44 protein-coding genes and 1 pseudogene (1 of these 45 running past the window's edge) are annotated in these 57,671 nt (G+C 70.5%); 20 read left to right on the plus strand and 25 right to left on the minus strand.

Annotated features, from left to right (window positions below; genetic code table 11):
- Both AB0K21_RS26210 and AB0K21_RS26215 read left to right on the plus strand, forming a co-directional pair.
- Positions 1-363, plus strand: a 363-nt coding sequence (locus AB0K21_RS26210; RefSeq protein ID WP_364153994.1) for a flavin reductase family protein, incomplete at its 5' end; no start/stop codon positions are given.
- Between the two features lie 80 nt (positions 364-443).
- Positions 444-1,787 (plus strand): cation:proton antiporter, encoded by a 1,344-nt coding sequence (locus AB0K21_RS26215; protein WP_364153997.1) that lies wholly within the window; start codon positions 444-446, stop codon positions 1,785-1,787.
- Here AB0K21_RS26215 and AB0K21_RS26220 read toward each other — a convergent pair.
- Both AB0K21_RS26220 and AB0K21_RS26225 read right to left on the minus strand, forming a co-directional pair.
- Positions 1,750-2,829 carry a hypothetical protein gene (locus AB0K21_RS26220; protein WP_364154000.1) on the minus strand — a complete coding sequence of 360 codons (1,080 nt, stop codon included), beginning with the start codon at positions 2,827-2,829 and terminating at the stop codon, positions 1,750-1,752. The genes AB0K21_RS26215 and AB0K21_RS26220 overlap by 38 nt on opposite strands.
- A 98-nt stretch (positions 2,830-2,927) precedes the next feature.
- Positions 2,928-3,314, minus strand: a complete 387-nt coding sequence (locus AB0K21_RS26225) for a GntR family transcriptional regulator (RefSeq protein ID WP_343963203.1) — start codon at positions 3,312-3,314, stop codon at positions 2,928-2,930.
- A 277-nt stretch (positions 3,315-3,591) separates the two neighbouring features.
- On the opposite strand from AB0K21_RS26225, the gene AB0K21_RS26230 reads away from it, so the two are divergent.
- From AB0K21_RS26230 to AB0K21_RS26245, 4 genes are all read left to right on the plus strand, one after another.
- Positions 3,592-3,975: a hypothetical protein gene (locus AB0K21_RS26230; protein ID WP_364154004.1), complete on the plus strand. Its 384-nt coding sequence runs from the start codon at positions 3,592-3,594 to the stop codon at positions 3,973-3,975.
- Complete coding sequence (locus AB0K21_RS26235; protein ID WP_364154007.1) at positions 3,972-4,523, plus strand: SdpA family antimicrobial peptide system protein; 552 nt, start codon at positions 3,972-3,974, stop codon at positions 4,521-4,523. Before AB0K21_RS26230 ends, AB0K21_RS26235 begins: the two co-directional genes overlap by 4 nt.
- Positions 4,517-5,530: a sporulation-delaying protein SdpB family protein gene (locus AB0K21_RS26240; protein WP_364154010.1), complete on the plus strand. Its 1,014-nt coding sequence runs from the start codon at positions 4,517-4,519 to the stop codon at positions 5,528-5,530. The genes AB0K21_RS26235 and AB0K21_RS26240 overlap by 7 nt, the downstream gene beginning before the upstream one ends.
- A gap of 155 nt (positions 5,531-5,685) precedes the next feature.
- Positions 5,686-6,396 (plus strand): LmbU family transcriptional regulator, encoded by a 711-nt coding sequence (locus AB0K21_RS26245; RefSeq protein ID WP_364154013.1) that lies wholly within the window; start codon positions 5,686-5,688, stop codon positions 6,394-6,396.
- Here AB0K21_RS26245 and AB0K21_RS26250 read toward each other — a convergent pair.
- From AB0K21_RS26250 to AB0K21_RS26265, 4 genes are all read right to left on the minus strand, one after another.
- Positions 6,393-7,280 (minus strand): DUF4429 domain-containing protein, encoded by an 888-nt coding sequence (locus tag AB0K21_RS26250; RefSeq protein WP_343963209.1) that lies wholly within the window; start codon positions 7,278-7,280, stop codon positions 6,393-6,395. The genes AB0K21_RS26245 and AB0K21_RS26250 overlap by 4 nt on opposite strands.
- A gap of 54 nt (positions 7,281-7,334) precedes the next feature.
- Complete coding sequence (locus AB0K21_RS26255; protein ID WP_364154018.1) at positions 7,335-9,866, minus strand: FtsX-like permease family protein; 2,532 nt, start codon at positions 9,864-9,866, stop codon at positions 7,335-7,337.
- The gene (locus tag AB0K21_RS26260; protein WP_364154021.1) at positions 9,866-10,672 is read right to left on the minus strand and encodes an ABC transporter ATP-binding protein; all 807 of its coding nucleotides are present in this window, start codon (positions 10,670-10,672) and stop codon (positions 9,866-9,868) included. Before AB0K21_RS26260 ends, AB0K21_RS26255 begins: the two co-directional genes overlap by 1 nt.
- Before the next feature lie 99 nt (positions 10,673-10,771).
- A complete protein-coding gene (locus tag AB0K21_RS26265; RefSeq protein WP_343963212.1) occupies positions 10,772-11,002 on the minus strand; it encodes a hypothetical protein in 231 nt (76 codons plus the stop codon).
- Positions 11,003-11,243: 241 nt separating this feature from the next.
- Between AB0K21_RS26265 and rfbC the strand changes: the two genes are divergently transcribed.
- The gene (gene rfbC / locus AB0K21_RS26270) at positions 11,244-11,840 is read left to right on the plus strand and encodes a dTDP-4-dehydrorhamnose 3,5-epimerase (RefSeq protein ID WP_364154025.1); all 597 of its coding nucleotides are present in this window, start codon (positions 11,244-11,246) and stop codon (positions 11,838-11,840) included.
- A gap of 31 nt (positions 11,841-11,871) precedes the next feature.
- Here rfbC and rfbD read toward each other — a convergent pair whose 3' ends face one another.
- The 4 genes from rfbD to AB0K21_RS26290 form a co-directional block, all read right to left on the minus strand.
- Positions 11,872-12,774, minus strand: a complete 903-nt coding sequence (gene rfbD, locus AB0K21_RS26275) for a dTDP-4-dehydrorhamnose reductase (protein ID WP_364154028.1) — start codon at positions 12,772-12,774, stop codon at positions 11,872-11,874.
- A gap of 283 nt (positions 12,775-13,057) precedes the next feature.
- Positions 13,058-17,059, minus strand: a complete 4,002-nt coding sequence (locus AB0K21_RS26280) for a S8 family serine peptidase (RefSeq protein WP_364154031.1) — start codon at positions 17,057-17,059, stop codon at positions 13,058-13,060.
- A gap of 100 nt (positions 17,060-17,159) precedes the next feature.
- Positions 17,160-17,285, minus strand: a complete 126-nt coding sequence (locus AB0K21_RS26285) for a hypothetical protein (protein ID WP_364154035.1) — start codon at positions 17,283-17,285, stop codon at positions 17,160-17,162.
- A gap of 73 nt (positions 17,286-17,358) precedes the next feature.
- On the minus strand, positions 17,359-20,250 hold the full coding sequence (locus tag AB0K21_RS26290) for an AAA family ATPase (protein WP_364154038.1): 2,892 nt from the start codon (positions 20,248-20,250) through the stop codon (positions 17,359-17,361).
- Between the two features lie 832 nt (positions 20,251-21,082).
- Between AB0K21_RS26290 and AB0K21_RS26295 the strand changes: the two genes are divergently transcribed.
- The 12 genes from AB0K21_RS26295 (at position 21,083) to AB0K21_RS26350 (ending at position 37,140) form a co-directional block, all read left to right on the plus strand.
- On the plus strand, positions 21,083-21,967 hold the full coding sequence (locus AB0K21_RS26295) for a Gfo/Idh/MocA family oxidoreductase (protein WP_364154041.1): 885 nt from the start codon (positions 21,083-21,085) through the stop codon (positions 21,965-21,967).
- Positions 21,964-22,647 (plus strand): hypothetical protein, encoded by a 684-nt coding sequence (locus tag AB0K21_RS26300; protein ID WP_364154044.1) that lies wholly within the window; start codon positions 21,964-21,966, stop codon positions 22,645-22,647. The genes AB0K21_RS26295 and AB0K21_RS26300 overlap by 4 nt, the downstream gene beginning before the upstream one ends.
- On the plus strand, positions 22,644-23,486 hold the full coding sequence (locus AB0K21_RS26305; protein ID WP_364154047.1) for a sugar phosphate isomerase/epimerase family protein: 843 nt from the start codon (positions 22,644-22,646) through the stop codon (positions 23,484-23,486). The genes AB0K21_RS26300 and AB0K21_RS26305 overlap by 4 nt, the downstream gene beginning before the upstream one ends.
- Complete coding sequence (locus tag AB0K21_RS26310; RefSeq protein WP_364154050.1) at positions 23,483-24,253, plus strand: sulfotransferase; 771 nt, start codon at positions 23,483-23,485, stop codon at positions 24,251-24,253. The genes AB0K21_RS26305 and AB0K21_RS26310 overlap by 4 nt, the downstream gene beginning before the upstream one ends.
- A gap of 13 nt (positions 24,254-24,266) precedes the next feature.
- On the plus strand, positions 24,267-24,704 hold the full coding sequence (locus AB0K21_RS26315; protein ID WP_343963235.1) for a VOC family protein: 438 nt from the start codon (positions 24,267-24,269) through the stop codon (positions 24,702-24,704).
- A gap of 65 nt (positions 24,705-24,769) precedes the next feature.
- Entirely contained in the window at positions 24,770-26,179 is a 1,410-nt protein-coding gene (locus AB0K21_RS26320; protein ID WP_343963237.1) for an Ldh family oxidoreductase, read from the plus strand.
- On the plus strand, positions 26,176-26,895 hold the full coding sequence (locus AB0K21_RS26325; protein WP_364154055.1) for a polysaccharide deacetylase family protein: 720 nt from the start codon (positions 26,176-26,178) through the stop codon (positions 26,893-26,895). Before AB0K21_RS26320 ends, AB0K21_RS26325 begins: the two co-directional genes overlap by 4 nt.
- The gene (locus AB0K21_RS26330) at positions 26,874-27,677 is read left to right on the plus strand and encodes a glycosyltransferase family 2 protein (RefSeq protein WP_343963240.1); all 804 of its coding nucleotides are present in this window, start codon (positions 26,874-26,876) and stop codon (positions 27,675-27,677) included. Before AB0K21_RS26325 ends, AB0K21_RS26330 begins: the two co-directional genes overlap by 22 nt.
- 1 nt (position 27,678) lies before the next feature.
- Positions 27,679-29,625 carry an ATP-grasp domain-containing protein gene (locus tag AB0K21_RS26335; protein WP_364154058.1) on the plus strand — a complete coding sequence of 649 codons (1,947 nt, stop codon included), beginning with the start codon at positions 27,679-27,681 and terminating at the stop codon, positions 29,623-29,625.
- Complete coding sequence (locus AB0K21_RS26340) at positions 29,622-30,914, plus strand: MFS transporter (RefSeq protein ID WP_364154061.1); 1,293 nt, start codon at positions 29,622-29,624, stop codon at positions 30,912-30,914. Before AB0K21_RS26335 ends, AB0K21_RS26340 begins: the two co-directional genes overlap by 4 nt.
- Positions 30,911-34,060: an amino acid adenylation domain-containing protein gene (locus AB0K21_RS26345; protein WP_364154064.1), complete on the plus strand. Its 3,150-nt coding sequence runs from the start codon at positions 30,911-30,913 to the stop codon at positions 34,058-34,060. Before AB0K21_RS26340 ends, AB0K21_RS26345 begins: the two co-directional genes overlap by 4 nt.
- Positions 34,057-37,140 (plus strand): AMP-binding protein, encoded by a 3,084-nt coding sequence (locus AB0K21_RS26350; protein WP_364154067.1) that lies wholly within the window; start codon positions 34,057-34,059, stop codon positions 37,138-37,140. Before AB0K21_RS26345 ends, AB0K21_RS26350 begins: the two co-directional genes overlap by 4 nt.
- Before the next feature lie 92 nt (positions 37,141-37,232).
- On the opposite strand, the gene AB0K21_RS26355 is transcribed toward AB0K21_RS26350, so the two are convergent.
- The 10 genes and pseudogenes from AB0K21_RS26355 to AB0K21_RS26400 all read right to left on the minus strand — a co-directional run bounded on the left by AB0K21_RS26355 (position 37,233) and on the right by AB0K21_RS26400 (position 47,429).
- Entirely contained in the window at positions 37,233-37,871 is a 639-nt protein-coding gene (locus tag AB0K21_RS26355; protein WP_364154070.1) for a 3-oxoacid CoA-transferase subunit B, read from the minus strand.
- A complete protein-coding gene (locus AB0K21_RS26360) occupies positions 37,871-38,566 on the minus strand; it encodes a 3-oxoacid CoA-transferase subunit A (RefSeq protein WP_364154073.1) in 696 nt (231 codons plus the stop codon). Before AB0K21_RS26360 ends, AB0K21_RS26355 begins: the two co-directional genes overlap by 1 nt.
- Positions 38,563-38,802 (minus strand): annotated as a pseudogene (locus tag AB0K21_RS26365) (3-oxoadipyl-CoA thiolase); the annotation flags it as partial. The gene AB0K21_RS26360 and the pseudogene AB0K21_RS26365, both read right to left, overlap by 4 nt.
- 39 nt (positions 38,803-38,841) lie before the next feature.
- Positions 38,842-40,578 carry a CocE/NonD family hydrolase gene (locus AB0K21_RS26370; protein WP_343963248.1) on the minus strand — a complete coding sequence of 579 codons (1,737 nt, stop codon included), beginning with the start codon at positions 40,576-40,578 and terminating at the stop codon, positions 38,842-38,844.
- 18 nt (positions 40,579-40,596) lie between these two features.
- Positions 40,597-41,526: an MBL fold metallo-hydrolase gene (locus AB0K21_RS26375; protein ID WP_364154077.1), complete on the minus strand. Its 930-nt coding sequence runs from the start codon at positions 41,524-41,526 to the stop codon at positions 40,597-40,599.
- Between the two features lie 43 nt (positions 41,527-41,569).
- Positions 41,570-42,490: an alpha/beta hydrolase gene (locus AB0K21_RS26380; protein ID WP_343963250.1), complete on the minus strand. Its 921-nt coding sequence runs from the start codon at positions 42,488-42,490 to the stop codon at positions 41,570-41,572.
- A gap of 4 nt (positions 42,491-42,494) precedes the next feature.
- Positions 42,495-43,631: an FAD-dependent monooxygenase gene (locus AB0K21_RS26385; RefSeq protein WP_364154082.1), complete on the minus strand. Its 1,137-nt coding sequence runs from the start codon at positions 43,629-43,631 to the stop codon at positions 42,495-42,497.
- A gap of 14 nt (positions 43,632-43,645) precedes the next feature.
- Complete coding sequence (locus tag AB0K21_RS26390; protein WP_364154085.1) at positions 43,646-44,599, minus strand: phosphotriesterase; 954 nt, start codon at positions 44,597-44,599, stop codon at positions 43,646-43,648.
- Positions 44,600-44,648: 49 nt separating this feature from the next.
- Entirely contained in the window at positions 44,649-45,632 is a 984-nt protein-coding gene (locus tag AB0K21_RS26395; protein WP_343963253.1) for a phosphotriesterase, read from the minus strand.
- A gap of 186 nt (positions 45,633-45,818) precedes the next feature.
- Positions 45,819-47,429 carry an MFS transporter gene (locus AB0K21_RS26400; protein WP_364154089.1) on the minus strand — a complete coding sequence of 537 codons (1,611 nt, stop codon included), beginning with the start codon at positions 47,427-47,429 and terminating at the stop codon, positions 45,819-45,821.
- 192 nt (positions 47,430-47,621) lie between these two features.
- Here AB0K21_RS26400 and AB0K21_RS26405 point away from each other — a divergent pair, with 192 nt between their 5' ends.
- Positions 47,622-48,236 (plus strand): TetR/AcrR family transcriptional regulator, encoded by a 615-nt coding sequence (locus AB0K21_RS26405; RefSeq protein WP_343963255.1) that lies wholly within the window; start codon positions 47,622-47,624, stop codon positions 48,234-48,236.
- A 140-nt stretch (positions 48,237-48,376) separates the two neighbouring features.
- Here AB0K21_RS26405 and AB0K21_RS26410 read toward each other — a convergent pair whose 3' ends face one another.
- The 5 genes from AB0K21_RS26410 to AB0K21_RS26430 form a co-directional block, all read right to left on the minus strand.
- Entirely contained in the window at positions 48,377-51,238 is a 2,862-nt protein-coding gene (locus AB0K21_RS26410) for a hypothetical protein (RefSeq protein ID WP_364154093.1), read from the minus strand.
- Complete coding sequence (locus AB0K21_RS26415; protein ID WP_364154096.1) at positions 51,235-54,453, minus strand: hypothetical protein; 3,219 nt, start codon at positions 54,451-54,453, stop codon at positions 51,235-51,237. The genes AB0K21_RS26410 and AB0K21_RS26415 overlap by 4 nt, the downstream gene beginning before the upstream one ends.
- Positions 54,450-55,778 carry an SWIM zinc finger family protein gene (locus tag AB0K21_RS26420; RefSeq protein ID WP_343963259.1) on the minus strand — a complete coding sequence of 443 codons (1,329 nt, stop codon included), beginning with the start codon at positions 55,776-55,778 and terminating at the stop codon, positions 54,450-54,452. The genes AB0K21_RS26415 and AB0K21_RS26420 overlap by 4 nt, the downstream gene beginning before the upstream one ends.
- A gap of 260 nt (positions 55,779-56,038) precedes the next feature.
- On the minus strand, positions 56,039-56,695 hold the full coding sequence (locus AB0K21_RS26425) for a TetR/AcrR family transcriptional regulator (protein WP_364154100.1): 657 nt from the start codon (positions 56,693-56,695) through the stop codon (positions 56,039-56,041).
- Between the two features lie 4 nt (positions 56,696-56,699).
- On the minus strand, positions 56,700-57,671 hold the 3' portion of the coding sequence (locus AB0K21_RS26430; RefSeq protein WP_343963263.1) for an MFS transporter. The gene runs 306 nt beyond the window's last position; only the last 972 of its 1,278 coding nucleotides appear in the window; the start codon falls outside the window, past its right edge; its stop codon occupies positions 56,700-56,702.

The raw sequence follows: 57,671 nt of genomic DNA on the forward strand, positions 1-57,671 counted from the left end.
CCGACGCTGCTGGTCTGCCTGGACATCCGAAGCGGGACGCTGGCCGCGGTCAGCGGCCGGGGAGAGTTCACGGTGAACCTGCTCGACGAGGGCGCCCAGAGCACGGCGGAACTCTTCGCCTCGCCGAAATCCGACCGCTTCGACCAGGTCGCCTGGCGGCGAACCGCGCTCACCGGGCTGCCCTGGCTGGTCGAGGACGCCTTCGCGGTGGCCGAGTGCCAGGTGACCGAGACATTGATCGTGGGCGACCACGCGGTGCTCTTCGGCCGGGTGATGAACGTACAGGCCGGTCCTGGAAACCCACTGCTGTACGGCATGGGGGCGTTCTCGGGCGGGAGGCCGCGGCCGGTGCCGGCCTCCTGACCCACCCGATGAGCACGACCCCGAAGGGAGGAAGTGGGCCTCGCCCGGCCGACGCCGTGGCCGAGAGCACCACGTCCAGCATGACGAGTGTTCCGGGGACCGAGCCAGGTCTCGGCCGTCGTACCTGGCTCGGCATCGGCGCGGGTCTGGTGATCCTCATCGGCTCCGTGCTCCTGTGGGTGCCCGGTCTCCTCCGCGCGGAGGTGGCCGTCGATCCGATCACCAGGTTCCTGCTCGCGGTGGCCGTCATCCTGATGGCCAGCCACCTCTTTGGCGAGCTGATGCGCAGGGTGGGGCAGCCGCCCGTGCTGGGGGAGATCCTCGGCGGGCTGCTGCTGGGTCCCTCGGCACTCGGTCAGGTATGGCCGGAGGCGGTGAGCTGGCTCTTCCCCGCCGACGTGCTCGACAGTCTCGACAAGGCCGCGCAGCTCGGCCTCGTCGTCTTCATGTTCCTGCTCGGCTGCGAGCTGCGGACCGACAGGATCGAGCGCCCGCGTACCGTCACCGCCGCGGTACTCGGCGGCATGGGCCTGCCCCTGGTCGCCGGCGTCGGCGTCGCGCTGGCCGCCGGGCCGATGCTGGCCGGTACCGCGGTGTCGACGTTGACGTACTGCCTTTTCTTCGGGCTCGCGCTCGCCATCACCGCGTTGCCGGTGCTCGCCAGGATCCTCGTCGACCTCAAGCTCGACGGCACCGGCGTCGGCGCGCTGTCGCTGTCGTCCGCGGCGATCGGGGACGGGGTGGCCTGGTTGCTGCTCACCCTGATCCTGGCCGGCACCGGCAGCGGGGGCGCCGGGCAGGTGTCCAAGACAGCGGGTCTGGCCGTGGCGCTGGTGCTCGTCACCTACCTGTGCGTCCGGCCGGCACTCGCCGCGCTGGTGGCGCGGATGGAGTCCGAGCGGCTCCTGACCGTGGTGCTCGTGATCGGCGCGACCGGATTCTCCGCACTGACCCAGCTGATCAACCTGCATCCGCTGATCGGCGCGTTCCTGTTCGGTGTCGCGGTGCCGCGCAACTCGTCGGCCACCGACCGGATCGGCCACCAGCTGCAGGGATTCACCCTCATGATCCTGCTCCCGCTCTTCTTCGCCGGGGTCGGGCTGAACACCGCGATCGGGCTTCTCGGCGCGGATCTCGGCCACTGGCTGGTCGCCGCGGGAATCCTGGTCCTGGCGCAGGTGACGAAGGTCGCCGGCGCGGGCGGTGCGGCATGGCTGGCCGGGTTGCCCCGAGGGCAGGCGCTCCAACTCGGCGTGCTGATGAACTGCCGAGGTGTCACCGAGCTCGTGATCGCCACCATCGGGCTCCAGTACGGCATCATCAGCCGGCTCGGCTTCACGATCCTGGTGCTGACCGCCGTCGTCACCACCGCGTTCACCGGGTGGTTCATGCGTCGCATGACAAGTCGTGAGCCGTCGCCCTGAGCCGGGCCGAGGGCCACAGCCGCTGGGGCCGCTGCTGCTCCTGGAGTTCGCCGGTCCGGCCGGACAGGTAGCGCGTCGTGATCCCCCGGACGGTGGCCGGGCGGCTGGGGGGTTGCCCGCGCAGGGCGCGCCTGATCTCCTCGGCGCCGCCGGCGGCGTCGTCGACGGTCACGATGAACTCGCCGCCCCCGCGTAGCGCCACCAGGAGCCCCTCGCCCTTGCGTATCACGATGGCGTGCCGCCTGATGCTGCGCAGCCGCCAGCCCCAGCCCCACTCCTGCGGATCGATCTCGATCCTCTCCGCGGTCTCGATCCTGCTGAGCGGGATGCGCCGGATGAGACCGAACGGGATGCGGCCTCGCACCGAGAGCGTCGTTCCGTCGAAGGAGGCGACGATTCCGCCCCACAGGTGCAGCGTGGCCAGCGACAGGAGAGCGGGTACGGCCATCCAGTGCGTACCGGCGATCGTGAGCGCGACCATGATGCAGGTGGCCGTGAGCGTCTTCCAGACGAGGTCGGGATTGCGGGACTGACCGATCCACAGCGTGCGCCCCCGCCGGGAGCGGGCCCGGCCGACGACCGGATCGGTCGGCAGGTCGGCGGCCTCACGCGGGCCCCGCCGCGACGGATGCACGGCGATCGCGCCGAACACGAAGACCAGCGCTCCACCGGCGATCGTGATGACCTCCGCGGTCGGTGACGTGGTGGCCTCTCGCCAGGTCGGGGCATCCAGGTTGGCGCCCACCGTGCCCAGCAGCACGGCGAGCCCCAGCGCGGTGGGCAGGGCCGCGGCGCTGCCCGCGGCGGCCCTGCGCCCGAGCGAGCCCGCGGGCCGCAGATAGGCGAGCAGGGCCAGGATCGCCCACACGCTCGCGCCGAGTATCAGGATGTCCCGGATCAGTGGTTGTAGCGGGGCTGACTCATCGGGATGCCCATCGGTAAAGTGGGCGGCCACCGGGTCGGGCAGGCGCTCGCTGAGGAGGAAGGGGACCGCCAGGGTCAAGACGAACATGCTGAGCGGAGTGAGCACCACGATGATCAAGAAACGTATTGCTGCTCGCCTATCTTCCTCCTGGAATCGCACATTTCCCCCGTTATTATAACATTTGTCCAAAAGGCGGACAAATGACACTATCTTGATCAATCCGAGATAGTGTCATAACTTGTGTTGCTTCGGAAAGCGTGTAACACAAGATTCATCAGAGCGCTCTCCGTGACGCCCGCTCGTCGCGCTTCGACGACGAGGCTCACGAGCGCTCTGTCCAGGCGCCGGTCTCCACTTCGCGCCCCGGAGGCGATGACCACGGTTCCCCTGCCGCGGCGTACCTCGACCATGCCCTCGTCACGGAGCAGCGCGTAGGCGCGCAGCACCGTGTGCAGGTTCACCTGCAGGCTCGCCGCCAGTGTCTTGGCGGGAGGCAGGTGGTCACCTGGTTGCAACGTTCCCGTGATCAGCTCGCGCCGCAGGCCCTCGGCGATCTGGTCAAAAAGGGGAACTGCGGAGTTAGGGTCGATGTTCAGCTGCATAAGGTCTCAAGGTGGGGCGCCTCCGCCGTAGGCAAAAGGTAGTGGGGCGTCTGGTCGGGCCATTGGCCCCTTTACTGCTTGTTATAGAAATTATAGGATAACTTCTAACTTGCCTGACGCGGGTTGTTACGGGGTGCCAATGCAGCATAGACAGTTATCTATAGGACTATTGTGTGCTATAGGCCTCCTGAGCGCCTCCAGTGCGCTGGGAGCCACGGAAGTCAGACGTTATGACGGGGAAGCCCTGTTCCAGGGACTTTTCCTGGGGCAGGGCCAGGTGGCGGAGACATATCCGGACCTGCGCGTCCCGTCCTCGACCGGGACCTGGCCCGCAGCCAGGGCCCGGCAGCTGGTCGCCGGGATGAAGCGCGCCGCACCGGATTTCTTCACCGCCTTCGAGACCGCGATCACCAGCGGCGACCGGATCCGCATCGAGCAGGCCGCGACCTCCGCCGGCGAACTGGCCACGACGGTGCCGGTCGGCGACAACGGTCCCGCCGCTCCCAACGTCGCCTACTCCTTCATCGTGGTCGACTCCACGCTGGTCAAACAGACCAACACCATCTGGAACACCAACCGGATCTGGAGCGTCCCCGAGGGCGGCACCGTGCTGGCCCAGGAACGCTGGGTCGACGACGTGGCGAAGACCCTTGTCCGGTGAACGCCGATGTCAGGCTGGGCGTCTCCACGGTCGCGCTCGGCCTCGGATGGACCGCCCTGATCCTCTACGTCGTCATCGGCCAACTGCCCAGTGCCGCCCTCCGACTGCCCGCGCAGCGAACGGTGAGCGAGGCGGCGCGGCTGGTCGCTCCCCAAGGGTGGGCGTTCTTCACCAAGTCCGCCCGCGAACCGAGGGAGACCGTGTGGCGCGCGTCCGCCACCGGAGCGTGGCAGCCCTTCACGCTTGGACCGCACGCCGAGCCGCACAACCTGTGGGGGTTTGACCGGCGCTCCCGCGCCGAGGGGGTCGAACGCGGCATCCTGCTCGCGGCCGTACCCGCCGACCGGTGGCGCGACTGCCGGAGCGAGGTGACCGAATGCCTCGGACTGCCCGGTGCGGCGGTGCCGGTGCGCAACCCCTCTCCCGACCCGATCCTCTGCGGAACGCTCGAGGTGACCCGGCAGAAGCCGCTGCCGTGGGCCTGGGCGGACGCCGCGGCGCACACCCACATGCCGGTCTCGGTGGTGCGATTGGAGGTCGCATGCTGAGTGGACTCGGTGCCAGGGTACGGGGGGTGGCCGAGACGAGCCCGTGGACGAACGTGTACGGGCTCGCCAGGACCCTTCTCGCCCTCTGCACCCTGACCACGCTGCTCGCCAGCGAGACCTCCTCGCTCTTCAGGCCCGCGCAGGGCGTTCCCGGCTACCCGTACTGTGACGGCGTCGCCGCCTACGGCCTGTTCTGCGTCCTCGACGTCGACCGGGCGCATCCGGTGGCCATCGCGATCCTCGCCGTCGCCGCCTCCGGGTGGCGGCCGCGGTTCACCGCGCTGCCGCACTGGTGGGTGGCCGTGAGCTTCCAGGCGTCCGCGACGATCCCCGACGGCGGGGACCAGGTCGCCGCGGTGCTCACCCTCCTGCTCCTGCCGATCGCGCTGACCGACGGACGCGCCTGGCACTGGGGGCGTCCTCGGCCCGTCGCCGATCCGGTCGCCTCGCTGGTCGCCTGGTCGGCCCTGCTCGTCATCCGTATCCAGGTCGCCGGTATCTACCTGCAGGCCTCGGTGGCGAAGCTGGGCCGGGAGGAATGGGCCGACGGCACCGCCCTGTACTACTGGCTCAGCGATCCGCTGTTCGGCAGTCCCGGCTGGGCGGCGGGGGTTCTCGAACCGCTACGCGTCTCGGCGGTCGGCGTCACGTTGCTCACCTGGGGACCGGTGGCCATCGAGTTCGCCCTGGTCATGGGGCTGGTGTCACGGCGGGCCGTCCGTCCGTACCTGCTGGTGGCCGGTCTCGCCCTGCACGCCCTCATCGGACTGCTCATGGGGCTGGGAAGCTTCGCCCTGGCGATGTTCGCCTGCCTCGTCATGTACCTGAGACCTCTGGATCGGCCGTTCGCGTTCGGGGACGCGATTCTTCCGATGCTTCTTCCACACCGACCGCGCGTCCTTTCCGGCTCTGCCTGGCAGGCGATGGCACGCCTCGCCCGTCAGCCTGGGGACGCGAGTGTCGCCGAGGCCGGCCTCGGCCTGACCGATACCGACGCACGCCGCTGAACATCTGGCGACCGGCCGGAAGACGGCCGGCGCCGCGGCACCTATTCGAGCTGCGCACCTTCGTGCTCTGGCTCCGCGTACGCGGAACGATCACGACTCGGCCGTTCACGTCGTGCTGATTCGAAGAGCAGCGATACGGCGAAGGAAGGAAAACGATGAGCGAGCCTCTCGTTCGGGGAAAGAAAGGCGGCGAGAGCCGCGTGACACCGGTCCTGTCTCAGGAGAACGGGATCAACCGCCGTCTCGGGCTCGACCGGACGGTGATACCGAGAAGAACCGGCCTGCAGTTTCCGACCCAGATCCCGTTCGCCAACTGGGAGAGCATCGGCCGCCAGCTCTCCCTCATCGCCGACTCCTCCGCGTGGTGGCTGGGCGACTGGCTGGTCTACGGGGAGAAGCAGTACGCCGACCGCTACCGGACGGCCATTGAGCGGACGTCGCTGGACTACCAGACGCTGCGCAACTACGCCTGGGTGGCCCGCCGCTTCGGCCTGCCCCGGCGCAGGGACAAGCTGAGCTTCGCCCACCACGCGGAGGTGGCGGCGCTGAGCGCGCCCGAACAGGACCTGTGGCTACAGCGCGCCGAGCAGCACGCCTGGTCCAGGAACCGCCTGCGCAAGGAGCTCAGGCAGGCGGCCGCCCTGAGAAACGGGGAGGGCGAGCCGGCCGAGGCGCCGAGCCCGCCGGTGAACGGTGCCGGCACCGGGCTCGCCGTGAAGCTGCAGCTGAGCCCGAGCCAGGAACAGCTCGAACGCTGGGAGTTCGCCGCGCGCAAGCACAACTGCGACCTGGCCAACTGGATGGTCCTGGTGCTGGAGAAGTTCGCGCTGGAGGTCACCCAGGAGGGCGCGGGGGTCCCCGGCTAGAGCTCCATCCGGCGCAGCAGCGACCGCTTGGCCGAGCTGAACTCCTCGTCGGTGAGCACCCCGGAGCGGTGCAGATCGCCGAGTTCGGCCAGGCGGCGCACCAGGGCATCGTGATCCTCCAGTGCGGCCAGGCGCCGCTGCCGCTCGTCCGGCTGGGCCGGCGGCGGCAGCGCGGGCGGCTCCTCGGGGCGGTGTGACAGCCGGGCCAGTACGGCGGCGGCGACCAGAGCGGTCGAGCCGCCGTACCGCTGCACGCCCCAGGACAGGCAGTGCAGGTCCTTCTCAGGCGACACGGCGGGAGCGCCGCCCCGGAGCCGGAAGCGGAGGCGGCCATAGCCGATGCCGGTCTGCGGGGCCCACTCCACCCCCTCCACATCCTCCAGCGGGAACGTCTGCGGACCCGCCTCCTCCTTGATCGACTTGGCGAACACGCTCCACTCCAGGCGAATCCGCTCACCGTCGAAGCTCACCGTGCCGTCGCCCGCCGAGGCCGACACCGGCACGGTGGGGCCGGGCAGCAGGAAGGTCTCGCAGGGACCGCTCGGCACCTGATCCAGCATCAGATGGGTGCGCACCTCGTCGGCGAGGTACTCGGCGGCCCCGGTGCGCCCCTTGGGGACGGCCAGCCGGTACGGGTCGACGGATCCCGACAGCCGCCCGCTGACCACGTCGGTCAGCGGATCGGCTCCGGGCCGCAGGCGGAGCTGCAGGTTGCCGCCCTTGCGCGAGGGCTCGAACGACGCCGCGGAGATCGCCGCGAGGGGGATCTCCAGCTCGCCGAGCGTCTTGCGCAGTTCGTGGACGTCGCTGTCCCCGCCCGGCACGATCCTGAGGATTTCACTGTCGAACGTCCATGATCCGTCCGGAACGGAGATCTCGGCCATGTCGTCACCCTAGGACATCCGGAAGCGTCACCGTAGCCCCCGCTCATCGACGGTTCACTGGTGCTGGATGGCCCGCAGGACGTTCATCCGCGAGGCCCGCCTGGCCGGCCAGATCGCCGCCACGACACCGATCAGGACGGCGCTGAGCAGGTAGAGCCCGAGTCTGCCGTACGGGATGGCGAGTACCTCGACGCCATCGGCCGCCATCACCCGCTGCAGTGCCCAGCCGAGCGCGGTGCCGAGCGCCAGACCGGCCACGGCACCGAACAGCGACACCATCACCGACTCGTAGCTGATCATGGATCGGGTCTGGCCGCGGCTCATTCCGACGGCCCGGAGCAGCCCGATCTCGCGAGTCCGCTCCATCACCGACAGGCTCAGCGTGTTCACGATGCCCAGTGCGGCGATGAGGATCGAGAGCACCAGCAGGACCACGATCAGGTTCAGCACCTGGTCGATCTCCTGGCGGGCGTCCGCCCGTACGGCCTCGCGATCCTTCGGCTCGACGTTCGGGTACGCGCGCAGCGCCGACCGTACGGCCGCGAGGGCCTGCGCCTCGCCGCCGTCGTCGAGGTCGACGAACGCCTTCTGGATCAGACCGGCCGGAGCGTGCGCCTGGTAGCCGGCCGGGCTCATGACGAAGGGCATGCCCAGGACCTCGTTGGCGGCGAAGAGACCGCTCACCCGCAGGGTCACCGCGGACCGGTCCGGGTAACGGCCCGTGACGGTACTGCCCACCTTCCATCCCCGTTCCGCGGCGAGTGCGCTCTGCACGAGCAACCCGTCGGCGGCCAGGGTGCCGGTGCCGTCCTCGATCTTCAGGTTGGCCGGACCCGCCAGCGCGACCGGGTCGGCGACCAGGACGGACACCTGCTCGTCGGCGATCCGCATCGTCCCGTGCCGGACCGCGGTGACGCCGCGCACGCCCGGGACGGCGGCCACCCGGTCCACCGTCTCCTGGCTGAAACCGGTGAGACCGCGCGGGTCCAGGGAGAGGTCGGCGCCGAACTGACGGGCGATCCTCTGGTCGGCGGACGCGCTCATCGAACCGGCCACCACCGTCGCCACCGAGACGAGTGCGAGCCCGACCATCAGCGCCGACGCCGTGGCCGCGGTACGGCGGGGGTCCCGTCGGGCGTTCTCCCTGCTCAGCCGCCCGACCGTGCCGCCGAGCCGGGAGAGCGGCCAGCCGAGCAGCGCGATGACCGGCCGGCTCAGGAACGGGCTGAGCATCGTCAGGGCGAGCAACGCCAGCAGGCCGCCGCCGATCACCAGGGCCGCGCCCCCCGCCTTCCCGGTCGCCAGGCCCGCGGCCAGCGCTCCCGCGCCCAGCAGGGCCAGGACGACGCCGGCGACGAGACGGAGGGTCATCGAACGGCGGGTGAGCGCCACGTCGTCGCGCATCGCCGCGACCGGCGGGATCTTCGCCGCGCGGCGCGTCGGCAGGTAGGCGGCCAGCAGCGTGACGAGCATGCCGACCGCGTACGCCCAGATCACGGTCGAGAGCCCGACCACCGGCGTGCGCAGCGGAACCTGGGTGCCGCCGGTGAACCGCTCGAACAGCAGCCTGAGCCCGTAGGACAGTCCCACGCCGGCGAGCAGGCCCAGGGTCGAGCCGAGGAAGCCGATCCCGAGTGCCTCGCCGAGCACCGCCCGGGTCACCTGGGCGCGGCTCGCGCCCATCGCCCGGAGCAGCGCGAGCTCCCGGAGCCGCTGCACGACCAGCATGGTGAACGTGTTGAGGATGATGAACGATCCGATGAAGACCGCCACCCCGGCGAACACCAGCAGGAACCGGCTGATCAGCTCGAAGAGGGAGCTCAGCTGGGACTTGACCTCCTCGACCTCGTCCGCGCCGGTCTTGGCCTCGTACTGCGCCGGGAGTGCCGCGCCGACCTGCTGGAGAAGCCGCTGCTGCGAGACGCCCTCGCGCGGCCGTACGAAGATCGCCGAGTACTGTCCGGGACCGGTCAGCAGGGCCTGCGCGGTCTCCGGGGCGAACATCACGTAGGTGGCGGCACGGCCGACCTGGTCGTTGACCGCCCGGAAGACGCCGGCGACGCGCATCGACTTCGTCGCCCGCGCGGTCACCACGCTGACCGAGTCGCCGACCTTGAGCTGCCCCTCGGCCGCGGTGCGCTCCTCGACGACGACGTCGTCGGCCGCCGAGGGCTCCCGGCCGGAGAGTATCCGCAGGCCCGCGCCCGGACGCTCCATGTACGCCGCGCCCAGGTGCGCCGCGCGGTCCTCACCGACGATCCGCCCGTCCTGGCGGACGAGCGCGGCGTACCCGTCGTACTGTCCCTTGAGTTCCGCGGCGCCGGGCACGCTCTGCTGCAGCGTGTCGACCAGGGAGGCCGGTATCGTGGCCGGCGTCGCGTTCTCCCCCTCGGCCGGCTTGGGCCGGACGACCACGGTCGTGGTCTCGGTCCGCCCGGCGAAGATCGGATCGAAGCTCTGGGTGGCGGTGTCCCGGAAGATCATCGTGCCCGCGACGAAGGAGACCCCGAGCGTCACCGCGAGCACGGAGAGCAGCAGCCGGACCCGGTGCGCCAGGAGATTGCGCAAGGTGAGTTTCGCGAGCATCAGATCCGCCCCTGCTCGCCGGGGGTCCTGCCGCTCGCCCTCGCGGGTTCGAACCTCTTCAGCCGCTCCAGGACCTTCTCCGCGGTGGGTTCCGGCATCCGGTCGACGACGCGGCCGTCGGACAGGAAGATCACGTGATCGGTGTACGCGGCCGCCACCGGGTCGTGGGTGACCATGACGATGGTCTGGCCGGTCTGCCGCACCGACTTCTGCAGGAAACCCAGCACCTCGGCACCGGACCGGGAGTCGAGGTTACCGGTGGGCTCGTCCGCGAAGATGACGTCCGGCTTGCCGGCGAGTGCCCGCGCGCACGCCACCCGCTGCTGCTGGCCGCCGGAGAGCTGGTTCGGGCGGTGGTCCAGCCGCTCGCGCAGGCCGGTGGTCTCGATCACGGAGTCCAGCCAATCCTGATCGGGCGTGCGGCCGGCCAGCCGGATCGGCAGGACGATGTTCTCCAGCGCCGTCAGGGTGGGCAGCAGGTTGAAGGACTGGAAGATGAAGCCGATCCGGTCCCGGCGCAGCCGGGTGAGCTGCTTCTCGTTCAGGTCCGTCACGTCCTGGTCGCCGACGAACACCCGCCCGGAGTCCACGCTGTCCAGCCCCGCCATGCAGTGCATGAGGGTGGACTTGCCGGAACCGGACGGCCCCATGATGCCGGCGAACTGGCCGCGCGGGATGTTCAGCGACACGCCGTCGAGGGCCGCCACCGCCGTGTCTCCGGTGCTGTACCGCTTGGAGATGTTCTCCGCGCGGGCGGCGACCGGCTCACCCGTCTCCTCCGCCAGCACCGCCGTCGAGTTCTTCATTTCCGGCTCCTCGGACAGGTGTGTAATGGTCGTGACAGTTCGTTCATGGCCTCTGCTGATATCCCGGCATCGAATAGGTGGGGCGGAGAGTGCGGGACGTCAGGACGCCGGAGCTCTTTCCGCGGCGATGATCACGACAATCCCGAGGACCGCAAGAATCAAGTTCGCGTAGATCTCGTAACCTTCCAGGAAGGCCACGTTGTTGACGACGACGCGGTTGAAGAAGTTGAGCACCGCGCCGAGGATGGGCTGGACGGCGATCTGATCGATGGCCCCGCTTACGCCTTCAAGGATCATGATGAACCCGATGAGCTGTAAGGATTTACGCACGATTCAACATTAAGGCCGATCGTGGCGGCGGGAATCGGTCGTCGGCATCTCCCGCGTCAACCGAAGTCGCCGATACGGATCCTGCTTTCCGACTAAAGTATGAGACGCGTCGACTTTGGTATCACGACCGTCGGCGGGACACCCGAATTGGACCGTCTACCGTCAGCATTGGATTGTGGCGGAAAAGGCCACAGCACGTTCTACACGGTCCGGTAAACGGCCGGGATCAGGAGCAGCCGAGATGCAGCCACTGAAAATCGAAGGCGCATGGATTGACGACCCGAAAATCCACATCGACGATCGGGGAGGTCTGCACGAATGGTTCCGCGAGGAGGAGTTCCACGCGGTCACCGGACGGCGGCTGCGGCTCTCCCAGGCCAACTGTTCCGTTTCGCGCCGGGGCACCCTGCGCGGGATTCACGTCGCCGACGTGCCACCGGGCCAGGCGAAGTACGTCAAGTGCGTGCGGGGGGCGATGCTGGACGTGATCGTGGACATCCGCGTCGGCTCACCGGGGTTCGGCCGGTGGGAGATGGTGCGCCTGGACGACGAGGACCACCGGGGGGTGTTCCTGTCCGAAGGACTGGGGCACGGCCTGCTCGCGCTGACGGACGACGCGACCGTGATCTACCTGTGTTCGGAGGGCTACAACCCGACCAGGGAGCGCGGCATTCATCCACTCGATCCCGAACTGGGCATCACCTGGCCGGCGGACATCGAACCGCTCCTGTCGCCCAAGGACGCCGCGGCGCCCACCCTCGCCGAGGCACGCGCGGCCGGTCTCCTGCCCTCCTATGAGGAGTGCCTGGCCTTCTACGCCTCGCACACCCGCGGGTAGGAAACCGCAGGCCTGTCGCGACGGTTCCCGGTCATCGCATATCGGGCCGTCGCGGCCCGTCACCGGCGCCTTCTCGGCGGAAGGGTTTCGCCAGCTCGGGGTGGGCCGCGCGCAGCGCGTCCCGCCAGGGGCGGAGCGGCTGCAGGCCCGGCTCCCGCCACCGCGCGTGGCCCAGGACGCTGAAAGCCGGTCGCTTCGCCGGCCGGACGAAGGCCTCGGAGGTCGTCCGGCGCACCCGCCCGGGGTCGGTGCCGGACAGCCGGAAGATCTCCTGGGCGAGCTCGAACCAGCTGGCCTTCCCGGAGTTGGTGGCGTGGAACATCCCCGCGGCGGAGCCGAGCTCGCCGAGCGTGACCAGCCGGTCCGCGAGGTCCACGGCCCAGGTCGGCTGCCCGAACTGGTCGTCGACCACCTCGACGGTCTCCCGTTCCGCCATGAGACGGAGCATGGTGCTCACGAAGTTCGATCCGTGGGCGCCGTACAGCCATGCCGTCCGGACGACGGCGGCGGAAGGCAGCGCGTCGAGGACCGCCTTCTCCCCGGCCAGCTTGGTCCGCCCGTACGCGGTCCGCGGCTCGGCCGGGTCGTCCTCGCCGTACGGGACGTCCGCGTCACCGGAGAAGACGTAGTCGGTGGAGACGTGGACCAGCCGGGCGCCGTGCCGCGCGCAGGCCTCGGCGAGCAGCCGGGGGCCGTCGGCGTTGATCCGGTAGGCCTCTCGCTCCCGTTCCTCGGCGTCGTCCACCGCCGTCCAGGCGGCGCAGTTGACCACGACCCGCGGGGTGAGCGTCTGGAAGGCCGACTCGACCTGGTCCCGATGGGAGATGTCCAGGTCCCGGCGGGTTCGCGCGGCGATGTCGTGCCCTCGTCCGCGCGCCAGCGCGACCACCTCGTGCCCGAGCATGCCTGTCGCCCCCGTGACGAGCCACGTCATGGCGTTCTCTCCCTTGTCTCCAGGCGTCGCCGGCTCTGATCACCCTAAAGCCGGAAGGCGATCGAGGTGTATGGAAGACGAGACGGCGTCCGGCGCCTACGGGTACGACGGCGCACCGCGCAGCCGGCGTACGCTCAGCACCGCCTCCCACATCGGGTCGTGACCACCGGAGTCCCCATGGCGATCGCCGTCGCCACGCGGCGCAGGTCGAAAGACCGCTGCCGCGTCGGTGACATGAGCGTCGCGACGCGGCAGCGGTCTCTCAGTGGGTGGCCCCCTCCGTTCAGCGCAGGTTGAACAGGCGGGTGCTGGTCTGCTTGAGGCGGTTGCCCTCGGTGTCCCAGGCCTCGACCTTCAGGCTGACCGCGCCCTTGGTGTCGCGCAGGGACGGGTAGCGGGTGTCGGCGGTGTAGGCGCCGTCACGGTCGCGCTTGACCGGGACGGGCGTCCACCTGGCGCCGTCGTCGGTGCTCATCCACAGCTTGAGCCCGGCGATCTTCGGCATCTTCGCCGCGGACGGCGAGTGGTAGGCCTCGACGGTGAACCTGTGGGATCGGCCGGCGCGGACGGTGTTGTCCATCGCCAGGGTGTCGCCCAGGTCGTAGCCGGCGAAGACGACGGGCGTGGGCCGGCACTGCTCGGTGACTCCCCCGACGACCCAGTACTTGCAGAACGATCCCGGCAGCACGTGTTCCTTGGTCGGCGGGGCGCGGAACGTCCACTCGGTGTCGTGCTGGGCGTTCTTCGCGGTCAGCCGGTAGGTGCCGGAGCCCTCGGGCAGGGGGAACGCGGGGAGGTTGTCCAGGTAGGGCGGCGTGGTGCGGGGGATCTCCGTTCCGTCCCGGTAAAGATGCAGGTCGTAGTCCGGGGTGAGGAGAGCGCCGTTCTTCCAGAACCCGCTGCTGAACGGATGCCTGTCGGGCGTGCCCGCCGGGGCGAACTCCGCCCAGAGAATGCCGTCCTGCACGCAGATCGTGCACGTCAGGTCAACGCCCTGGGTGGTGAGGGGCGGCGCGTTCTTGTCGGCGAGCGCATATACCTTCTCCGCCGCCGTCATGGCGCCCGGCGTCAGGCCGGCGGTGAACCACTGCTGCCGGGTACGGCCGGGCCGGTCGAACGTCTCGATGCGGAACCGGGTGTCGTAGTAGGCCGTCATGTCGAGGTTGGCGGAGCTCATGCCGTGCGAGTGGATGACCTTGGGGTCGATGGGCCCGACCCATTCGGTCCGGCTGGTCGGTCCGACGAAGGCGGTATGCGCCCAGAGCGAGGTGGTCGTCGTCGTGGTCGCGACGTCGTCCTGTTTGTAGATCGTGCGGTAGTCGTTGAAGCTGGTCGGCTGGGAGGCGTGGACGTCCATGTCGACCTGGGCGAGCTGCTTGCCGGTGTAGGTGTAGTGCAGGGACTTCGGCACGCTGCCCTCGGCGTACGGCTTGAGGGTGTAGGTGTAGGGCGTGTGCGGTGTGCCGGTCACCCGGACGCTGACCGGTCCGCTCGCGAGCCGGGCGCGCAGCTGCAGCCCCTCCTTGTTCGACAGGGAGACGTTCGGGATGCTGATGGGCTTGGGATCTCCGGTGTTGATCTCCTGGTAGACGCCGATCGGCAGGGCGCAGGAGGTGCTCTTCGATGGGAAGACCGCAAATCCGGCTGCACCGGCCTCGCGGATCGGGATGACCTTGCTGATCATGGTGTAGCACTTCGCGTGGCCGTCGGGCTCGAGCCCCGTCTCCACGAGGACCAGCTTGCCGCGCAGGTCCTTCCCGGCGATGTCCTCAGGCATGCCCTCGCCGACGTCGACGAGCTGCAGGTTCTGCGTCCCGGTGAACGGCTTCCAGTCGGGCTGGTTGTTCTGGCGGGGGCCCTCCTCGAAGTCGAAGTGATGGGGGGCGACCGGATTCAGGGTGATCGGCTTGCGCTCGCCCGTGCTCATGGCGACCTGGGCCTGCCCCAGTGTCCACTGGCCGGAGAAGCGGAACCTGCCCTTGGTGACGGGCTTGGTGGGAGTGGCCCACACCTCCGCCCACGCGCTGGGCTCCGAACCCGGGAGCACCCTGGTGGCGTACGCCTTGCCGTTGGCGACGGTCCGCTGGGTGACGACGTTCCAGATGTTGTTCAGCGGCTCGGCCGGCTTCGGGGTGCTGAAGCGGACCTGGGAGGCCTGCCGGGCATCGAGCGTGATCTCGGTGTCACCGGTGACGGCGACCTCCGGATTGATCAGGAATATCTCGTTGTACCGGTCGTCGGAGTCCACCGTGCCCACCAGTTGCATCACCGAGTGCGTGCCGACCGGAACCCGGGTGACCGTGGTCCCCTCGCCCGACAGCACGGTACCCCCGCTGTACTCCTTCTCGCCGTCGACGTCGAGGGTCTCCTGGTACCACGGCGAGACGGGCTGGCCGTCCCTGCCGACGGTGTGGACGGTGAGCTGGACGAGCGGAGCCTCGCGCACCATGCCCACCGGGGTGGTCAGCCGGACGCCGTCGGCCTCGGCAGTCACGGTGCCGGTGTAGTCGCCGAACTTCAGGCCGGCCGTGTCGAGGGTGACGGTCGCCGTGGCGGTGCCGCCCGCGGGCACGGTGAGCGTCGCACCGGTGTTCAGCCTGCCTTCCACCGGGCTCCCGCTCACCGTGCGCAGGGCGGGGGTGAGGGTGAGGGTGACCGGCTGGTCGGTGAGGTTGCTGTAGGAGAGCTCCCGCTGCGAGGTCTTGCCCTCCTCGGTCTGCGAGCCGAAGTCGATCCCGCCGGTGGTGGCGAAGACCCGCTGGGTGTACGCCCTGGCGAGGTCCACCCGCCCGGCGCCCTGCTCGTACACGGTGAAGCCGTCGTCCTTGGAAGTGGACATCAGCGCGGCCTTGAGCAGCGGCCCCTTCCAGTCGGGGTGCCGCTGCGCCATGATCGCCGCCGCGCCCGCGACGTGCGGCGTGGCCATCGAGGTGCCGGACGCGCCGGTGTAGTGGTCGTCGACGGGCGTGCCCATCGAGGTGCCGGCGGCGCGCGCGGCGGCGATGTCCACGCCGGGCGCGGCGATGTCGGGCTTGAGCCCCGAGTCGCCGAACCGCGGCCCCCGGCCGGAGAAGCCGGCTATCTGGTCCTGCTTGTCGACTGCGGCGACGGTGAGCGCGGCCTCGGCCGTGCCGGGCAGGGACACGCTCCCGGGGAGGGCGCCGGAGTTGCCCGCCGCGATGACGAACAGGGCGCCGGTGGACGCGCTCAGGTCGTTGACCGCCTGGCTGATCGGGTCGGTGCCGTCACTGGGGCCGGCGCCCAGGCTCATGCTGACGACCTTGGAGCCGCCGGCGGCGGCCCACTCCATGCCCTCGATGATCCACGAGTCCAGGCCGGAACCGGCGTCGTCCAGCACCTTGCCGACGACCAGTTGCGCGCCCGGTGCCACACCCTTGTGCGTGCCGCCGGACGCCGCTCCGGAGCCGGCGATGGTGGAGGCCACGTGGGTGCCGTGGCCGTGGCCGTCCTTGACCGGCGAGTCGGGGACGAAGGACCTGGAGTCGGCGATCTTCCCTTCGAAGTCGGGGTGGGTGGCGTCGATGCCGGTGTCCAGCACCGCGACCTTCACCCCGGTGCCGTCGTGGCCGCCGGCCCAGGCCTGCGGCGCGCCGATCATGGCCACGCTCTCGTCCAGGACGGCCTTGACCTTGCCGTCCAGCCACAGCTTGGCGATCCCGCCGCTCAGCGTGTCGGACGCTTTCAGACCGGCCGAGGGGGCGGTCCGTACGGCCTCCCAGAACGTCCCCGCCTCCGCCTTGGTGACGTTCACGGCAGAGGCGTGGATGCTGTCCAGGGTGTTGGTGGGGACGCTGGCCGGGATCGCGTCGGCCGCCCGCCTGAGGGTGGCGCCCTCGCGGCCCTTCGGGTACTGCACGATCACCGGGACCTGCTTGGTCCGGTCGTCGGCGTAGCCGTTCTCCGCCAGGTACTTGACGTCGAACAGCCGCTTGTCCAGCCGCCCCGCCTGAATGGCGGGCATCGCGTCGGCGGGCAGGACGTAGACGCCCTCGGGAGTGGTCTGGGTGACCAGCCGCGGCCGGCGTCCGTCCGAGCGGGCGGCGGGTTCGGTCTTCACGTCGAAGCGGCCGACTGCGGCCTGGGTGAGCGTGACCTTGTCACCGGTGACCAGGGTGATGACGTGCGGGCCCGGGCCGACACCCTGGAGTGTGACGGGAGCCGCCGGGGGCGGCTGTGCCGGCCCGGCGGCCAGTGCCGCCGGCGTCTGCGGCAGCGCGGTCGCGGCCAGTGCGAGGAGCGAGGTCAGCAGGACGGTGCGTTTCACGCGGTCCTGCCAGGGGGTGACGGCCGGAATCCGTTCTCGGACATGGCGGGGCACTGCCTTTCTGCGTGATCGCGATGGAGGGAGAGCGGGGAGAGCCGGATCACAGGGGCTCGAACCCCTCGGGGAGCCGGGGTGTCACAGCGACCGGTGGGGCCACCTCCTCGGACTGCGCCTCGTGGCCGGGGTCCTCATTCAGTGCGGGCTCGGGCGCCTCCTGGTCAGACATGAGGCAAGCATCGTCGCCACCCTCTTGGCGGGGTATGGGGTGACATGTGGGGAAAACACCCCAACTTCCCCGCTCAAGGTCCTGCGGGGTGGTCCAGGTGGCGGGCCAGTTCCGTCCGTGAGCGCGCGCCGAACTTGCGCATCGCCGCGCCGAGATGCTTGTCGACCGTCTTCGGCGACAGGAACATCTCCCTGGCGATCTCCTGGTTGGTCAGCCCCTGCGCGGCGAGCCGTGCCACCTGCCGTTGCCGCGTGGACAGCGAGTCGCCCGCCACGCTGCGCGCCGGGGCGGGGGAGGACGGGCGCAGACCCCAGCGCCGCGCCAACTGTGTGGCCCGATCCAGGTCCCATCGCGCGCCCAGCTCGCCGTACACGGTGGTGGCGGCTTTGAGGGTGTCCGCCGCGGCCGCGTCGCCGAGGGCGAAGAGGCAGGCCGCGGCCTGCTCGTTCGCCTGAGCCGCCTCATAGGGCGCCGACACCCCTCCGAAAGCGGCGGCGGACGCCGCGAAATGCGCCGCGCCCTCGCTCCACCGCCGCTCCGCGGCGGCCACGAGGCCACGGGCCTGCCGGAGCGCCGCCGGAGCCAGCGGCGCGTCCACCCCCGGCAGCCGGGACTCGTACCGATCCACCACCTCGGCCGCCTCCGTCGGCCTGCCCGCCGCCAGCAGCGCCTCCGCCAGCGCCGGAACCGCCCGGACCCCCACCGGCCAGAAGCCGTTGGCCTCCCACATGGCGACGGCCTCCGAGGTCTCCGCGATCGCCGCGGCGGCCTCACCACGGGCGGTGGCCACCCGCAGCAGCATGCTCACCGGAAACGGGAGCAGATCGACGTCTCCCATGGCTCCCACCCGCTGGACGACTTCACGTAGGAGATCCTGAGCGGCGTCCATACGGCCCGGGGCGGGCGACAGGCAGGCCGCCACGGCATCCAGGAGGTTCATTTCGACCGGGCGGTCACTGCGCCCGTGACGCAGCGCCTCGATCTCCTCGCCCAGCCCGTCCCAGGCGCCCCGGCAATAGGCCACCATCGTCATCGAGGCGCGACAGCGGAACTCCATACCGCCGGTGACGTCGGCGCTCGCCGCACTCTCCAGCGCCTTGGTCAGCAGTCGAAGCGCCACCTCGTGATGTCCGCTGAAACAGGCCTCGTCGCCGATGGAGCGATAGGCGGAGACCTCCCTGCGGCGACCGGCGTAGCCGCCCGTCTCCCGCACGACGCGGTCGGTCAGCTCGGCCCAGCGCGGATCGCCGGCCACGGTGAACACCATCGCGACCTTGCTCAGCACGAGAAGCCGGGTCATGGGGTCACCGGCCTCGGGCAGCGTCTCCAGAGCGCGCTCCAACCACCCCAGACGCTCATGGGACGGCACGTCCATGGTGGCCGGCAACGCCAGGGCCACCATGGTCCAGGCCGCCAGGTCCGGCCGCTCGGCCAGATCCTCCAGGGCGTCGGTGAACATCCGATACCTGCGTGCCGGGTCCGTCCGGGTCACTTCGAGCTGCATCCCCAGCAGGAACCGGAGCTCACCGCGGACGGGCCCGGGAGGGGCCTTGTCGAGCGCCTCGGCGAGCAGGTCGCCGACGTCCGGCAGGTGCAGCAACTCCGAGGCGGCCCACCCCAGCCGGATCGTCAGGGCCGCCCGGCGCTCGGGCGCCAGGTCCGCGTGGCGCAGCACGTCCTCCAGGAGCCGTGCCACCTCGGCATCGTCACCCAGCTCGAAGGCGCTGTCGGCGGCCTTCACGGCGGCGTCCACCCAGTCACCGAGCCGGCCGGCCTGCCGGAGATGGTAGGCCACCTGCCCGAGCGGCACCGGGCGCAGGCCCTGGACGGCGGTCGCGGCGGCGGCGTGCAGGGTCTGCCTGCGCCCCAGCCCGATCCCCTCGTGGACCGCCTGGGCCGCCAGCACGTGCCGGAATCTCACCATCCCGTCCCGCTCGACGAACAGGCCGGAGTCCAGTACCTCGTCCACCGCGCCGGCCGCGTCCTCGGAGGACAGGCCGGTGACACCGATGAGCACCGCGACCGGCGAGGCGAGCTGGAGCACCGCGCCCGCCTCCGCCACCGCCCGCGCCGCGGGCGACAGGCACCCCACCCGCTCCCGCACCGAGGAGCGCACCCCGCTCGGCACGTCCAGCTCCTCCAGGGCCCTGCGCGCCCATCCGCCGCCCCACGGGATCAGCACCCCGCGCGACCGCAACAGCGCCAGCAGCTCCTGGATCGCCAGCGGCAACCCCGAGGCCCGCAGGCACAGGTGCGCCGCGAACTCCTCGGAGATCTCGCGGCTGTCCAGGATCGCGGCCGCGAGCTCACGTGTCCGTCTCTCGTCCAGCGGCGTCAGCACGATGTGCTCGTGGGTGAGCGTGTCGGCGGGACGCGCCGTCAACGCCCGTACGGCGGCCGACGCCTCCTCGCCCCGGCAGGTCAGTACGACCGACAGCGTGGCGGGCGGCTTGGCCAGCAGGTACGCCAGGAACTCGACCGTCTGCTCATCGGCCCAGTGCAGATCCTCCACGACCAGCAGCGCCGGACCCAGCGCGGCCAGCACCTCGCTCAGCCCGCGAAACAGCCGGTGCCGCTCGGCCGCCCGGTCGTCCAGTGGCTCGGGCGGCTGCGGCAGCACGTGGGCCAGCTCGGGAAGCAGGGCGCGCAGCGAACCCGCCACCGGCGACAGCGCCGCTCCCGCCAGATCCTCGCTCCTGGACCGCAGCGCCTCGACGACCGGTCCCAACGGGAACGGCTCCCTGATCTGGTTGCACCCGCCGCTGAGCATTCGCCGTCCCGCGACCTCCGGCCGCGCGGCCAGCTCCGTCACCAGACGGGACTTGCCGATGCCCGCCTCACCCTCGACGAGGATCACCGAAGGCGGCACGGTCACCGCGGTGACCAGCCGCTCCAACTCTCCGTCGCGCCCGACGAGCACCGGGGAGACCATCCGGCCGTGAACCCTGTGCCCATCCGTGCTCATCCGCTCACCAGCCCCGTCGGTTCCACCCCCGCTGTGATCACGACATTCAATACCTTCTGGCCATAAATGTCATTAAGGTCGGTCCGCGAGATGGGCTTCGAGAGCGTCCGGACGCCGCGTCACCTCCGTTTCCGACGTTCGTCGGGAAGCCCTCATCGCCTCCGCCGGGCAGGCCGAGGGCCGCCCGGTACGCCTCGGGACCGGCGGAGGTCGATGATAGGAAAAGGTCCGCACCTGTCGCGGTCGGTGTAATTATGATCATGGTTCCGGCGCAGGCGGACCGCCGCGCCGGCCACTCGCGCCGCGCCGGATCCGAGTGTCGATTCGGCCCGGATCACCTCGCTCGACGTTCCCCGACGAGATCCCCCGCTGGCGCTCCGAAGAAGAATTGACCTGTCCGGATTTATTTATTGGCAGTCATAATATGGTTTTCGGTGGTCATATAATGGCGCGATCGCCGCCCGCGGAGTGAACGGCCGAATGCCGGGTCGTGCCGGCCTCAGGTGAACAGGGCGCGGTCGAGATCAATACGACCAAAAAGAAAGCAATGTCGAAAAGGGTCGACAGGCGCCGGTGCGTACGTGCATGGTCAGGTCCACAGATTTTGAATGACATCGGGGTGACGATGCGCTTCGGGGAGTTCGCCGCTCCCCTGTCCGCGACGGGGGCGGACGGGGGAAAGGCTTTGCGCATTCCAGCTGCCATACCTGCACGTACAGGGCTATCGCCTGCTCGGTCACCGATCAGTGTGCCTGCGTGATCGCCTCAACTTGGCTGTCGAGTAGCTGACCGTCACCCGTCGTAACGTACTGCACGACTTCGGAGGGGAACCATGCGGGTTGCGATCGTCGGGTACGGGGGGGCCGGCCGACAGCATGAAGAGGCCATTCGGCAGGTCGCTCAGGTATCGCTCGCGGGCATCCTCGACACCGATCACGAAATCCTCCTTCCGGAGGAACTGAGACTGCCGTCGTGGGACGCGGTGTTGTCGGACTCCACGATAGACACCGTCGCGCTCTGCCTGCCGCCGGGTGGCCGAGCGGATCGGGTCGTCGAAGCGTTGCGGGCGAACAAGAAGGTCCTGGTGGAGAAGCCACCGGCGATGTCCGTGGCAGAGTTCGACCGGATCGTCGCCGAACCCGGGACGGTCGCCGTCATGCTGCAGCATCGGTTCCGGCTTCCTCGCGAAGCACTGCTGGACTGGCCGGGCGGCGCCACCGGCGTCCTCCTGGTCAGCCGGCCCAGGGACGCGGTCCGGCACTATCGGGGGTGGCGTGGCGACTCCAGCAGTGCGCTGGGCGGAATCATGGCGCACCTGGGTGTTCACTACCTCGATCTGGCCTGCCAGGTACTGGGCGAGGTCGAGCGGGTCGAGATCGCCGACTATCGCGAGTGCGCCCCTGGAATCGATCTGCGAAGCAGCGGCCTGATCCGGTTCGCGTCGGGTGCCACGCTGAACTTCACGGTCACCGCCGATGTGAGCACGCGTGCGGAGCGACTGATCCTGCTGGCCGATGACCGCAGGCTCGAAATCCGGGACGGTGCCGTCGAGTTCCAGCGGGGAGACGAGACCGTCGGCGCCCGGGAACTCACCACGTCACAGGCCAGGGCGCGGGTGTACGGGGAGTTGTCCGTCGGGCCCGACCGCTCGGCGCTGCACCGGACCCGCCCGGCGATGGTCGTGCTGGACGCGCTGCGGGAGATGGGTGCCCGATGAGCTCCAGGCTCGGACTTTCCTCGGGGTCGGCTCCCCGGCTCACCGCCGCCGAATTCGCGCGGCTGACCCGGGCGGCTCTCGGTGAGGTCGTCGATCTCCGGGCGGGCAAGGGCCACGCTTGGGAGGACGAGGGGATCGAGGGCCTGGACGGTCTGCCCGTGGCGTTCGTGGGCATCTCCGTGGTGCTGGGCCGGCCAGGGCAGGACACCGCTGCCGCGACCCGATTCGCGGGCCATGCGATCAAGGTGTTCGCCGAGGCGGGCGCGCTGGCGGCGACGAGCACCGCCCAGCAGTTCGCCGAGCTGGTCCGGGGCAGGGAAGCCGAGCAGGTACTCGTCGAAACCCATTTCGGGTACGCGGCGATCGACGAACTACTGCGACTCTGTGACCGGTACGGCTGCCGGCTGGTCCTCGACAACCTGGGGCTCGCCCAGATCGGCGCCGATGTCCGATCCGAGGAGGCCCGGTTGCTGACCCGTACCGCCGCGATCCAGGTCAAGGGTTTCACCCTCCCGTCCGATCCGAACGAGCGGCCCCGGCATCGCGCGCTTGTCTGCGAGGACCTGGGCTGGTTGGCACCCTTCGTCTCCACCGGCGTCGACATCACCGTGGAGTCCCGGGCCGGCGTGCCCCAGGCGGACCTCCAGGTGCTCCGCAGAGTCTGGAAGGATTTCCGATGAAGCTGGCGATCATCAACGACGAGATCGATCAGGATCTGGCCCGGGCCGCCGATGCCGTGGTCGAGTGTGGTCTCACCGGCGTCGAGATTCGTTCGGTGGCCAACGTGCCGCCGCATGTGCTGAACGACGCGCAGCTTGGCGACATACGCCGGACACTGGCGGAGCGGAATCTGGCCGTGGCCGGCTTCTGCCCGCCGGCGCTGAAGCGGAGGCTGCCCCGGACCGACGCCGACGTGGCGGCGACTCGGAACCTGCTCGGCCGCGCGATCGAGCAGGCGAACATACTCGGTTCGCCGCATGTGCGGATCTTCACCTTCTACCGTGACGGCGACCCTGACCCGAAGACCGCGGCGCTGGTCGCCGCGGAGGTGCTGGACGGTCTGGATCTGGCAGGCGTACGGCTTCTTGTGGAGACCGGTACCCGGACCAATACGCCGACCATGGCGTTGACGCTCGCCTTTCTGGAGGCTCTCGGGCGACCGGAGATCGGTGTGCTGTGGGATCCGGGCAACTCTGTCTTCAGCGGCTGGCACGCCGACCCCTTTCCCGAGGAGTACACGATCGGCCGAGAGGTGATCGGCCACATCCACGTGAAGGACCCCGCCGGGACCAGCGGCTACGTGCGACTCGGTGACGGAGATCTGCCCTGGGGACAGATCATCGAGAGACTCGGCGCGGACGACTACACCGGCTGGCTCTCGCTGGAGACCCACTGGCGTTCCGGACGGGTGCTCACCCAGGACCAACGGGACCGTCCGTGGGGTGACGCCTTCTCGGAAGGTGGTTATTCGGCCAGCGTCACCTGCATGCGGGCATTACGGGCGCTGGTCGCGTCATGACCGAGCCCCTTCTGCTACTCGGCGCGCAGCGCTCGGGCACGACCGCGCTCGCGCACGCGCTGAGCAAGGCGTACGCCGCCATGGGCGGGATCTTCACCGTCAACGGAAAGCTGCCCTACCTGCTGGCCCGCTGGTGCACGAGGGCGGACCTCGCCTGCCGGCACTTCCGGGCCGATGAGATCAGCCACGCGCTCCACCGTAAACCGCCGGGCGGGATACACGCGGCCCGCTGGCTCGGGAACCTCGACAGGGTCCTGCGCGACACCGCCGCGGAAGTGGCCCGCGGCGAGCACACCGATCCGGTGGCCACCTGCAGGCAGGTGATCGAGCGGGCCTATGCGGACTGGCCCTGCTGGGGCGACAAGTACAACGAGTATCTGCTGGACCTTCCCGGCCTCCTCGACGTGCTGCCTCGACCGCGGGTGATCCTGCTCGTCCGGCACCCGCTGGAGGCGGCCGCCTCACAGCTGGAGTGGACGGGCGATCGGCCCTGGCGGCCGTCCTCGACCGCCGACGCCTGCCGGAAGTGGGCGGCCTGGCACACCTCCTGGCTGGAGAGCGCCGACCGGATCGCACCCGAGCGGAGGCTCGTCGTCGACTACCACGAGCTGTGCTCGGGTGCGGCGACCGAGCGGCTCAGCACCTTCACCGGCCTGGAACTCTCCGGCCCGCTCAACGCTCTCTCGGCCACCAGACCTTCGGCGATCGAAGAACCGTCGCCGGAGATCGCAGCAGTGTGGCGGACGCTCCGCCGCACGATTCCGTAAGGGGAACCGACAAATGAACGATCTCTCAGTTTCGAGCCAGGGATATGGTCCCGATCACGGGACCGAGTTCGGCTACGGCCTGCACCACATCCAGATCGCCATCCCGGCCGGCAGTGAGGACGACTGCCGCGCCTTCTACGTCGGTGTTCTCGGCATGGTGGAACTCGTCAAGCCGCCGGTACTCGCCGCGCGCGGCGGCCTCTGGATACGTGCCGACAACCTGGAGATCCACCTCGGTGTCGAGAATGATTTCCGGCCGGCCCGCAAAGCCCACCCGGGAATCCGGGTCGCCGACCTCGACGCTCTGGCCCGGCATCTGGCGGCCAAGGGCGTCGAGGTGACCTGGGACGACAACTTTCCCGGGCACCGGCGGTTCTACGCGGCCGACAACCTCGGCAACCGGCTGGAGTTCCTGCAGCGTGACGGCTTAGCCGCGCCGGTGGAGTGGTGAGATGAACGATCGCCCATCAAGATCATCTTACCGCCGCATCCTCCCGTCACGGCCCGGGAGCGCACATGCTGAAAGTTGACGATCTTGTCATCACGGTCGGCGCCAAGGGGAACGAGGTGGTGCTGCTGCGCGGTGCGGATCTGCGGATTCCGGCCGGCAGCAGCCTGCTGATCCAGGGCGAACGCGGATCGGGAAAATCGACTCTTTGCAAGGTGCTCTGCGGCGAACTCGAGCCACGGTTCGGAACGGTGGAATCAGACGCGCTGATCATCGATGACGCCGATGCCATGGACCCCACGGTGCTGGCCGACCTGCTCGACCGGCGTACGAGCCAGGGCAAGACGACCGTTCTGCTGGCCACCGACGGATCCTTGCCCACCGATCGGGTCTGTCGGCTCGCCCGGGGAACGTTGTGCTACATCGACGAGGAAAGCCGGTCGGTTCCCGAACCGCTGCGGGTGCCGCCCGCGACGCTGAAGGAGCGATCGGCCGCCGCGCTCAGGGCGGCCGGCAGCAGTGACGAGACCGCCACGTTGGTGGCCGACGTCCTGGTGGAAGCGGATGTGCGGGGCCACCACTCGCACGGTGTGGGCCTGCTGCCGACCTACCTGACCCGAGTGCGCCAAGGGGGGATCGACCCGCTCGCCGAGCCGGTGCTGACCGAGCAAGGAGCCGTCGCCCGCGTCGACGCGCGGAACGGCTTCGGTCAGCCCGCGGCGGCGATGGCCGCGGACTGGTGCGCGGCCACCGCCGCCCGGCTCGGCGTGGCCGCCGTGGCCGTTCACTCCAACAACCATGTGGGAATGATGGCGGCCTACCGCTGGCCTTTCCAACGGCAGGGCGTCGCCGGACTGCTGTTCAACATCTCAGGCCCGAGCCTGGCCGCACCCGGAGCGGCACGACCGACGCTCGGCAGCAACGCGATCTGTATGGTGACGCCCACCGCGGCCGTCGAACCCTTCGTGGTGGACTTCGCCACCGGCGTGGTCTCCATCGGCAAGATCCGTGCTGCCGCGCAGCGCGGTGACCAGGTTCCGTCGGAGTGGTTGCTGGACAGCAGGGGAAGACCCTCCTCCAATCCACTGGACCTGGAGAAGGGCGGCTCCGTCCCGGTCTTCGGTGACTACAAGGGACTGTGCGTAACGCTCATCGCCGAGGTGATCGCGGGCATTCTGGGGGGCCACACCGTGAGTCCGCTGGTGGTCAAACAACGCGCGGAACCCGGCCGCCCGATGGGCTGCACACAGTTGTTCGTCGGCCTCTCCACCACCGCCTTCGGGCTGGACGCCGAACGGACCTCGATCGACAAGCTGTTGCAGACCCTCCGGGACGCGGTACTGGCGGGATATCCAGGACAGCCACCCACGCCGTACTTCCCGGACCAGGCAGAGGCGGCATGGACGGCCCGCGCCCACGAGACGGGCATTCCCGTCCCGGCGGCCGTTGCGACGGCGCTTGGGTGGAGCGAGCGGTGATCGGGCCCGCCACGGCTCGGGCGCTACGCTCCTCCGCCCCGGGCTGGCCCCTGGTCCTCTATTTCCACCACGTACATCCGGAACTCGTGCACTACACCTCACTCACCCCTGACGACTTCGAACGCGGCCTTGAGACGGTGCTGTCCCGGTACGGGCCGGCCCTCCCCCCGGAAGCACTCGATGACCTGACCGCGCTGCCGGACGAGCCCACCGTGCTCGTCACCCTCGATGACGGGCATCGCGACAATCTCGACCACGCCCTGCCCATCCTCGACAGGCTGGGGATCAGAGCGGTCTTCTTCGCCATCACCGAGATGGCGGAGCTGGAGGCGCAGCATGCCCGGCACCTGAGCTGGGCCGAGCTGACCGATCTGCACAGGGCGGGGCACGCGGTCGGCTCGCACACGGTGACGCACCGGATGTTGCACCAGCTCGCCCCGGCCGAACAGCGCAGGGAGATCGCGGACTCGCTGGCGGCGATCCAGGCCCGGCTGGGGGCGGTCCGGCCCCTGCTGGCCTACCCCTACGGCTTCCCTCCGACCGTTGACGCGGTCCCGGCCGGGACACTCGGCTTCGGAACGGTGAAGGCGGACCCGCTGCCATGGACCGTCGCCCCGCAACGAATCCGCCGTACCTATCTTCCCTCGGACGACCAGCACGCCTGGCCGTGGCTCTGCGACGAATGGAGGCGACAGTGGAACCGCGAATCACAGTGATCATCCCGAGCAGAGACCGTTATCGAGACCTCCGGCGTTGCCTGAACGCCCTGGCGGAATGCAACACCGCGCTGCTGTACGAGGTGCTCGTCGTCGACGACGGTTCAAAGCCGCGAATCACCGACGCGGTGCAGGTGGCCGGCCTGCCGATCCGGCTTCTGCGCAATCCGCGGCCGATCGGCGCCATGCCGTCCCGGTCCTTCGCCGCCGAGCAGGCGGTCTCACCCGTGATCGCGTTCCTCGACGACGACGCTCTTCCCAGAGCGGACTGGCTCGACCAGATCGATCGCGAACTGACCGCCGACCGAGGCGGCGTCACCGGCAGGGTGCTGCCCTTCGACAGCGGCGTGGTCTCCAGGGCCCGGCAGTCTCGCTACCTCGACCGGTACAGGGGGCTGCGGCCGGGGCAGGAGGTGCGCTTCTTCGCCGGGGGAAACGGGGCCGTCTGGCGCGAGGCCTTCCTGGCGGCCCGCGGAGACGTCGTCAACGCGCCGGGCAGCGACAACGACATCGTCGCGGGGCTGGCCGCCATGGGCCTTTCGGTCAATTTCGTACCCACGATGGTGATCGTTCACCGCAACAGCAAGGGCCTGATGCGTGCCGTCCGGGACGCCTACGGCGCGGGCCGCCGCCACCCCGAACGGCTGACGATGGCCGTCGCGGTCCAGCAGGTCCTGGGCTCCGCCTCGGGGCGGGATGTGCAGACCCGGCTCGTCAACTGGGCGCTCAACCTCGTCCACCTGGCAGGTCGCCGCAGATCCCTGATGAAACGAGGGACATGATATGAACCGTCACGTTCTGGTCGTTGGGAATGGTCGCGAACTGCCCGCGTACATTCACCAGGTCGACCCCGAGGCGCGCACCTCCGTACTCGTCCGCAGTGACGTGCTGAAACGGGTCCGCGACGCGTCCCTGCACGCTCGAATCGTGGGGGTCTCCTCAACCGACGACTCCTCGTGGATCGCCATGGCGAGGGCGATCCACGAGGTCGAGCCCGTCACCCACGTCGCCAGTTTCAGCGAGAAGGACCAGGACAAGGCGGCCGCTGTGGCGAGCGCGCTGGGACTGGGAATGCACTCCGCCGAGACGGTCAGAGCAGTCCACGACAAGCTCCACATGCGTGACCGGCTGACCGCGGCCGGCATCCCCGGGCCCTTCGCCGGACAGGTCACCTCGCCCGACGACATCACCGACTTCGCGGACCGCCACGGATATCCCGTCGTGGTGAAACCGGTCATGGGCGCGGCCAGTTCAGGGGTCACCGTCGTCCACCGCCCGTCCCAGGCCGAGGCGGCGTGGCAGTGGGGTCTCGCGGCCGAGGACGCCGCGGACGGCAGGCTGATGGTGGAGACGTTCCTGGACGGCCCCGAGATCAGCGTCGAGGCGTTCTCCGAGCGGGGGGAACACCTCATCGTCGCGATCACGCTGAAGGTGAAGGACCCCGTCCACTGTGTGGAACTCGGCCACATGATCCGAGGTGAGCTGCCGCCGGAGACCGAACACCTGGTCCGCGAGACCGTGACCGACGTACTACGCGCGCTGGACGTGCAGAACGGCCTGACTCATACCGAGATCATTCTCACCGATGAGGGGCCGAGGCTGGTGGAGACACATCTGCGGCCGGCGGGTGACCTGATCCCGGAGACGATCCGGGACACTCACGGGTTCGACCTGCTCGACCTCTTCGTGCGCCAGTCGATCGGTGAGAGCGTGATCGACCGGCTCCGTCTCGGCCACCGGGACCTTGAGTCGAGCGACCGCTACGCGGCCGTCTGGTACCGGGTCCCCGATCGGAGCGGCCGGGTGGTCGCCGTTGAGGGACTCGCCGAGGCGGGCTCGATCGCCGGCGTCCTGTCCGTGGAGCTCGAGCTGGAGGTCGGATCCGACGTGGTGGAGGTTCCGCGTGACTCACGGGACCGGCTGCTCGTCGTCCGGGCCATCTCGCACTCTCCCGCCCACGCCCTCAAAATCGCCCGCACCGCCGCCGAAACGGTGACGGTGACGATCGACGAGGCATCCGGTTCCGAGGCCACCCGTGAGGTCCGGGCCTCGGCCTCCGTGGCGGAGAAGGTGCGGCAGGCGTACGCCACGCTGAACCCCGCCGCCGGCTCAGGACCATTGGCTCCGGTGGCCGTCGAGGCGTTGACCGAGGCGTCCGTCGCCGGTTTCGCGTTGCGGGCCGCGGAGACACACCGCTGGGACGACGGCCGCATCCTCCCCGCGGAGGTCCTCGAACGGCACCTGGCCGAGTTGGCGTTCGAGGCGCTGACCGCCGTCGCCCTCGCGGCCCCGGGCCGGATCGACGTCGGGGCTTCCATGGACGAGGTCGCCCGAGCCGCCGGACGAGACCTGGACTGGTTCGACGCGCCGGAGGATCCGGGACGCAGGGACGCCCTTCGGGCGTCGCTTGACATCGCCCGGCTGCCGGAGAGCCGCGCCGACGACCTGAAGGCAGCCCTCGCTCGACGGGTCGAGCAGTTGCGGGACGCGCTCGACGACGAATGGAGCCCCCGACCCGACGTCTGCCTGGCCGCTCTGCCGCTGTTCTCCAGGCCGGTGGCCGACGTCCTGGTCTTCGTCGCCCTCGGGTGCGACACGAGGTGCAGCGACGTGGTGTTGCGCCGGTTCGGCCATCGGTACCTCAGTGGTCAGGCTCCCGAGGGCCTCACAGCACGCCACCTGGAGCGCTCGGCCGAGATCCTCGCCGGGGTACTGGACGGACAAGCATGAACACCGACCGTAAAAAGATCATCGACATCATCCCCCCGGCGGGAGCGGCGCGCGTGCTCGTCACGAGCGGCTTCGTCGGTTCCATCGGAACCGGGATGTTCCTGACCGGCAGCGCGCTCTACTACACGCGCGTGATCCACCTGTCCCCGCTGCAGGTCGGTCTGGGGCTGTCGCTCGCCGGACTGATCGGGATGTTCACGTCCGTCCTCCTCGGCCGCCTGGCCGACCGGACCGGGCCCCGCGTCATCCTCGTCGGCCTGCACATCTTCCGGATCTTCGCGTACATCGGTATGGCGCTGGTCGCGAACTTCTGGCAGTTCCTGATCGCCGTCGTGCTGGTCACCAGTGCCGATCGCTCGGGCCCGCCCGCGAACCAGGCGCTCGTCGGGCGCATCTTCGAAAAGACCGAGCGGCTACGGACGATGGCCTACCTGCGTGCCTTCCGGAACGTCGGGCTGGGACTCGGCGCCCTCCTGGCCGGGCTCGCGGTGGAGTCGGACGCGTCGTGGGCCTACCGGCTGCTGGTGTTCGGCAACGCGATCTCCTTCATCCCGATGGCCTTCCTGGTGGCGAGACTGAAGCGGTTCGAGAGGCCGGTACCGGCGGCGCAGGACCCGGTGGACGAACCTTCGGAACCCGCCGCCGCCCGCGCACGGCCACTTCGCGAGATTCCCTTTCTGAGTGTCTCTCTCGCCAACGGGTTCCTGATGCTGCACGACAGCATCCTGTTCGTCGCCCTCCCGCTGTGGATCGTCGGATACACCGAGGCACCGCCGTTCATGGTGGCGGTCGTCCTGATCATCAACACGATGTTCACGGCGTTCGGGCAGGTCTGGTGGACACGCATGGCCGAGTCCCTGTCCGACGCGACGCGGGCGCTCACGACCTGCGGTACCGTGCTGGCCCTTGCTTCGGCGGCCATAGGAGTGGCGCACTACGGTAACGCCCTGACCGCCTCCGTGCTCATCGTCGTCGGCGTCCTGCTGCTCACCGCCGGTGAGAACCTGCACGCCGCCGCGGCGTGGCAGATCTCCTACGACCTCTCCCCGGCCGGACAACAGACCCAGTACCTCGCCGTCTTCAATCTGGGTACCAACGTGCACGACACCGCCGGGCCGATGGTGATCACAGCGCTCGGCGTCTCCGCCGGCCCGCCGGGATGGCTCGGTCTCGCCGCGATCTTCCTCCTGGCCAGCACGGCCGAGCGGTACTCCGTCGGGTGGACCAGCCGTACCAGGGCCGCCGCGGCCCTCTCCGGCCGCCTCCATGTCTCGGAGGCGACCCGATGAACCGTCCGACCACTCTCGCCGAAGGTCTCGCGACGGCGGCGATGCGATACCCCGACCGTCCGGCGCTCATCGCCGAGCGGACGTGGAGCTTCACCGAACTCGCCCGCGATGCCGACATCGTGGCCGGAGAGTTGCACCGTCTCGGCCTCCGGGCCGGGGACCGGGTGGCGATGGCCCTGCCCAACAGCGGACGCGCGCTCGTGCTGCTGGCCGGCCTGGCCCGGGCCGGCATCGCCGTGGTGCCCTTCGACGATTCCGTGCCGGCCGCCCGCCTGGTCGCGCAGGCACAGGACGTGTCGGCGAAACTGCTGGTGGTCGAGGAGCCTCGGGACGGTCTCCTTGAGGTCGGCTGCCCAGTGGTGATGCTTCGCTCCCTCTTCGGCTCGGCTGCCGCCGAGGCCGACGCGCCGCCGGTCGGTCGTCCGGACGGTACGCACGAGGCCTACGTCATCTACACGTCTGGTTCGACCGGGGTCGCGAAGGGCGTGAGCGTGTCACACGCCGCCATAGCGGCCCACGCGGCGCACGCCGTGGACTACTTCGCGCTGCACCCCGGTGATCGAGTCCTGCAGTTCGCGTCCCTCGGCTTCGACGTCGCCCAGGAGGAGATCTGGCCCACCTGGTTCGCCGGGGCGGCCGTGGCCGTCAAGTCCGTCGCGCTCCCCGACTCGGCGGACCTCTCGGCGATGGTCCGCGAAAACGCGGTGACCGTACTTCAGCTCCCCACCGCCTACTGGCGGACGGTGACGGTCGAACTGCCGGCGGTTTCCCGGGGGGACTTCGCCTCGGTGCGACTCGTCGTGGTCGGCGGAGAGGCCGCCGCCCTGACGGACCTGCGCCGCCATCTGGGCTCGGCGCTGGGCGCCGCGGCGCTGGTCAACGCCTACGGGCCCTCCGAGAGCGTCGTCACGTCAACGGCGTTCCGCTTCGACCCGGGCGACGAGTTGCCGGCGGACGAGAGCGGCCTTCCGATCGGCACCGCCTTCCCGGGGCGACGCGTGTCAGTGGTGCGACCCGACGGCCGTCCGGCGGCATCCGGCGAGGAGGGGGAGCTCTACATCCACGGCCTGCTGGCCGACGGGTACGTCGGCCGGCCCGATCTGACCGCCGATCGCTTCGCCTCGGCCGGCCCGCCCGGATCCGATCGGACCCCGGAACGCCGTTACCGCACCGGTGATCTCGTCCGCGTCCTGAACAGCGGCGACCTGGTGTTCACCGGCCGGACGGACGACCAGGTGAAGCTTCGAGGGTTCAGGATCGAGCTGGGGGAGGTGGAGGCCGCCATCCGGTCGACCGGGCTGGTCGCCGACGCGGCGGCGGCCGTCCTCTCGCGCAGCGGCGCCGAGCCCCGACTCGGGGCACTCCTGGTCGGGGCGGGCGGAGCGGACACCCCCGACACGGCGCTCCTGGCCGGACGCCTGGCGTCGATCCTTCCGCTGCCTTTCGTACCGACCGTCTGGGCACGAGCGGATCGGATCCCGTTGACCTCCTCCGGCAAGACCGACCGCCTGGCGGTGGCCGCGGAGATCGGCGCCCGGCTCGAAGCCGGTGCTCCGGCCGACGAGCGGCAGGCCGGCCCGCCCCGGGACTCGAACCCCCGTCTGTCCGCGCTCGGGCAGATCTGGTGCGATGTGCTCGGTGTGGACCACGCCCGTCCCGAGGACGATTTCCTGGAACTCGGCGGCGACTCACTCCTGGCCGTGCGGTTCGCCGCCCGGGCCCGGGCCCGGGGATTCGTGATCACTCCGGCGGAGGTGCTCAGCTGCGGCACCCTGGCCGCCATCGGTGCGGCGGCGCGCGAGGCGGAGCAGGTTTCCGGACCGTCGGACTCACCCGGCCCCCGCACGGGCGAACCCGCCGAACTGCTGCCCTCGCAGCTGAGGTGGCTGCTGGACGGACCCATCCCGGAGGCGCACCACTTCGCCCTGACGGCCCTGATGAAAATCCGGCACGACGTTCCCGACGCCGCCCTGCTCGATACGGCGACCGCCCTCCTCGACCAACATCCGGCACTGTCCAGCCGGTTCGATCTGGCGGCCCTGCTGGTGCGCTTCGACGTGCGTGAGGCCAAGGACGTCTTCCACAGTGTCGACCTCGGCGACGGTGATCTCGCCGCCCGGCTGCTCGAACCTGCCCAGAAGGCTCAGCAAGAGCTCGATCCGGGCAACGGGGAGGTGTTCCGGATGGTGCGGTTGCGGGCCGGGACCGACCACCGCCTGCTGATCGTCGTGCACCATCTCGTTCTTGACGGCTGCTCGATGTCCCTCCTGGTGGACGAGGCCGAGGCCGCGCTCACCCGCTGGCTGGCCACCGGCCGGGCGACCCTCGACCCGCCGACCGAATCGGTGAGGTCCGTCCGCTCGGCGATCGATTCCTACCTCGTCTCCGACATCGCCCGCCGTGACGCCGCCGCCTGGCTGTCCGCCCCGTGGCCCGACGTCCTTCCGCTGAGCCGGCGCGAAGGCCCGGCCCTGCTGCCGTCCGTGGTCACCGTTCGGTCCGCGCTCACCCTGTCCGATTCCGACGCGATCCTGCACCGCCTCGCGCCGGCGCTGTTCCGCCCGGTCGACCTGCTGCGGGCCGCGATCATGACAGCCGTGGCCGAATGGACGGGGACGGCCACCGTGGCGATGGACGTCTACGACAACAACCGAACCGCCACGGTCGGAGACCTGGACGTCTCCCGCACCATCGGCTACCTGCAGAGCACTCATCCCGAGATCGGGGTGGTCCGGGGGAGCGGGTGCGGCGCCGTCCGGAGACTGCTGGCGGCTCCCCGGCTCGTCCCGACCCGCCCGTTCGGCTTCGACGCGCTTCGTTTTCTGTCACCGGTGGAAGAGGAGAGGCGGATGCTGGCCGCGCTTCCCCGCCCTGATCTCCGTTTGAACTACCGCAGCCAGTTGGGGCGCCTCGAACAACGCGGGAGCGGCGACTCCCTCCAGAACGCCGATGAGGACACCGGCGCCCACCGGGCGGAAAGCCAGTCCGAACGCTATGCCCTGATGTTCGAAGGCGACGTCATCGACGGTGCGTTCACCGTCGGCACCAAGTTCAGCACCGATCATTTCGATCGTGCCGACATCACGGCTCTGACCGCTCGAATCGCTGAACTGTGCTCACTCACGGCCCGGGAGGTGGTGGCATGACGATGGAGGCGGCACGCCCGGCATCAGACGCCGAACGTGCGCTGCTCGACTCGTGGCGTGGCCGTTCGGTCGATCTCGGCGAGGAACAGATCGCCACGCATGTCCTGCGGCACGCTCAAGCCACCCCCGCGGCCGTCGCGGTCCGAGGCGCGGACCGCGACCTGAGCTACGCCGCGCTGGACCAGGAATCCGGCGACCTCGCACGTGTCCTGCGAACCCGGAAGGCCGGCCCCGGCTCGATCGTCGCGATAGACCTCCCCCGAGGAGTCGACCTGGTGGTGGCGATGCTCGCCGTCCTGCGCACCGGGGCGGCCTATTGCGCGATGGACGTACGCTGGCCGGTCGCCCGCCGGCAAGAAGTGATCAAGCGGATAGGCGCGGAGCTTGTCGTGGTCGGCCCCGGAGGATCCCGGCGGCATCTCGGCGCCCAGGAGGTGCCGAGCGCCTCCGGCGGATCCACCCGGGCCCGGAACGGCACGGACCCGTGCGTCGGCGTCGGGTTGGACGCCGCGTGCTGCGTGTATTTCACCTCTGGGAGTACCGGCGAGCCCAAGGCCGCGCTGAGCACGCATCGGGCGGTGCTCCGGACCATCCTGCCGATCGAGCCGGACTATCCGAACGTGCCCGTTCACATGTCCGCGACGGCGGCCGTCTCCTGGGACATCTTCACCTTCGAGATCTGGTATCCCCTGGTCCACGGGGGGACCACGAACCTCGCCACAACGGGGGCCGACGGGTACCCGTCCCCGCAGGGGCTGCGCCAGGGGATCGCAAGGGGGGTCAACGGCGCCGTGCTCACCATGGCGCTGTTCAACCTGCTGGTCGACGAGGACGTCGACGCCTTCACCGGCCTGGGCACGCTGATCATCGGCGGCGAGCGCGCCTCTCCCCGCCACGTCCGCGACTTCCTTCTCCGGCACCCCACCATTCCGCTGGTCAACGCCTACGGGCCGGTCGAGGCGAGCGTGTTCGCCACCACGCATCGCATCAGCCTCGCGGACTGCGACTCTCCCCGGGGAATTCCGATCGGCCGGGCGATTCCCAACACCGGGCTTCTCGTCGTCCGCTTCACCGGCGCCTCGACCGCGACCCGCGTCGCCGTCGGAGAGGTCGGGGAACTGCTCATCTCCGGAGACGGCCTGGCCGCCGGTTACATCGGCGAGGACGCCGGAACCGGAGCGTTCACGCCGATCGCGGTGGACGGGGAGGCGCCGGTACGGGTCTACCGCACCGGTGATCTCGTCAGTTGGCGCGCCGACGGAGTGCTGGAGTTCATCGGCCGTGCCGACCGGCAGCTGAAGATCAGCGGTCAGCGAGTCGAACCGGCGGAAGTCGAGGCGTCGTTGCTCGCGACCGGGAAGGTGAGCAAGGCCGTTGTGGTTCCCGTCTTCGACGGGGAACGCGCGAGCGGTCTGGCGGCCTACGTCACGGCGGTGAGAGCACCTCTCGACGGCTCAGCCCTGATGGCGGCGTTGCGCGAGCGCCTGCCCGCCGCCATGCTCCCGCAGAGCATCACCGAACTGCGGGAGTTCCCGCTCAGCCTGACAGGCAAGGTGGACGTCGCGGCCTTGCCCGCGCCCACGAACGCACCGGTCGAGATACGGGCCGTGCCCGCGGATCCGATGGTTCGCGGCCTCGCGGAGACCGTCGGCCGAACAGCCGCGGAAGTGCTGGGCCTGGACGCTCTCGGGCTCGACACGGACCTTCGTAGCATCGGCCTCGACTCGCTGGCGGCGATCCGGCTCTCTCATCGGCTGCTCGACCTGGGCATCGGTATCGGGGCCGACGTCGTACTGAGAGCGGGTTCGGCCGCGCAGATAGCCCGGGAGTCCGCAGCCGGGAACGGCTCCGAGGCGATCTCCACGATCGCCGAGGCGGGCGGGCTCAGCGATGCCCAGATCTCGCTGTGGCTGGACGGTCTCATGCGGCCCGAGCACGCCATCGGCAACGTGCTGGTGCTGTCGTACCGTCTTGTTCCGGCTCCGCCGGCCGAAGCACTGGCCGACGCCCTGAGCACGTTCGTCGCGCGTCACGAGGCGACGAGGACGGCCATCGACACCGACCAGGACGGTCTTCCGGTCGCGAAGACGCTGAACCGGCAGAGCGCGGTCACTGTCTCCATCGAGAAGTCCTCGCCCCCGATTCCGACACGGCGCCGCGCACATGACCTGGCCCGCCGGATCGACCTCGCGCGGGGGCCGCTGGTCGCGGCCCGGATCGACTCCGCGCCGGACGGGTGTGACCTGACGATCAGCATCCACCACGCGTGTTTCGACGGCTACAGCGTGGCCGTCCTCGCGGACGAACTGAGCACCCTGCTCGGTGGTGCGACGCCACCGCCGCCTCGCCGGTTCACCGACATGCGGAACCCCGCTCTCGATCGGCCTCCAGCCGATGAGCTCCGGAAGTGGACGTCCCGCCTCTCGACGACCCGCGACATCGAGTGGCCGTCCTCGCCGCCGCCTGTGGACGGTGGTCGATACGGGACGGCGCAGATGAAATTCCCGGGCCAGGCCGGGGCGCACCTTGCCGCCAAGGCGCGGGCCCATCACCTCACGCCGTTCGTTCTCGCCCTGCGGGCGTTCGCGAGTACGGTCAGGCACATCACCGGCGCGAGTGACTTCTGCGTCGGGGTGCCGACCGCGGGGCGAGACGACCCGAGAACCCGCGGCGTCGTCGGATACCTCGTCCGACAGGTCGTCGTCCCGATCGGCCCGGCGGAACTGGACGGAACACTCGGCGCCCTGTCCGACACCTGGAACCGTGCCCGTGCGGTGTCCGGTCTGGGCGTCGCCGAACTGGCACGCCTGTCCCACCGCACGGGAAGGGGCCGGTCTTCCCTGTTCCAGGTCCAGTTCGCCTGGCAGAACACCATCGAACCGGTCTGGCGGATACCCGGAGTCCGGGTCACCCCCATGAGCGTCCAGCCCATCGCCCCACAGTTCGACCTGACCATGGAACTCACTCCGCTGAGCACCGGAGAGATCGAGGGAGAAGTGGAGCACGACATCGCGGCCGTCCCGTCGGACCTCGCGCAGGCGATCGCCGAGGATTTCGTGACCCGCCTCAACGACCTCTGACCGAGAAGAGCCGCCGGCGGGGTGAACGGTTTCGTCCGGAGGGGCACCGGACGAAACCGTTCGCCCCGGTGGTGACCGGCGGGCGGGAACGGTCAGCGGACGTCGACCGTGAGCGGGACTGCCAGCCGGGTGCGAAGCTCCTCGACGGAGGTGCCGAACACCTCGAGCACGCGGACGCCGTCGGGGGCGATCTCGAACACGGCGTGGTCGGTGTAGACACGACTGACACAGCCGACGCCCGTGAGGGGGTAGGTGCAGGCGGGCACGAGTTTCGGGCCGCCGTTCCTCGCGAAGAGCGTCATCATCACGTAGACCCGCTTGGCGCCGATCGCCAGATCCATCGCGCCGCCGACGGCGGGGATCGAGCCGGGCGCGCCGGTGTCCCAGTTGGCGAGGTCACCGCTCGCCGAGACCTGGAAGGCACCCAGGACGCACACGTCGAGGTGGCCGCCACGCATCATGGCGAAGGAGTCCGCGTGGTGGAAGTACGCGGCTCCGGGCAACTCGGTGACGGGCACCTTGCCGGCATTGGTGAGTTCGGGGTCGACCTCGTCGCCGACAGCCGCGGGGCCCATGCCCAACATGCCGTTCTCGGTGTGCAGGACGACGCCGATCTCGGCCGGAAGGTGGTCGGCGACCTTGGTGGGCTGGCCGATGCCGAGGTTGACGAAACTGCCCGGCTCGATGTCCTGTGCGACCCGGGCCGCGAGCTGGTCGGGATCGAGTGGCATCAGCGGGCTCCCTGCACGGTGTAGTGACGCGGTTCGACCTGGACCACGCGGTCGACGTAGATGCTCGGGGTGACGACGACCTCCGGGTCGATCCGCCCCGCCTCCACGATCGACGAGACCTGGACGACGGTCGTCGTGGCGGCCGTGGCCATCACCGGGCCGAAGTTCCTGGCGGTCTTACGGTAGACGAGGTTGCCCATCGTGTCGGCGGTGTGCGCGGAGATCAGGGCGACGTCACCCTTGATCGGGTACTCGAGGACGTAGTCGCGTCCGTCGATCGTGCGGGTCTCCTTGCCCTCGGCGAGCGGCGTGCCGACGCCCGTCGGGCAGTAGAACGCCCCGATGCCCGCCCCGGCCGCCCGCATCCGCTCGGCGAGGTTGCCCTGCGGGACGACCTCGAGCTCGATCTCCCCGCGGCGGTAGAGGTCGTCGAAGACGTAGGAGTCGACCTGCCGGGGGAAGGAGCACAGGATCTTCCGCACCCGGCCGGCCTTCAGCAGGGCGGCCAGGCCCACGTCGCCGTTGCCGGCGTTGTTGGACACGATGGTGAGGTCGCCCGCGCCGTGCCGGATCAAGGCGTCTATCAGGTCGAACGGCATGCCGGCGAATCCGAAGCCGCCCACCAGAACGGTGTCGCCGTTCTTGACGACGCGCACCGCCTCGTCCGGCGATGCGAAGATCTGCGCTCTGCTCACGCTGCTCCTCCAGTGACGTTCTCGAGGACCACGGCGAGCGCCTGGCCCACGCCGATGCGGATCGCGGCGACACCGTACCGCTCGCCCCTCGCGACCAGAACCCTGGCGAGGGTGCCGAGGATCCGGGCGCCCGAGGTGCCGAGCGGATGGCCGATCGCGATCGCGCCCCCCTTGACATTGACGATCTCGGGGTCGATTCTCCAGGCGTCCACGCACGCGAGCGACTGGACGGCGAAGGGAGTGCGGGCCGCCGCGTAGATGAACGCCATGCCCGACTACCTGTTCCCCGCCGCGGCGCGCTTCGTGAACGGCAGCACGAGCCGGGACCGGTGGGCAGCGTCGCGATAGATCTTGTGGGTGACGGGGCGACCCACCGGCAGGTGGAACGCGTCCGGCGGCAGCAGCGAGTTGTGCGCGTCGGCCGGCGGTTCGTCGTTGGAGAGCTCCGCGACCAGCTTGTGGCCGGGCAGGAACGTCGCCGCGAACGGGTAGACGCGCAACACGTACTCCTCGATCCTCCCCGGCTCGACCGGCACCGCGCGGGTGTGCGGGTGGTAGGGGTCACCCTCCGTGGTGCGCTCCTCGTCGAGCTCACGGTGCGAGGCCTTGAGGTAGGCGGTCGTGATGAGCCGGCGCCTGCCGTTCGGGGCCTCGTCCCACATGCGCAGGATGAAGTTCGTGTCGGGCTGGTCGATCTCCGCGAAGATGTGCGCGGCGCCCTGGCCGATCAACTCGGTGGGCTCGTCGAACGGAGCCGTACTCCAGCTCAGCGTCTCCACCTTGTCGGTCACCGTCAGCGGCGCCTGGTAGAAGCCGTCGGGGGCGGCGTACTCGGCGCCCATGGGCTCGGGCTCGAAGGAGAGCCTGTGGCGCGGGCGGAGGTGGAGCGACCTGTACTCCACGTCCTTCGGCGGCCACTGCGCGCCGGTGACGTTCTCGCGCGTGCCCTCGACGAAGACGGTGACGGCGGGCTCGTCCATGATCCCGTTGTCGATGCCCTTGATCCAGTAGTCGTACCAGCGGAACATCTTGTCGTGCTCCTCGACGAAGGGGCGCGACTGCATCGGCGGGTAGGGGCCGATGTCGAGCTTCTTCGGGCCCTTCAGCGAGTTGTAGAGCTCGATGGTGCCGTCCATCGTCCAGCCACGGCCCTGGTCGATCTGGAGCCAGACCGGGATGTCGATGTTGGGGGCGAGCGTGACCGGGTTGCGCTCCTCGTACCACTCGCCGTCGACCTCGTTCATCACGATGTCGAACCAGGCCTCGTGGTTCTTCGGGTAGTTCAGCACGTGGACCAGGTTCGGCCAGGCGGCCACGTCCGGGTCCCGGAGCCGCTTGGCGACGCGCTCCCTGATCTCCTCCGGGGAGTAGGTCTCGAGCATGCGGGATTTGACGCCATCGGTGAAGGCCCAGCCGGAGTCGCCACCGCGGCCCTCGCGGGCGGCGCGCGGCATGAACCACATGACGCCGCCGTGGTAGGTGGTCTCGTAGAAGTCGTAGTGGCCGCCGCTGACGAAGATCGCCTTGAGGCTCGGCGGCCGCTCGGCCGCCGCCAGCACCTGCATCGAGCCGAAGTAGGAGATGCCGATCATGCCGACGCTGCCGTCGCACCACGGCTGCGCCGCGACCCACTCGATGAAGTCGTACGCGTCCTGGCCGAGCGGGACGCCACCGGCGTTGTAGTTGCCGATGTGCTCGCCCTCGGATGCGCCGGAGCCGCGCAGGTCGCCGATGACGTGGACGTAGCCCTCCTTGACGACGCGCGCGATGTCGCCCGCCTCCACGCAGCCGTCCCACATCGGGCTGGGGCGCCGCTGCGGCGGCGTCGTGAGCGCGAGGGCCTGCAACTCCTTGCCGTACGGGCTGAGCGCCACGAGCGCCGGACGCGGCCGGTCATCCGTGCCCTGGTAGGCGTCGGCGGCCAGCGTGACGCCGTCGCGCATCGGCACGCGGAGGTCCTTGCGGACGGCGATCCTGTCCTGGCCCGCCTGGATGGTCTGGAAGTCAGCCATGGATGCGAAGTTCCTCTGTCACGAGTTCTGCTTGAAGTGTGTGCGGTAGCCGTGCATCGACGTGAAGAACGGCGACGGTTCGAGGGTGGGGTCGGCGGTGTAGCCGACCTCCCGGGCCACGGGGGCGAACGGGGAGTACGGAGAGTCCGTCTTCCGCAGGCCCGCGCACAGGCAGCCGTGGGCCGCCTTGCCGACCCGGGCCTCGATGTCGAGGCTCTCCGAGAGCGCCTCCTCCGCCTGCTCCTCGTCGAGTTCGACGCCGTACGGCGTGCCGTCGGCGCGCCGGTAGGGGTGGCCGAGGTAGAGGTGCCGCGGACGGATCTCGTCGCGCAGGTACGCCAGGCTCGCACGGTAGGCGGCAGGGTCCTCGAAGCCGGGGAAGCCGTTGGCGGCCCCGTGCACCTGGACCGCGTCGCCGACGAAGGCGGAGCGCAGGCCGTCGACGACGTAGGCGACCGACCCCGGCGTGTGGCCGGGGATCGAGTGGACGGAGACGGTGACGTCGCCGCCGAGCGAGAGGGTCTCGCCGCCTTCGAGCAGCATGGTCGGCTCCATCTCGCCGGAGATGACCGCGTCGGCCGCGGCCGTCACCTTCGCCTCGCCCTCGGCGTCGTTCAGATACCGCCCCCGCCCGGCGAGGTACTCGTCCACGTGGGCCCGGCGCGAGCGCAGCATCGGCGCGTCGGCCTCGTGGATCACGACCCGCGCACGCCGTCCGGTGAGCTCCCACAGGGCGTGGGCCCCGCCGACGTGGTCGATGTGACCGTGGGTCAGCAGGATCCAGCGCACGTCCTCGATCCTGCGACCGATGGCCTTGAGCGCGGGGGCCATGCCCTCGGCGGGGGAGGAGGCGATGCCGGTGTCGACGATGGCCGGTTCCGGCGCGTCGACGAAGAAGCTGTAGAGACCGAACCGACCCCACGGCGATACCAGGGGATGGACTTTCATCGCGGACATGGCTCTCCTTCCGAGCTCCGTGGGGCGGCGCGGGTCAGCGCGCGAGGAAGTCGCGGGTCTCCGCGTAGGCCCGGCGGTACTCCGGGATCCACGAGAAGTGCTGCACGAACCCGTGTCCCGCGCCGGCGTACCGGCTGACGGTCGCGTCCACGCCGGCCTCCCCCAGCTTCCGGCCGTAGAGCTCGCCCTCGTCCCGCAGCGGGTCGAGCTCGCCGGTGATGATCAGCGCCGGCGGCAGCCCGGTGAGGTCCGCCCGCTTGATCGGGGAGACGCGGGGGTCCGCCGGGTCGGCGCCGCCGTCGATGTAGAAGGCGTTGAACGGCTTCAGCCCGGCCGTCTCGAGCCCGTGGCCGACGGCGTTCTCCCGCAGCGACGGGTAGCGGTCGACGTCGAAGTCCAGGTCGAGCGACGGGTAGAACATCACCTGGTGGGTGATCCGGTGGAAGCCGTCGTCGTGCGCCATGCCGGCGACCGCGGCGACGAACGTGCCGCCGGAGCTGTCACCGGCGATGGCCAGCGTCGTGCCGTCCCAGCCCAGGGTCTCGCCGTTCTCGGCGGCCCATCGGACCGCGGCGTAGCAGTCCTCGAGACCGGCCGGGAAGGCGTGCTCGGGCGCCAGCCGGTAGCCGACGGAGACGACCTTGAGCCCGGTCTCCCCGGCCAGGGAGCGCGCGACGTGGTCGTGCGTCTCAAGGCTGCCGAGGAAGAACGCGCCGCCGTGAAAGTAGACCAGTACGCCGTACGCGTCGGCCTCGACCGGCGTGTAGACCCGTACCGGGACCTCGCCGGCGGCGGTCCGCGCGGTGAGGTCCTCGACGGAGTGGAGCGGCAGGCGGTCGGCCACGGGCGGAACCTGGGACTCCTCGCCGGCGCGCATCGCCGCCGGGTTCAGCGGGCCGGGAGGCGGCGCCGGCAGGCCGGCGAGGGTCCGGGCGATGTCGGGGTGCAGTGGCATGGCGTCAGGCCCCCTGCGGCTTCTGGGACGCGGGTTTCTGGGACGCGGGCTTCTGGCCCGGGAAGACGTCGTTGACCTCGTCCGCGGTCCAGCCCTGGCGCGAGATCCGCTGCAACTCGTCGGTCATCGGCTTGCGGACGGCCTGGTAGCGCGCCAGCGCCTCCTTGACGGAGCCGGCCTCGGCGAGGGCGTCGGCGAGGGCACCGGCGTCCAGGATCGCCGAGTTCGCGCCCTGGCCCTGGTGGTGCAGCATCGAGTGGGCCGCGTCGCCCACGAGGACGACGGAGTCCGAGTGCCAGGTGCCGACCGGGTCGATGTCGTAGACCGCACGGCAGTTGACGGCGTCCATGTCGAGCTCGCGGGTGATGTTCACGATCCGCTCGTCGAAACCCTCGACGGTCTTCAGCAGGTCGTCCTTGGTGACCTTCGGTGCCCAGGTGCTCTCCGGACACAGGGCGGTGATGTCGAAGGAGACCTGGCCGCGGTGGCGCAGCGGCAGGAAGTAGACCTTCGTGCCCCGGCCGATGTACATCCGGAGGTTGTCGTCGACGGCCATCCCGTGGGCGTCGTCGACGGAGATCACCGCGCGGTAGGCGTGCTCGCCGGAGAACACCGGCTGGTTGTCGCCGAACAGCCGCTCGCGCACGACCGACTTGATGCCGTCGGCGCCGACCACCAGGTCGGCGGTGACCGACTCGCCGTTGGCGAAGGTCAGCGTCGCCGCCTCACCCTCGTCCTTGACGCTCTCCAGCCTGTGCCCGAGACGCACCATGCCCTCGGGGAGCACACCCAGGAGAGCCTCGATGAAGTCCCCGCGGTGGATCAGGTGGGTCTTCTCGCCGAAGAGGTCGATCTCCGGCCACGCCTCCTTCAGGATCGGGTCGGCGGTGGCGGTGAGGATCTCGAAGTAGTCGCTCGGTGAGCTCACCTTCGCGATCGTGTCGAAGATGCCCCACTGGCGGAACCGGTCCATGGTGGACGGCCGCAGGCCGATGCCGGCGCCGACCTCGCGGATCTGGCTCGCCTGCTCGTAGACGTTGACGGTGGCGCCGAGGAGGCTCAGGGCCTTGGCCGCGGCGGCGCCGCCGTACCCCGCGCCGACGACGGCGATGTTCAGGTTCTTCAGGTCTGCGGACTGCATGGTTCTGGTCCTTGTCAGTTCTTGATCGAAAGGAGGTCGGCGGGGTTGTCGACGAAGATGGTCTTGATCGCGGCCTCGTCGAGACCGGCGGCGCGGAGGTCCGGGATGAGGTCGGTGAAGATGTAGTTGACGGTGTGGCCCTTCACGCCCGGCCAGCCCAGCGGGCTGCAGTTGGCGTCGGCCGAGGCGAGCACCTTGTCCAGGTGCCCCTGACCGATGAACCGGAGGAAGTGGTCCAGCCGCTGCCTGCGCGGACGGGCCCAGAAAGGCGGGTCCTCCAGTTCGGTCTCGTAGCCGAAGGTGTCGAACCCGACCCGACCGCCCTGCTCCGCGATCCAGGTGTCGCGCGTTCTGTCGGCGTTCACGCCGTCGTCGACGTGCCCGAACAGGACGCGGTCGAGCGGTAGCCCCTCCGCGTCGAAGACGGCGATCGCGTTCTCGGCGTCGATCGCCAGGTGGGTCAGGACGGGCACGCCGGTGGCCAGGGCGGCGCGGGCGGCAGCGCGGTAGATGCGCTTGTCCAGGTCCGTCATGCGGCCGCCGCGGCTCACGCCGACCTTGATGATGCCGGCGCGGCCGCCGGTGTCGCCGATGCCGACGGTGATCTCGTGGATGAAGTGCTCGGCCAGGTATTCCACGCTCGCCCGGGCGAAGAACGGCAGCGCGGTGTCGCCGCCGACGAAGCCGGTGCTCGCCACGATGTGCACGCCGGTCTTCGCGGACAGCGACCTGTAGTAGTCGACGTCTCGGCCGTTGCAGATGCCGGTCGCGTCGACGAACGTGCCGCCGCCGTACTCATGGAACCGGCGCAGTTTCGGGACGGTCTCCTCGTACCGCTGCTCGGGGGTCTTCCACCACTTCGTGTCCAGCTCGGAGCCCGGCATGCCGTACCCGATGTGCTCGTGGACGGCCACGAGGCCCAGTTCTTCGGCCGGGATCGGCCCCAGGACGGTGTTCACTCTCGACACGGCACTCACCTTTTAGCGAAGAACTCGATGGTCTTGGACTGTCGCGCGCTCAACGCACCGACAGCAGGTCGCGCGGGTTGTCCACGAGGATCCGCGCGACGTCCTCGTCGCTGAGGCCCCGCGCCGCCAGGAGGGGGACGAACGTGGTCAGGACGTGGCTGTAGCGCACGTCGTTGGCCGGGTGCCCCTTGGCGACGCCGGTCGCGTTGCTCGAGAGCAGGATCCGGTCGCCGTGGCCGGCCTCGATCAGCTCGGCGACCAGGGCGGCGCGCTCGGTGCCGGTGACGTGGGCGTCGTCCTCGGTGCCCACGTGGTCGAGGGCGACGTAGGCGCCGCGGGTCGCGACCTTGAGCGGCGCGCCGGCCGCGACGGCGTCCTTGCGATCGAGCCCGCCGACGACGACGCGGTCGGCCGGCAGCCTCTCGTCCAGGACGACCTCGAGGTCGCGCACGGCGTCGTCCCCGTAGCGGATGGACACCGGGACACCGGTGGCCAGGGCGGCGCGGGCCGCACCGCGGAACAGGCTCTCGTCGGTCGCGGTCATGCCTGTGCGGGTCGCGGCGGTGGCCACGAGGCCCGCGGCGCCCCGCCGCTCGACACGGGGGACCACCATGCCCTCGGTGATCTCCTTGGCGAAGAGGTCGGCGAACTTCTCGGCCGGCCACGGCGTCGGGGGGTTGGTCTGCGGCGTCAGGAAGTAGCCGCCGAGCGTCTCCTCGGGGCCCTGGCCCGTCGACGCGACGATGTGCACGCCGGTCGCGCGCGAGAGGGCCTCGTACAGCCGCACGTCGCGCCCGTGGAACATGCCGGTGCTGTCGACGATCGTCCCGCCGCCGTGCCCGCGGAAGTCCTCCAGCCTCTCGGCCAGGGTCTCGAAGATCTCGGCACGGTCGATGGTGACGTCGAACGCGTACTCCGCCCCCGGAACCACCGACAGCAGGGCCTCGTGCACCGAGACGACCCCCAGCTCCCGCGCGGGAACGGGGCCAAGGACGGTGTTGACGGCGGTGTTCTCGGCAGTCTGGGCACCCATCGCTGCCCCTCCTTTCGGTCTCGGCGAGTGACCACGGTCACGTCGCGACGTGAGTCGTGTTACGTAGATTTTACAGCGTGTCAATCAATTATCCAACGGGTAAACTGGATAATCTACTCGTACAGAGCAGGTCGAGGTCCCATCCCCGGGCAGCGGGGACCTCGACCCGGTCCGGCGACTCTCAACTCACTCGGTGGGGACGAGTTCCTCCTCGCTCAGCGGCTCCTCGGCGTCCGCGCGCTTCACGCCGAAGAGTCCGAACAGCGTCAGAGCCGCCGCGGCGGCGGCACAGAGGCCGGCGACCAGGAACGCGAGGCTGTAGGCGCTGCCCAGCGACTCGAGCGCGAGCAGGCGGAGGCTCTCCGGCATCGGCACCGGCAGCATCTCCGGCCCGGTGCCGGGCACGACCGGCATCGAGTTGATCGCCATGGCGCCGCTCCCCTGTGCGATACCCCCGGCGATGTCGGTGTACGGCGGCTCAAGCCCGGACTCACCGATCGCCCTGCCGAAACCGGCGCTCAGGTCACTGTTCGCCCCGCTGACCGCGAACGCGGCGATGAGCACCGGACCGAGAGCGAAGCCGAAGTCGCGGAGCAGGTTGGTGGTGGCACTGGCCATGCCGGCGAGCCGGAGCGGAACACTGTTGATCGCGACGGCCGTGATCGAGCCGACGGTGAGCGCGAAGCCGACACCGAGGGCCGGCATCGGACCGATGAACCTCGTCCAGTTCATGTCGTGGACGTCGAACGTCGAGCACCAGATACCGCTGACGGCGATGAGGGCGAAACCGACGGTGAGCACCCAACGAGGCGAGAAGTTCCGGATCAGGTGGGAGACGGCCGGCACCAGCACGAAGGCCGGACCCTGGATGAACAGGAACAGCACGCCGATCTTCAGAGCGCTCTGGTGCTGGATCGCGCCGAGCCAGATGCTCATCGAGTAGCAGATCGCGAGGAACGCGAACATGCCGACCACCGTGGCGATCGCGACGATCGCGTAGGAACGGTTGGCGAAGATGCTGAGGTGCAGCAGCGGGACGTCGGCCCGCAACTCGATGACGACGAAGGCGCCGAGGAGCACGAGGCCCGCGACGAAGGCGCCGATGATCTCGGGACGGGCGAAGCCGGCTTCGGAGCCCTGCGTGGCGGAGAAGAGGATGGCGATCAGACCGAGGGCCAGTGTGACCTGGCCGGGGATGTCCAGCTTGCGCCCCTCCGGCGCCGAGGAGTCGACGGCGAACCGGGTGATGACGACCGAGACGACCGCCGCCGCGATCACCACGATGTACGACGTTCGCCAGTCGCCCTCTGCGGCCAGCCACCCGCCCATCAGCGGGGAGATGGCCGCACCGATCGAGAGGAAGCCGGCCCAGACGGCGATGGCCTTGGAGCGGGCCTCCTGCGACGGGCTGACCGCGGCCAGCATGGCGAGCGAGATCGGGTAGAGGATCGCGGCTCCGAGACCCGCGACGGCCTGCCCGATCCACAGGATCTGGACCGTCTCGGCGACGCAGCTGACGAGCGAGCCGGCAACGGTCAGCAGGGCACCCGCCTGTAGCAGCCGCTTGCGGCCGAACAGGTCACCGAGCACGCCGGTGGTCAGCTCGAAGACGACCATGGGGATGGCGAAGGCGGCCGTGATCCAGGTCAGTTCGGCACCGGTGGTCTGGAACTCCTGCTGGAAGGTGCCATTGAGCGCGCCGGGCAGCGAGTACGCCACTTGCGCGAGGAGTACGGCGAAGCAGCCGGCGACCACCGTTGCGGTGTGGCCCTGCTTGCGCGCAGCGGTCTGCGTCATGCGATTTCTTCCTTGTCGATAGGCCGGATGATCGGTTCCGGCCGCTCGGGATCGGCCACCCGAGGTGAGCGCGACCACCTGTTGAACGTGCAAGGTGTCATATAACTTGACACTGCATCAAGAGTCTGAGCGATATGTATTCAGAACGATCAGCAAGGGTGGAACACAGCCGTGGTGCCCTATGCTGGCGGCATGGCTACGCTTCGTGCGGCACAGAAGGAGATGACGAGAAAGCTCCTGCTCGACGCCGGCCTGGACCTGTTCGGGTCGAAGGGCTACGCGACGACGACGGTCGACGACATCGCGTCGGTGGCGGGGACGACCCGGGTGACCTTCTACGCGTACTTCCCCTCCAAGGTCGATCTGATGAAGGCCCTCGTCTCGGAGCGGCTCAACGCCGCACTCGACCGGCTCCCCTCCGCCGAGCACGGGTCGACCGAACGTGAGCTGGTCGCCGTGGTCGAGGACGGCTCGCGAGAGCGGATCCGCGGGTGGCTGGCGTCGACCTCGGAACGATGGGATGTGATTCGCCCCTACACCACGGCCGCCTTCGAGGCCGCGGCCGTCGACCCCGAGATCCGCGCGCTCCTCGACGAGTGGCTGAACGAGGCCATCGGTGACATCAAGGAGGGGCTGGACCGTGCCGGCCGGTTCCCGGCCGGCACCCGCCACTTTCGTGGCGTCATCGCCATCACCGAGCTCGACCACGTCGCGCGCCACTGGAAGCCGGGGACCTGGGGTGTCGGGCGCGACGAGATGCTGGACGTCCTCACCGAGAGCTGGATCGGCTCGATCGGGCGCCACTGAGCGCCGAGCACGCCGGCCCAACGGAACGGGAGGATGGAAATCAGGCCCGAAAAGTGAGGGACGGCACTGCGGCAGCACGACCACCACGATGATCGACTCCCTCTCGGGCGGCCCCCGGGAGGGGTCGTCCGCTGAGCCGATCAGGCCTCCCGGGTCAGGAACCGGTGGAGGCTCCGGCAGGCCCGGATCAGCGAGGTCGAACCGCGCTTCTTCGCGTGGGCGGCCACCTCGGGGATCTCGCCCCGCGCGCCGGCCCACGTGGCGATGTCGGTGGCCAGCACGACGGCGTCGGTGTGCGGACGCTGGGCCCGCTCGCCCTCCCTCGGGAGGAAGGCGGCCAGGAAGTGGCGCAGGATCGTCCACACCTCGGCGTGCGCGCCCTGCTTGGCGGCCAGCTCCAGTGAGGGCAACGCGGGGCCGGCGTCGTAGCGGGTGCGGCGGCCGAACAGGCCCAGCAGGCGACCCGTCTCGGCGGCGGGGAGCGCGCCCTTGGCCGCCAGCCGAAGCAGCGAGGGCACCGCGTCGTCGCCCTCCACAGTGAGGAAGTAGGCCAGGACCAGGGCCGTCGCCGGGCCGGACGCGCCTTCGGCCAGGGTCAGGTCGCGGAGGTCGTCGATCGCGATGTCGGGCGGGTCGAAACGGTCGATCAGGCCGATCGCCAGGTGGGCCGCCGCGAGCTCCCGGTGATGGGGCGTCATGCCGGGCCAGAAGTGACGTGACAGGCGCCGGAACGGGCGCATCTCGGGCGCGGTCAGCAGGGCGTCGAGGTGGGCGAGACCGGTGGGCTCCACGGGGCGCCAGCTCACGTTGACGATGCCGCGCGGGTCGAGGACATGCTCGTCGTAGGGCACGACGCGGGAGCCGAGGTCGAGGGTCCAGGTCAGCTCCACCTCCGGGGGTGGGGGCGCGCCGCGCTCGAACCGGCGGGCCACCACCGCGGCGGCCGCCGAGCCGATGCCCTTCGCGCGTTCGGCCAGGTCGGGGGCGGGATCGGGCGGGAGGCGCAACAGGGCCTGTGCCACGTCCAGCGGGAGCGGTTCGCAGCCGGATTCCGCGCACCCGGCCAGGCGGTCGAGCAAGGTCTCGGGGTCGAGGTGGCCGTCGGCGCGGGTGGGGGTGGCCAGCAGCACCGGGGGCAGGGCTCCGGTCTTCGCCGCGCGCAGGAGTTCGTCGAGGCGGGACAGGAGGAAGGCGTGGGGGCGGGCGCACTCCCGCAGGTGGGGGAGGCGGCTCCAGGGGGCGGGCGCGGGTCGCGCCTTCGGGTCGTAGAGGTCGGTGAGGTCGGTGAGGTCGGTCTGGACGTCGACCGTCCGCAGGATCTCCTCCTGTACGTAGTCGGGCATCTCGTGGAGCGGGACGACCCTGCGGAGGCCGGGGAACAGCTGGAAGGCCGTGGCCGCGATGTTCACCATGCCGTCGTACAGGGCCTGCCCGAGATCGCCGGACAGGCCGGGGAAGGCCTGCTCCGCGTCGGCCCGCTGCTCCTCGGAGATCGTCCTCCGGTACGCCGGGCGCTGCCTCGGCGGACGGGACACCGGCGGCCCCGGATCTTCGCCGGGGTTGACGAGTTCCCTGGCCAGCGCCGTGCACCAGTCACGCGGGGAGTGCCACGCCGGCGCGTCGTAGAGCACCGGCCGCAGGTGTTCGCCGAACCGCCGGGCCAGCGTTTCCTTCAGGGAGTCCGGGTTCGTATGCGCCTCCCGTATGACCGCCGCCAGCCACGCCTCGACGCCGACCCAGCCGATCTCCTCCGGCGGGCCGCTCTCCAGGCCGGAGGTGGGGAACGGGCCGGGGACGGTGGCCTCGGGCAGGCGGCCGGGGGTGAAGTCGCCGGTCCAGCCCTCGGTGAAGCGCTCGAAAAGCCGCCGGGCCGAGACCGGGGGCAGCAGTTCGGCCGCCTCCAGGATCGGGGCCGGGTCGGTGAGGTGGTCGGCGTGCTTGAGGGTGAGGGTGACCGCGCGGTCGCGCACCTCGTGGGAGGCGTGCGCGTACGCGTTGGTCAGCGCGGTGACGTGGTCGGCCACACGTTCCGGTGCGGTGGCGAGGTCGCGGGCGAGCCAGGTCAGGCCTTTCACGGCGAGCTTGGCCTCTTGGCGGAAGGTCATCGCCTCGACGGCCTCGGCGACGTCCGCCGGGTCGAGCCGCGCCTGGCGCACCTGCTGCCAGGCCAGCTCGGCCACCGGGCCCGGCGCGGCGGGCAGCAGCCGCAGGTAGTCGCGCAGCCGCCCGGCCGACTCCTCCGGCGTGGGCGCCACGAGCGTGTGCAACCGGACGAAGAAACGCAGGTCCTGCGCCTCGCCGCCGCGCAGGAAACGGCTCACGCAGCCGGTGATGATCTGCTCGCGCGGCAGCGTGCGGGCGGCCAGGGCCAGCCAGCGGGACGGCTTCGGGGTGAGCGTCTCGTCGACCAGCGCCCGGCCCGCGCCGGCCGCCTCGAAGATCTTCGGAAGCAGGTGGGGCGTGAGCGGGTCCTTGGCCACGCCCACCGCCGACAACCAGGCCGCCACCAGCGGCTCGTGGTCGGGTGGGGTGGCCTCGCCGTCGCGCAGCAGTTCCAGGGCCAGCGGCACGATCCGGTCGTCGGGACGGCGGATGCGGCGTGCGAGCCGTACCGCCAGATCGGCACGCCAGGCCACCGGGCGACCGGAGAGCGCCCTCACCAGCCGGTGCGGGCTCGGCGCGCCGGACCAGCGGGGATTGAGGTCGCGTTTCATCAGCCAGGTGGCCACCCCGGCCGGGCCGGGAATGGTCGCCGCACCCACCATCATCAGCACCTCGGACGGGCCGGTGACCTGGTCGCCGACGGTCCGGTCGAAGGCGTCCCAGCCGACGGTGGCGGCCGGCGGCGGGCTCTCGCGGAGCTCGGCGAGCAGACCCGGCAACTCGGCGGCGACGCCTGCCCGCTCGGCGTCGGTGAGCTTCGGCAACCGCAACGCCAGCCCCTCGGCGTCGTGGTCGAGCACGAGATTCCTGATCTCGGTACGGATGTCGTCAGAGGTCATGACGTGGCCCCGGTGAGCTGGGCGTGGAGGCGCCTGCACTCGTGGACGAAGCGGATCGTCCGGCGGCTCCGCGCGAACTCGCCGACGACCGGGATCTCCCCGCGCGCGCCGGTCCAGCGTGCCACGTCGGCGGCGAAGGCGACGAGTTCGGTGTGGGTCACGGTGATGCGCCGCCCCTCGCCCGGCAGCATCCCGGGCAGCAGGGCGCGCAGGATGCGCCACACCTCGTGGTGGCCGCCGGCGTCGGCCAGCTCGGTCAGGGCCGAGATGGCGGGGCGGGTCTCCAGCCAGGTGCGGCGCAGCAGCAGCGCGAGCTGGCGGCCGATCGCCTCGGCGGGCAGGTCGCCTCTGGCCGCCATCCGCAGGACCACCGGGATCGTCCCGGGCACGCCGCTGCCCAGCAGGAAAGCGATGATCACGGCCGTCGCCTCGCTCACGGGGCCGTCGCAGGCGGCCAGGCGGGACAGTTCCGCCGGGGTCACGCTCGCGTACCAGCGGCTGTGGAGCACGAACGGCAGCATGTTCACGGCCACCGCCTCGCGGTGCGAGGGCAGCATGGCCGGCCACCCGCCGATCCCGCTGCCCAGGTCCTCGCCCGACCAGTCGAACGGCTGCCGCAGCAGCACCTCGTCGATCAGCTCGTCGCCGGTGGGCGTGGCCCGTAGCATCGGCGTCAGGCGGACCTCGGTGAAGTGCTCGGGTTCGTCGTCGCCGAACTCGACCATGGACGCGTCCACCATGTGGGTCCACCGGAGACCGCACTCCGGGTCGGGCATACCCGGCCCGGCCAGCCATTCGGCCGCCGTGCGCGCCGCCGCGGAATCGATCTTCGCGGCCCGGTCGGCAGCGGCCTGGTGGCCGCCCCGGGGCAGCCGCAGCAGCGCCTGCGTCAGATCGGCCCGCAGCGGTTCCACGCCCGCGTCGGCGCACGTCTCCAGTCGGCCGACCAGCACGTCGGGATCGAGGTGGCCGGTCATCCACGTCGGCGTGGCCAGCAGCACCGGCGGCAGCGTGCCGGCGCGCAGGGCCCCGTACAGCTCCGCGTAGCGGTTGACGAGGAAGTCGGACGGCGGCGAGAGACGGTTCGGGTGCGGGAGCCGGTGCCGCCGCCGCCACTCGTGCGGGGCGGGAAGCGGCCGGGGCTGGAAGGAGCGCAACCGGGGCGGGACGAAGCCGACGGTGACCGCCACGAGCGGCTCGTCCGGGCCGGGCGGGGGCACCGGCAGGCCCTTTCGCATGGCCGTGATCCGGTCGGGGTTCACCCCCAGCTCGGCCATGCGCTCGTAGGCGCCATGCAGGGCGTGCCACGGCATGGCCGCCACCGAGTCGTCGTAGAGGACTCCGGGCTCTACCGGACGGCGCTCGCGGTGATCCGGGACGGCGTCGTCGAAGTCCTCATACTCGTCGGACTCGTCGGACTCGCCGGGGCCCGTGTCCGGTGCCTGGTCGTCATCGGAGGGCTGTCCGTACAGGTAGACCCGGCCGTTGGCGAAGGGGATCGGCCGGCCGGCCTCGACGGCCACGGCCCCGGCCGGGCCGTCGTCGCTGGTCCAGGTGATGAAGACGACGCGGAGCGGGGTGTCGTCGTCGAGGTAGCGGCCGGGGCGCCAGCCGCCGACCACCGTGATCCGCCGTTTCGGCGGCTCCAGCTCGATCTCCTCGCCGCGGGCGACCGGGCGGACCGAGACCGAGTGACTCGCGTCGTCCCAGAACTTCTCCGGGCCGACAGGGGGGATCTCCGGCAGGGTGCCGGGCACGACGAGCTCCTCGGCCAGCACGGCCTGCCATTCGTCGGGATCGGTGATCTCATTCCTGTCCCGCCGGTACCGTGTCTGCTGCTCGACGTGCGGCCTCAGCCTGCGGCGCAGGTTCGTGCGGTTCTCCGCGACCCCGGCGACGAACGCCGCCATCCAGCGTTCCCATCCGATCCACCGCTCGTGGTGGTTCGGGAAGATCGACGGCTCGGGGAAACGCTCCGGTGAGGGCACCTCGGGCAGCGGCGGGAACTCCTTGGCCTCGATCAGCTCCTCGACGGGCCTCTCCCCGCCGAACCGCCCGGCCAGCTTCGCACCCAGGTCGGCGGGGAGGTGGCGGACGCCGTCGAGGATCGCCTCGGCGTGCTCGGTGAACAGGTCGGCGTATTTCAGGGTCAGCTCGACCGCGCGGTTGCGCACGTCGAAGGACTTGTGCGCGTACGCCGTGGTCAGCGCGGTCACGAAGTCGGCGGCCGCCTCGGGCGTGGCCCGGATCGCCCGGTCGAGCCAGCGCAGGCCCGTGGCGGCGAGCTTGGCCTCGTCCCGGAAGGTGAGCGCGTCGACCGCCTCGACCAGGTCGGCGTGGTCGAGCGGCATCGCCCCGCGCACCTGCCCGGCGGCCAGCTCGGCGACCGTGCCCGGAGCCGACGGCAACAACCGCAGGTAGTCGCGCAGGCGGGGAGCGGACTCCGCGGGCATGGGGTCGAGGAGCGTGTGCAGCCGGACGAAGAAACGCAGGTCCTGCGCCTCGCCGCCGCGCAGGAAACGGCTCACGCAACCGTCGAGCACCTGCTCCCTGGGCAGCTCGCGGGCGGCGGTGGCCAGCCAGCGGGTCGGCCGGGGCTCCAGCCGCTCGTCACGGAGGGCGCGGCCCGCGCCGTCGGCGTCGAAGACGCGAGGCAGCAGCACGGGGGTCAGCGGGTCATCGGCCACGCTCGGCGCGGCCAGCCAGGCGGCCACCAGCGGGTCGTGGTCGGGCGGCACGGCGCCGGACTCGCGCAGCAGCGCCACGGCCAGCGGCGCGATGCGGTCGGCGGGACGGCGCACCCGCCGGGCCAGCCGGACCGCGACATCGCGACGCCACTCCCAGGGGCGGGTGGCCGCCACCCGGCACACCTGGGCGACGTCGGGGTCCTCGGCCCAGCGGCGGTTGACGTCGCGGCCGGTCATCCACGCCACGGCGGCCGCCGGGCCGGTGATGACGCCGACACCGGTCAGCAGCAGCGCGCCGGCCAGTTTGTCGAGCAGATCGCCGACCTCCCAGGAGGCCAACTCCTCGAAGTCGTCGGGATGCTGGGCGCGCACCCGCTCGGTGTGGGCGCGGCGCAGCTCCTTGACGAGGCCGGGCAACCGCCCGGCCGACTCGGCGCGCTCCTCCTCGGTGAGCGTGACCAGCCGGTCGGCCAGGCGGGTGACCTGGTTGCGAGTGATCAGGTCGCAGATCTCCGCCCAGAGGGTCATCGGGAGACCTCCACGGCGGCGCGGGCGACGATCCGGGCGGCCAGCACGTGTTTGCACGGCCCACGGGAGCCGCGATGGTCCCACCACCACTCGCAGGTACAGGAGCCGTCGGCCAGCGAGACCCGGCGCGCGCCGCCCGAGGTGCGGACGGTGGCCAGCTCGCCTTCGAGGTGCACGGCGCCCGCGTCGACGAGCTTGCGCGCCTTGGCCAGCCGCGGGTTGAGCAGGATCACATTGTCCTTGTCATAGGGCAGCTCACGGTGGAAGTGGGCGGCCTCCGACAGGTCGTAGCCGACCCGGCCGGCGACGCCGAGCTGTGTCAGCGCGGCCCGCACCCGGTCGGCGGGGATGCCCGCGCGGTCGGCCAGCAGGCCGATCTCGACCTCGGGCTCGAAGTTGAGCAGCATGCCCACCACGTCGGCGTCGTTCTCGGCCTCGTCGGTGGCCAGGTCGTCGAGCACCGCGCCCTCGCCGGAGAAGCCGCGCCAGCGCTCGGGCGAGAGGGTGAGCGTGTAGCGCATGCCCGGCAGCTCCAGCTCCCAGGCGCTGGAGGCGGCGTCGGCCGGGCCGTACACCCGGAGGGACTTCGCGAAGCGCAGCAGCGGCAGGAGGGTGCCGAGCCGGTTGGGGCCGGCGAGCTGGACCGAGCCCGGAACCCGACGGTCGGAGACCTTCAGCTCCCGTCCCGCCTGCGCCACCCACACCGTGCCCTTCTTGGGCAGCCCGCGCAGGAACCGCACCGCCGCCATGCCGGTCAGCTCACCACGCTGGTCCATGCCCGAGGCGATGACCTGCACCTCGGCGAAGCCGCGCAACCAGCGCTCGGGCAGCGGCACCTTCTTCTCCACCACCGCGCCGTCCATCGTGGTCACGACCAGTTCGTCGAGCCCGACCCCCAGGTGCAACGGGTCACGCGCGCCGATGCGCGCCAGCGCCTCCCGGAGCGGCGCGTTCACGTCGACGTTGGTGGTGCCCCGGTCGAACACCTCGCCGTCGAGCGCGCCGTTCAGCAGGTCAAGCCGGGCGTACACGCCACCACAGGCCGAGAACGACTCGAACCGCAGCCGGTCCCCGTTGCACGTCACCACCGGGTCCCGCACCCAGCCGGGCCGCGACTGCGGCTGGTGGTAGCGGGCCAGCGCCACATCGGCGACGCCGAGCAGGGCCGCCGCGGCGGGGGCCGCCTGGGTCACCACGCCACTGAAGAACCGGGGGGCCACGGCCGGGCCGGACAGGGCCCGGCCGCCGGAGGTCGCCAATCCGAGACGACCGTCGACGAGGGAGGAGGGCGCGGCGTACGTGTACGCCTGCGTCGCTGAAGTCATGGCCGGGACATTAGATCGCCCCACCGACAAACCGGCGCGGGAGATGTCACCTTCTGTACGCGCTGCACAGGTTCGAGACCTTCCACAACGAACACCGGCCTCATCGGGCTCTCCTGCGGGGTACCCCGCTTCGACTCGGCCTCGGTCACCTCGGACGCCGTCCCCAAGTCCGCGAGCGGCGAGATCCTCAGGGAGGACCCGCGCGCCCGCTGACCGTCACAGGTGGTGCCGGTCCCCGTCTGTACGGCGGCGTGTGCGCGTCAGAGGCCCGCCCTGGTGATCCGCAGGGCGAACTCCGCGTAGGTGTTCGCGACTTCCTCAGGTTCGTACGGCATGGCGGGGTCGTACCAGTTCGCCACTCGCATACCCATCCCGCTGATCGCGGTGACCGCGAGGAAGGCGTCGGGCACGTCGAAGACGCCCTCGGCGATGCCCTCGTCGAGGGTGTCGATGAGCAGCTGCCGGCCACTGGCACGGAGGACGAGCGCGGGACCGGCCAGCTCGGCGGAGAGGGCGTGCAGCTCGTTGTTGGCGACGACGGCGAGCATGGGGAACTCCGCGTGGACCAGCACATGCGCACGGACCACCCGGCGCAGGCGCGACTCGGGGTCCGCCGGTCCCGCGGAAGCCGCATCGACCAGCCGCCGGTGGTGCTCCTCGTGACCGATGCGGACCAGCTCGGCCAGCACGTTCTCCTTGGCCGGGTAGTGGGAGTAGAGGGTCGCCGAGCGGATCTCGCAGGCGTCCGCGAGGCCGCGGATGGAGGTGCCGTGAAAGCCCCGCTCGGCGAACAGCAGCAGCGCCTCGCGCAGGATCCGGCCGGAGGTGCCCTCCAGCAGGACATGCTCCGGGAGCCGAACGTCGGAGGCGGCGATCCGGCGCTGGGTCGCGAGTGCTGCCGGTCGATCGTTGGTCACGACCTCATTCTGCCGTGATATCGCTCTGGTTGGTCTCCTTCAGCGCCAGCGCGCAGGCGAGGGAGACCAGCAGCGAGGCGCAGACGTAGGCCGCGACCGCCCAGATGCCGGAGGCGGTGAGCAGGGCGGTGGCGATCAGCGGAGCGAAGCCGCCGCCGAGGACGGCGCCGATCTGCCCGGCGACCGAGGCGCCGCTGAAGCGCACGGGGGTGGGGAACTGTTCGGCGATGAAGGTGATCAGCGGCGAGTACATGATGGTCATCAGGCCGAAGGCCAGCGCGTAGGCCAGGTAGATCAGGGTGGTGCCGCCGGTGGCCAGCATGGCGAAGAAGGCGAAGCTGAACAGGGCGCTCAGGGCGGAGCCGGTCACGATCATCGGGCGACGGCCGAAGCGGTCGGACAGGCGGCCGCAGAGCGGGCCGAGGATGATCACCATGACCGAGCCGACGGCCACCGCGACCAGCGGCACCTGGGCGGGGAGTCTGAGCTGCGTGGTCAGGTAGGAGCCGGCGAAGACGAGCAGCACGTAGAAGACGACGTAGAAGCCGAAGCCGGTGCCCACGCCGAGCAGAACCGTGCGGACGTGGCGGCGGAAGACCTCCAGGACGGGCGCGGTGTGGCGGATCCGGGACTCGGCGAAGACCGGGCTCTCCGGGGCGGAGGCGCGGATCGCCAGGCCGACGAGCACGAGCACGGCTGAGAGCAGGAAGGGGATGCGCCAGCCGTACGAGAGGAAGTCGGCCTTGTCCATGCCGGCGACGGCCATGATCGCGATCGTCGCCAGGAGCAGGCCGGCGGGTCCGGCGGTGGGGACGAAGCTGCCGACGTAGCCGCGGCGGTGCCGGGGTGCGAACTCGGTGGTCATGAGCACCGCGCCGGTGACCTCACCGCCATAGGAGAAGCCCTGAACGATCCGGAGCGCGATGAGGAGCACCGGCGCCCAGATGCCGATCGTGGCGTAGGTGGGCAGCAGGCC

Origin of the sequence: Streptosporangium sp. NPDC049248 (assembly GCF_040678965.1) — a bacterium.
GTDB classification, from domain to species: domain Bacteria; phylum Actinomycetota; class Actinomycetes; order Streptosporangiales; family Streptosporangiaceae; genus Streptosporangium; species Streptosporangium fukuiense.

Bases quoted from the DNA above. Each gene is read 5' to 3' on its own strand.
- AB0K21_RS26215 (WP_364153997.1), top strand. From the start codon at position 444: ATGACGAGTGTTCCGGGGACCGAGCCAGGTCTCGGCCGTCGTACCTGG.
- AB0K21_RS26225 (WP_343963203.1), bottom strand. From the start codon at position 3,314: ATGCAGCTGAACATCGACCCTAACTCCGCAGTTCCCCTTTTTGACCAG.
- AB0K21_RS26240 (WP_364154010.1), top strand. From the start codon at position 4,517: ATGCTGAGTGGACTCGGTGCCAGGGTACGGGGGGTGGCCGAGACGAGC.
- AB0K21_RS26245 (WP_364154013.1), top strand. From the start codon at position 5,686: ATGAGCGAGCCTCTCGTTCGGGGAAAGAAAGGCGGCGAGAGCCGCGTG.
- AB0K21_RS26250 (WP_343963209.1), bottom strand. From the start codon at position 7,280: ATGGCCGAGATCTCCGTTCCGGACGGATCATGGACGTTCGACAGTGAA.
- AB0K21_RS26255 (WP_364154018.1), bottom strand. From the start codon at position 9,866: ATGCTCGCGAAACTCACCTTGCGCAATCTCCTGGCGCACCGGGTCCGG.
- AB0K21_RS26260 (WP_364154021.1), bottom strand. From the start codon at position 10,672: ATGAAGAACTCGACGGCGGTGCTGGCGGAGGAGACGGGTGAGCCGGTC.
- rfbC (WP_364154025.1), top strand. From the start codon at position 11,244: ATGCAGCCACTGAAAATCGAAGGCGCATGGATTGACGACCCGAAAATC.
- rfbD (WP_364154028.1), bottom strand. From the start codon at position 12,774: ATGACGTGGCTCGTCACGGGGGCGACAGGCATGCTCGGGCACGAGGTG.
- AB0K21_RS26285 (WP_364154035.1), bottom strand. From the start codon at position 17,285: ATGTCTGACCAGGAGGCGCCCGAGCCCGCACTGAATGAGGACCCCGGC.
- AB0K21_RS26290 (WP_364154038.1), bottom strand. From the start codon at position 20,250: ATGAGCACGGATGGGCACAGGGTTCACGGCCGGATGGTCTCCCCGGTG.
- AB0K21_RS26295 (WP_364154041.1), top strand. From the start codon at position 21,083: ATGCGGGTTGCGATCGTCGGGTACGGGGGGGCCGGCCGACAGCATGAA.
- AB0K21_RS26300 (WP_364154044.1), top strand. From the start codon at position 21,964: ATGAGCTCCAGGCTCGGACTTTCCTCGGGGTCGGCTCCCCGGCTCACC.
- AB0K21_RS26305 (WP_364154047.1), top strand. From the start codon at position 22,644: ATGAAGCTGGCGATCATCAACGACGAGATCGATCAGGATCTGGCCCGG.
- AB0K21_RS26310 (WP_364154050.1), top strand. From the start codon at position 23,483: ATGACCGAGCCCCTTCTGCTACTCGGCGCGCAGCGCTCGGGCACGACC.
- AB0K21_RS26315 (WP_343963235.1), top strand. From the start codon at position 24,267: ATGAACGATCTCTCAGTTTCGAGCCAGGGATATGGTCCCGATCACGGG.
- AB0K21_RS26320 (WP_343963237.1), top strand. From the start codon at position 24,770: ATGCTGAAAGTTGACGATCTTGTCATCACGGTCGGCGCCAAGGGGAAC.
- AB0K21_RS26335 (WP_364154058.1), top strand. From the start codon at position 27,679: ATGAACCGTCACGTTCTGGTCGTTGGGAATGGTCGCGAACTGCCCGCG.
- AB0K21_RS26340 (WP_364154061.1), top strand. From the start codon at position 29,622: ATGAACACCGACCGTAAAAAGATCATCGACATCATCCCCCCGGCGGGA.
- AB0K21_RS26345 (WP_364154064.1), top strand. From the start codon at position 30,911: ATGAACCGTCCGACCACTCTCGCCGAAGGTCTCGCGACGGCGGCGATG.
- AB0K21_RS26350 (WP_364154067.1), top strand. From the start codon at position 34,057: ATGACGATGGAGGCGGCACGCCCGGCATCAGACGCCGAACGTGCGCTG.
- AB0K21_RS26355 (WP_364154070.1), bottom strand. From the start codon at position 37,871: ATGCCACTCGATCCCGACCAGCTCGCGGCCCGGGTCGCACAGGACATC.
- AB0K21_RS26370 (WP_343963248.1), bottom strand. From the start codon at position 40,578: ATGGCTGACTTCCAGACCATCCAGGCGGGCCAGGACAGGATCGCCGTC.
- AB0K21_RS26375 (WP_364154077.1), bottom strand. From the start codon at position 41,526: ATGAAAGTCCATCCCCTGGTATCGCCGTGGGGTCGGTTCGGTCTCTAC.
- AB0K21_RS26380 (WP_343963250.1), bottom strand. From the start codon at position 42,490: ATGCCACTGCACCCCGACATCGCCCGGACCCTCGCCGGCCTGCCGGCG.
- AB0K21_RS26385 (WP_364154082.1), bottom strand. From the start codon at position 43,631: ATGCAGTCCGCAGACCTGAAGAACCTGAACATCGCCGTCGTCGGCGCG.
- AB0K21_RS26395 (WP_343963253.1), bottom strand. From the start codon at position 45,632: ATGGGTGCCCAGACTGCCGAGAACACCGCCGTCAACACCGTCCTTGGC.
- AB0K21_RS26400 (WP_364154089.1), bottom strand. From the start codon at position 47,429: ATGACGCAGACCGCTGCGCGCAAGCAGGGCCACACCGCAACGGTGGTC.
- AB0K21_RS26405 (WP_343963255.1), top strand. From the start codon at position 47,622: ATGGCTACGCTTCGTGCGGCACAGAAGGAGATGACGAGAAAGCTCCTG.
- AB0K21_RS26410 (WP_364154093.1), bottom strand. From the start codon at position 51,238: ATGACCTCTGACGACATCCGTACCGAGATCAGGAATCTCGTGCTCGAC.
- AB0K21_RS26415 (WP_364154096.1), bottom strand. From the start codon at position 54,453: ATGACCCTCTGGGCGGAGATCTGCGACCTGATCACTCGCAACCAGGTC.
- AB0K21_RS26420 (WP_343963259.1), bottom strand. From the start codon at position 55,778: ATGACTTCAGCGACGCAGGCGTACACGTACGCCGCGCCCTCCTCCCTC.